This is a genomic window from Shewanella sp. SW24 (genome assembly GCF_025653395.1).
Taxonomy (GTDB): Bacteria; Pseudomonadota; Gammaproteobacteria; order Enterobacterales; family Shewanellaceae; genus Shewanella; species Shewanella oncorhynchi.
Map to the genome: position 1 here is coordinate 1 of NZ_JAKKSH010000036.1, position 46,098 is coordinate 46,098.

At 45.1% G+C, this 46,098-nt stretch carries 37 protein-coding genes, 1 tRNA gene and 3 pseudogenes; 28 read left to right on the forward strand and 13 right to left on the reverse strand.

The features are described from left to right. Positions 1 to 138, reverse strand: a pseudogene (locus tag L5M17_RS20460) (IS4 family transposase); the annotation flags it as partial. Positions 139 to 246: 108 nt separating this feature from the next. Here L5M17_RS20460 and L5M17_RS20465 point away from each other — a divergent pair. Next, positions 247 to 453, forward strand: a pseudogene (locus L5M17_RS20465) (hypothetical protein); the annotation flags it as partial. A gap of 123 nt (positions 454 to 576) precedes the next feature. After that, a complete protein-coding gene (locus tag L5M17_RS20470) occupies positions 577 to 1,434 on the forward strand; it encodes a LysR family transcriptional regulator (protein WP_263148977.1) in 858 nt (285 codons plus the stop codon). A gap of 144 nt (positions 1,435 to 1,578) precedes the next feature. Here the strand turns inward: L5M17_RS20470 and xseA are convergent, their stop codons facing one another. Continuing rightward, positions 1,579 to 2,916 (reverse strand): exodeoxyribonuclease VII large subunit, encoded by a 1,338-nt coding sequence (gene xseA / locus L5M17_RS20475; protein WP_263148978.1) that lies wholly within the window; start codon positions 2,914 to 2,916, stop codon positions 1,579 to 1,581. A gap of 120 nt (positions 2,917 to 3,036) precedes the next feature. On the opposite strand from xseA, the gene guaB reads away from it, so the two are divergent. From guaB to tadA, 3 genes are all read left to right on the forward strand, one after another. Then, positions 3,037 to 4,503 (forward strand): IMP dehydrogenase, encoded by a 1,467-nt coding sequence (gene guaB, locus L5M17_RS20480; RefSeq protein WP_006085677.1) that lies wholly within the window; start codon positions 3,037 to 3,039, stop codon positions 4,501 to 4,503. Positions 4,504 to 4,621: 118 nt separating this feature from the next. Then, positions 4,622 to 6,199: a glutamine-hydrolyzing GMP synthase gene (guaA, locus tag L5M17_RS20485; protein WP_028761248.1), complete on the forward strand. Its 1,578-nt coding sequence runs from the start codon at positions 4,622 to 4,624 to the stop codon at positions 6,197 to 6,199. 154 nt (positions 6,200 to 6,353) lie between these two features. Then, positions 6,354 to 6,878, forward strand: coding sequence for a tRNA adenosine(34) deaminase TadA (tadA, locus tag L5M17_RS20490; protein WP_411568947.1), 525 nt, complete (start codon positions 6,354 to 6,356; stop codon positions 6,876 to 6,878). Positions 6,879 to 7,348: 470 nt separating this feature from the next. Here tadA and mltF read toward each other — a convergent pair whose 3' ends face one another. Further along, positions 7,349 to 8,779: a membrane-bound lytic murein transglycosylase MltF gene (gene mltF, locus L5M17_RS20495; RefSeq protein ID WP_263148979.1), complete on the reverse strand. Its 1,431-nt coding sequence runs from the start codon at positions 8,777 to 8,779 to the stop codon at positions 7,349 to 7,351. Positions 8,780 to 9,058: 279 nt separating this feature from the next. On the opposite strand from mltF, the gene purL reads away from it, so the two are divergent. The 4 genes from purL to cydX all read left to right on the forward strand — a co-directional run bounded on the left by purL (position 9,059) and on the right by cydX (position 17,059). Then, complete coding sequence (gene purL / locus L5M17_RS20500; protein ID WP_263148988.1) at positions 9,059 to 12,940, forward strand: phosphoribosylformylglycinamidine synthase; 3,882 nt, start codon at positions 9,059 to 9,061, stop codon at positions 12,938 to 12,940. 1,271 nt (positions 12,941 to 14,211) lie between these two features. Then, on the forward strand, positions 14,212 to 15,768 hold the full coding sequence (locus tag L5M17_RS20505) for a cytochrome ubiquinol oxidase subunit I (protein WP_028761244.1): 1,557 nt from the start codon (positions 14,212 to 14,214) through the stop codon (positions 15,766 to 15,768). Positions 15,769 to 15,783: 15 nt separating this feature from the next. Next, positions 15,784 to 16,923 (forward strand): cytochrome d ubiquinol oxidase subunit II, encoded by a 1,140-nt coding sequence (gene cydB, locus L5M17_RS20510; RefSeq protein ID WP_028761243.1) that lies wholly within the window; start codon positions 15,784 to 15,786, stop codon positions 16,921 to 16,923. Between the two features lie 19 nt (positions 16,924 to 16,942). After that, positions 16,943 to 17,059: a cytochrome bd-I oxidase subunit CydX gene (gene cydX, locus L5M17_RS20515; RefSeq protein ID WP_011788717.1), complete on the forward strand. Its 117-nt coding sequence runs from the start codon at positions 16,943 to 16,945 to the stop codon at positions 17,057 to 17,059. A 412-nt stretch (positions 17,060 to 17,471) separates the two neighbouring features. On the opposite strand, the gene L5M17_RS20520 is transcribed toward cydX, so the two are convergent. After that, entirely contained in the window at positions 17,472 to 19,475 is a 2,004-nt protein-coding gene (locus tag L5M17_RS20520; protein WP_263148980.1) for a methyl-accepting chemotaxis protein, read from the reverse strand. A 260-nt stretch (positions 19,476 to 19,735) separates the two neighbouring features. Here L5M17_RS20520 and L5M17_RS20525 point away from each other — a divergent pair, with 260 nt between their 5' ends. Further along, positions 19,736 to 19,981 carry a YdcH family protein gene (locus L5M17_RS20525; RefSeq protein ID WP_113939445.1) on the forward strand — a complete coding sequence of 82 codons (246 nt, stop codon included), beginning with the start codon at positions 19,736 to 19,738 and terminating at the stop codon, positions 19,979 to 19,981. On the opposite strand, the gene L5M17_RS20530 is transcribed toward L5M17_RS20525, so the two are convergent. Together L5M17_RS20530 and L5M17_RS20535 are read right to left on the reverse strand one after the other, a co-directional pair. Continuing rightward, on the reverse strand, positions 19,966 to 23,046 hold the full coding sequence (locus L5M17_RS20530; protein ID WP_263148981.1) for an efflux RND transporter permease subunit: 3,081 nt from the start codon (positions 23,044 to 23,046) through the stop codon (positions 19,966 to 19,968). The genes L5M17_RS20525 and L5M17_RS20530 overlap by 16 nt on opposite strands. A gap of 2 nt (positions 23,047 to 23,048) precedes the next feature. Beyond that, positions 23,049 to 24,155, reverse strand: coding sequence for an efflux RND transporter periplasmic adaptor subunit (locus L5M17_RS20535; RefSeq protein WP_263148982.1), 1,107 nt, complete (start codon positions 24,153 to 24,155; stop codon positions 23,049 to 23,051). Between the two features lie 139 nt (positions 24,156 to 24,294). Between L5M17_RS20535 and L5M17_RS20540 the strand changes: the two genes are divergently transcribed. Together L5M17_RS20540 and L5M17_RS20545 are read left to right on the forward strand one after the other, a co-directional pair. Next, positions 24,295 to 24,924, forward strand: a complete 630-nt coding sequence (locus L5M17_RS20540; RefSeq protein ID WP_131523683.1) for a TetR/AcrR family transcriptional regulator — start codon at positions 24,295 to 24,297, stop codon at positions 24,922 to 24,924. 120 nt (positions 24,925 to 25,044) lie between these two features. Next, positions 25,045 to 25,989: an autotransporter outer membrane beta-barrel domain-containing protein gene (locus L5M17_RS20545; protein WP_263148983.1), complete on the forward strand. Its 945-nt coding sequence runs from the start codon at positions 25,045 to 25,047 to the stop codon at positions 25,987 to 25,989. Positions 25,990 to 26,001: 12 nt separating this feature from the next. Here L5M17_RS20545 and L5M17_RS20550 read toward each other — a convergent pair whose 3' ends face one another. The 4 genes from L5M17_RS20550 to L5M17_RS20565 all read right to left on the reverse strand — a co-directional run bounded on the left by L5M17_RS20550 (position 26,002) and on the right by L5M17_RS20565 (position 28,890). After that, positions 26,002 to 26,562, reverse strand: a complete 561-nt coding sequence (locus L5M17_RS20550; RefSeq protein ID WP_105251908.1) for a chalcone isomerase family protein — start codon at positions 26,560 to 26,562, stop codon at positions 26,002 to 26,004. A gap of 299 nt (positions 26,563 to 26,861) precedes the next feature. Next, the gene (locus tag L5M17_RS20555) at positions 26,862 to 27,341 is read right to left on the reverse strand and encodes a DUF2947 domain-containing protein (RefSeq protein ID WP_113939450.1); all 480 of its coding nucleotides are present in this window, start codon (positions 27,339 to 27,341) and stop codon (positions 26,862 to 26,864) included. Between the two features lie 251 nt (positions 27,342 to 27,592). Beyond that, a tRNA-Arg gene (locus L5M17_RS20560) sits at positions 27,593 to 27,668 on the reverse strand. 55 nt (positions 27,669 to 27,723) lie between these two features. Further along, positions 27,724 to 28,890 (reverse strand): flagellar assembly protein FlgT, encoded by a 1,167-nt coding sequence (locus L5M17_RS20565; RefSeq protein WP_113939452.1) that lies wholly within the window; start codon positions 28,888 to 28,890, stop codon positions 27,724 to 27,726. 280 nt (positions 28,891 to 29,170) lie between these two features. Here L5M17_RS20565 and L5M17_RS20570 point away from each other — a divergent pair, with 280 nt between their 5' ends. Together L5M17_RS20570 and L5M17_RS20575 are read left to right on the forward strand one after the other, a co-directional pair. Next, on the forward strand, positions 29,171 to 29,803 hold the full coding sequence (locus tag L5M17_RS20570; RefSeq protein WP_263148989.1) for a FlgO family outer membrane protein: 633 nt from the start codon (positions 29,171 to 29,173) through the stop codon (positions 29,801 to 29,803). Continuing rightward, positions 29,800 to 30,252 (forward strand): LPP20 family lipoprotein, encoded by a 453-nt coding sequence (locus L5M17_RS20575; protein WP_113939453.1) that lies wholly within the window; start codon positions 29,800 to 29,802, stop codon positions 30,250 to 30,252. Before L5M17_RS20570 ends, L5M17_RS20575 begins: the two co-directional genes overlap by 4 nt. Positions 30,253 to 30,379: 127 nt before the next feature. Here the strand turns inward: L5M17_RS20575 and L5M17_RS20580 are convergent, their stop codons facing one another. From L5M17_RS20580 to flgA, 3 genes are all read right to left on the reverse strand, one after another. Then, positions 30,380 to 30,805 carry a flagella synthesis protein FlgN gene (locus L5M17_RS20580; RefSeq protein ID WP_028761214.1) on the reverse strand — a complete coding sequence of 142 codons (426 nt, stop codon included), beginning with the start codon at positions 30,803 to 30,805 and terminating at the stop codon, positions 30,380 to 30,382. 2 nt (positions 30,806 to 30,807) lie between these two features. Continuing rightward, complete coding sequence (gene flgM, locus L5M17_RS20585; RefSeq protein WP_107948432.1) at positions 30,808 to 31,131, reverse strand: flagellar biosynthesis anti-sigma factor FlgM; 324 nt, start codon at positions 31,129 to 31,131, stop codon at positions 30,808 to 30,810. Positions 31,132 to 31,206: 75 nt separating this feature from the next. Next, positions 31,207 to 31,914 carry a flagellar basal body P-ring formation chaperone FlgA gene (flgA, locus tag L5M17_RS20590; RefSeq protein ID WP_028761212.1) on the reverse strand — a complete coding sequence of 236 codons (708 nt, stop codon included), beginning with the start codon at positions 31,912 to 31,914 and terminating at the stop codon, positions 31,207 to 31,209. Between the two features lie 205 nt (positions 31,915 to 32,119). Between flgA and L5M17_RS20595 the strand changes: the two genes are divergently transcribed. The 14 genes and pseudogenes from L5M17_RS20595 to L5M17_RS20660 form a co-directional block, all read left to right on the forward strand. Beyond that, on the forward strand, positions 32,120 to 33,040 hold the full coding sequence (locus L5M17_RS20595; protein ID WP_028761211.1) for a chemotaxis protein CheV: 921 nt from the start codon (positions 32,120 to 32,122) through the stop codon (positions 33,038 to 33,040). 100 nt (positions 33,041 to 33,140) lie between these two features. After that, a complete protein-coding gene (locus tag L5M17_RS20600) occupies positions 33,141 to 33,980 on the forward strand; it encodes a CheR family methyltransferase (RefSeq protein ID WP_168824478.1) in 840 nt (279 codons plus the stop codon). A 143-nt stretch (positions 33,981 to 34,123) separates the two neighbouring features. After that, positions 34,124 to 34,525, forward strand: coding sequence for a flagellar basal body rod protein FlgB (gene flgB / locus L5M17_RS20605; RefSeq protein ID WP_028761209.1), 402 nt, complete (start codon positions 34,124 to 34,126; stop codon positions 34,523 to 34,525). A 2-nt stretch (positions 34,526 to 34,527) separates the two neighbouring features. Continuing rightward, on the forward strand, positions 34,528 to 34,944 hold the full coding sequence (gene flgC, locus L5M17_RS20610) for a flagellar basal body rod protein FlgC (protein ID WP_006085646.1): 417 nt from the start codon (positions 34,528 to 34,530) through the stop codon (positions 34,942 to 34,944). Positions 34,945 to 34,968: 24 nt separating this feature from the next. Further along, positions 34,969 to 35,739 carry a flagellar hook assembly protein FlgD gene (gene flgD / locus L5M17_RS20615; protein ID WP_168824475.1) on the forward strand — a complete coding sequence of 257 codons (771 nt, stop codon included), beginning with the start codon at positions 34,969 to 34,971 and terminating at the stop codon, positions 35,737 to 35,739. A gap of 82 nt (positions 35,740 to 35,821) precedes the next feature. Then, the gene (flgE, locus tag L5M17_RS20620; RefSeq protein WP_263148984.1) at positions 35,822 to 37,183 is read left to right on the forward strand and encodes a flagellar hook protein FlgE; all 1,362 of its coding nucleotides are present in this window, start codon (positions 35,822 to 35,824) and stop codon (positions 37,181 to 37,183) included. A gap of 172 nt (positions 37,184 to 37,355) precedes the next feature. Next, positions 37,356 to 38,099 carry a flagellar basal-body rod protein FlgF gene (gene flgF, locus L5M17_RS20625; protein ID WP_105251930.1) on the forward strand — a complete coding sequence of 248 codons (744 nt, stop codon included), beginning with the start codon at positions 37,356 to 37,358 and terminating at the stop codon, positions 38,097 to 38,099. A gap of 10 nt (positions 38,100 to 38,109) precedes the next feature. Next, positions 38,110 to 38,898 carry a flagellar basal-body rod protein FlgG gene (gene flgG, locus L5M17_RS20630; protein WP_028761205.1) on the forward strand — a complete coding sequence of 263 codons (789 nt, stop codon included), beginning with the start codon at positions 38,110 to 38,112 and terminating at the stop codon, positions 38,896 to 38,898. 11 nt (positions 38,899 to 38,909) lie between these two features. Next, positions 38,910 to 39,584, forward strand: coding sequence for a flagellar basal body L-ring protein FlgH (gene flgH, locus L5M17_RS20635; RefSeq protein ID WP_028761204.1), 675 nt, complete (start codon positions 38,910 to 38,912; stop codon positions 39,582 to 39,584). 11 nt (positions 39,585 to 39,595) lie between these two features. Next, complete coding sequence (locus tag L5M17_RS20640) at positions 39,596 to 40,687, forward strand: flagellar basal body P-ring protein FlgI (RefSeq protein ID WP_028761203.1); 1,092 nt, start codon at positions 39,596 to 39,598, stop codon at positions 40,685 to 40,687. Positions 40,688 to 40,704: 17 nt separating this feature from the next. After that, a complete protein-coding gene (flgJ, locus tag L5M17_RS20645) occupies positions 40,705 to 41,847 on the forward strand; it encodes a flagellar assembly peptidoglycan hydrolase FlgJ (RefSeq protein ID WP_263148985.1) in 1,143 nt (380 codons plus the stop codon). A gap of 40 nt (positions 41,848 to 41,887) precedes the next feature. Next, positions 41,888 to 43,807, forward strand: coding sequence for a flagellar hook-associated protein FlgK (flgK, locus tag L5M17_RS20650; RefSeq protein ID WP_263148986.1), 1,920 nt, complete (start codon positions 41,888 to 41,890; stop codon positions 43,805 to 43,807). Positions 43,808 to 43,818: 11 nt separating this feature from the next. Beyond that, positions 43,819 to 45,027: a flagellar hook-associated protein FlgL gene (gene flgL, locus L5M17_RS20655; protein WP_263148987.1), complete on the forward strand. Its 1,209-nt coding sequence runs from the start codon at positions 43,819 to 43,821 to the stop codon at positions 45,025 to 45,027. Between the two features lie 192 nt (positions 45,028 to 45,219). Next, positions 45,220 to 46,098: pseudogene (locus tag L5M17_RS20660) on the forward strand (flagellin); the annotation flags it as partial.

A 46,098-nucleotide genomic window follows, 5' to 3' on the forward strand; every position in this document is an offset into this window, starting at 1 on the left:
TCGACCTAACTCAGTCAAGGTCAGTGTCTTACATTCAATCAGTGCCTTAGAGGCCAGCATCAAGCTGTTTAATCGTTTTAGGTGAAGTTCTGGGCAGTATTGGTGTAAAGAATGTTGTAGGATATTGGCTTCGCGCATCTTGTTGTCCAAGTGTAGTTTTTAGCGAAACCATTTGATCATGCAACAAGATGCGCTTCCACCCTAATTTGATGATTTATTTGTAAATCATCAGGGGATTCTTCAGCGCCAGATGTTGATGATGATAGCTACGATAACAGTATGCAAAACGTCACTGGTATGGCCATTTCTGCAGGCCCTACCTACACAATGATCGACTTTGTTATGGGGAAAAATATGACATTTTCAACAGCCAATAATGATCATATAGGTTTACCTGAAGTGGGTGATGATTGGGATAAAAGAGTTAATATAAACTTTGGTTTCTATTTTTAGTTGTAGATCTAGCTCACCATAATTTTAAATTTGTTACTTTTGACACGTGTTGTGATATTTTTGTTGGCTGACAAGTAATGTCTTGGGCTATATTTTAATTATTTAAAATCAAGGTTTTAATTTATGATTAGCTGTAGCACTATTCATGCTTTCTATTTTTCAGCAAAGTATTCTAGCTTTTCACGGGCTGCGGAGATATTAGAAACTACGCAGCCCAATGTCAGTGGGCAAATCATAAAGCTTGAAAAAGATCTTGATACAATCTTGTTTATTCGGAAGCAAGGCCGAGTTTCTTTGTCTAAAGAAGGTGAGAAGCTATATTTAGTCGCTGAAAAAATCGTGACCAGTTATAAAGAGTTTGACAGTGTAGTTGAGTATTTTTTTGAAGAAGAACCCATAGTTGTTGTGACTCAGCCAAGACTTTATTTGAAGTATGTCGCACCTTATTTGACAAATGAGTTATTGGATAATAATTTATTTCACATAAAAACAGGTGAATTAACTGCTATAAAAAGTTGGTTGGATAAGGAAGAGGCAGATATAGTCATTACTGAAGGATTGTTTGATAATCATTCTCGATATTGCAACGAAGGTGTGATTGATACATTGAAATTTAGCTGGGCAAAAAAAATTAATAAACAGTTTGATTTACCCTGTCCAACTCTTGTTCATTCAAAGGCTTGGGATCATTGGCATGACTTGTCTACAGCCTTAAATCGAAATAAAGAATTCAAACGAAAATTAATTATAGATACACCTGATTTTGCAGAGCGTTTGATTGAATATGGGGTGGGTATTGGGCTATTGCCTAATGTGATGATTAGCAATAATGATAATCTAGAAGTATGCCATGGACCAACTCAAAATAATGTCTCTGGGCCAATATGCCTTTATTCAAAAAAGTATTCACAACACAAAAGTTTAAGGGTGTTGGTTAATATGTTTAAAAAAGTATCAAACGATAGTTTAGATATAAAATAATTGCAGTCTATTTTTCTTAAATCAGTCAGTCTTGTTAATGTGTTTAGATTATCTGATACTATACTCAATGCTGCTGCGGCATAAAGCTTATTATTTTATGCCACATATACAGTCAGAAACCGCCATATAATATCAATGCTTATTTTACGGCAGGCAAGTAACGGTAGAGATGACGCATTCGTTGGGTAGTTGGGTCGTCATAGTGTCACCTATGCTAAGTTGACTCGCTGATGTGATAACAGCGCCGTTTGCGTCGGTTGTAATACTGTAACCACGGCTTAGGGTTGCAAGCGGGCTGACGGTTTCGAGTTGATGGGCCGCGTATTTTATCCGCTGTTCACTTTGGCTAAGTTTGTCCTGCAATGCATCCTGTAAGCGGCTCGCAAGATAACTTAAGCGGTTACCCTCAATGGCGAGTTTATGCTTGGGAGATTGCTGTTCAAGGCGGCTTGCGAGCAACTGCTGACGGCGGCTGAGCAGATGCAAGCGATTCGACAGCGCGGACTCTAGTCGTAATTGCATCTCATCGAATCTTTGTTCGAACTGCTGCAAAGTCCGTTTAGGGTCCTGGCGTTGCAGTCTGTGCTCTAGCAAACTAAGTCGTCTTTCTTGTTTAAGCTGATAATGTTTCGCGCTTTGTTGCAGGCGCGATAAGGCTGTGGCGAGTTTTTGCGCTTTATTACCACTGTCTTGTGATAATAGCTCCGCGCCCGCAGACGGTGTTGGGGCGCGGATATCAGCAACATAATCACTGATAGTCGTATCAACCTCGTGGCCGACGGCGCTGACAATGGGCAGGGCGCTGTTATAAATCGTATGGGCGAGGGCTTCGCTGTTGAAACACCACAAATCCTCAAGCGAACCGCCGCCACGGGTGAGCAGTAATACATCGACTTCTAAACGTTGGTTGGCGATATTGATTGCCTGACAAATACTCTGTGCTGCGGTTTCGCCCTGAACTTGAGTCGGATAGATAATGACTTCAATCGAAGGATCGCGCCTTGCCAATACATGTAATACATCACGGATCGCCGCACCCGTAGGTGACGTAATAACGCCAATGCGTTGAATATTTTTGGGTAGCAATCTTTTGGTGTCGGCGGCGAATAATCCTTCGGCGGCGAGCTTCATCTTGAGTGCATCGAACTGTTGGGCGAGTAATCCATCCCCAGCGGGCAGCATGGACTCAATTAATAATTGATAGTCGCCTCTGGGTTCATAAACGCTGATCGCGCCTTTGACCAGTACTTGCTGACCATTGATGGGCTTAAAGCTGACCGTTTGGTTACGGCCCTTAAACATGGCGCAACGGATCTGTGAAGAGTGGTCTTTTAAGGTGAGATACCAATGACCTGAGCTGGGGGAGGAAAAGTTGGATATTTCGCCATTGAGCCAGATTTTACCCAGTTGCCCCTCGAGAATTTGTCTGACTTCACCATTGAGCCGCGAGACAGTATAAATGTTGTTTTTGGTGCCTTGCATCGAATAACTCAATAAAATGGGGATATTTACTATTTTCCATTTACCAGTGGCGATATGCAAGGTATAATCCCGCCGCAATATTTCACCTCTAAATCCTACTCAACTGGGGAGATGTTGCATATGCTACGTTTAATTAAAGAAGCGCTTACTTTTGACGATGTGTTGCTTGTTCCTGCGCATTCGACTGTACTCCCAAATACCGCCATTCTAAAAACTCGCCTGACCAATACCATTGAATTGAATATCCCACTTGTGTCTGCCGCTATGGACACAGTTACCGAAGCTCGTCTTGCGATCGCGATGGCGCAGGAAGGAGGTTTAGGCTTTATTCATAAAAACATGAGTATTGAAAAACAAGCCGAAGAAGTTCGTAAAGTAAAAATTTACGAAGCGGGCGTGGTTCAACAACCTGTGACTGTGACCCCATCAACGACCTTAGCCGATCTGAAAGTGTTAACACTGAAGAATGGTTTTGCGGGTTATCCCGTGGTCAACGAAGCCAATGAGCTGGTCGGTATCATCACTGGTCGTGACGTACGTTTCGTGACAGATTGGAGCAAAACGGTAGAAGAAGTGATGACGCCTAAAGCGCGTTTAGTCACTGTTGCCGAAGGCACTAAATTAGATGAAGTGCAAAAATTGATGCACTCACATCGTATCGAAAAAGTTCTTGTGGTTGATGATAACTATAAGCTGAAAGGCCTCATCACAGTTAAAGACTTCGAAAAAGCCGAACGTAAACCGAATGCCTGTAAAGATGAGTTAGGCCGTTTACGTGTTGGTGCCGCCGTAGGTGCGGGCGCTGGTAATGAAGAGCGTGTTGACGCTCTGGTTAAAGCCGGTGTTGACGTTTTACTTATCGATTCTTCCCACGGTCATTCCGAAGGCGTTTTACAACGCATTCGTGAAACTCGCGCTAAACATCCTGATTTGCAAATTATCGGTGGTAACGTTGCTACGGCTGAAGGTGCATTAGCCTTAGTCGAAGCGGGTGTTAACGCAGTTAAAGTGGGTATTGGCCCTGGTTCTATCTGTACGACTCGTATCGTGACAGGTGTTGGCGTACCACAAATTACTGCGGTATCCGATGCTGCCGCAGCCATGAAGAGCCTAGGTATTCCTGTGATTGCCGACGGCGGCATTCGTTTCTCTGGCGATTTAGCCAAAGCATTAGCCGCGGGTGCATCTTGCATTATGGCGGGCTCAATGTTTGCGGGAACTGAGGAAGCACCAGGTGAAACTGAGTTATATCAAGGCCGTGCGTATAAATCCTACCGTGGTATGGGTTCATTAGGTGCTATGTCTCAAGGTTCATCTGACCGCTATTTTCAATCGGACAACGCTGCAGACAAGTTAGTCCCCGAAGGTGTAGAGGCGCGCGTGCCTTATAAAGGCAAGTTGAAGGAAATCATCCATCAACATATGGGCGGCCTACGTTCTTGCATGGGATTAACAGGTTGCGCCACCATTCTAGAGCTGAATGAAAAAGCCCAATTTGTGAAAGTGACTTCAGCGGGCATGGGCGAATCCCATGTACACGATGTGACTATCACGAAAGAAGCGCCCAACTACCGTTCAGGTTCTTAATCGTTTGATAAGAGGGGCGGCGTAAGCCGCCTCTTTGTAAAACGTATGATCCAATACTTAAAGCTGGCAGTCGCTGCTTTGAGCAATGTTAAAACAATAGATGAGATAAAGGTTACCCATGAGCGATATTCATGAGCACAAGATACTGATCCTCGATTTTGGATCCCAGTACACTCAACTGATTGCCCGTCGTATCCGTGAAATCGGCGTTTACTGTGAATTATGGGCTTGGGACGTAACAGAAGCCCAAATCCGCGAATTTGCCCCGAACGGCATTATTCTTGCGGGCGGACCAGAAAGTGTTACGGCTGAAAACTCGCCGCGTGCGCCTGAATACGTCTTTACCGCAGGTGTGCCGGTACTGGGCATTTGTTACGGCATGCAGACTATGTCTGAGCAGTTGGGCGGTAAAGTGATCCAAGGTGTGGGCGAAGGTGAATTCGGCTACGCTCAAATTGAAATGCTGACAGATTCATTGCTATTCAAAGGCATTGAAGATGCGGTTAGCAGTGACGGCAAACCCTTACTCGACGTATGGATGAGCCACGGTGATAAAGTGTCGGCTATTCCTGAAGGGTTTGTGGCGGTCGCTAAAACGGACACTTGTCCATTTGCCGCTATGGCAAACGAAGAGAAGCAATTCTTCGGCGTACAGTTCCACCCAGAAGTGACCCACACTCGCCAAGGCATGCGCATGTTATCGCACTTTGCCTTAGACATTTGTGGCTGTGCGGCGAACTGGAAACCTTCCTCTATCATCGAAGATGCGATTGAGCGCTTGAAGAAGCAAATCGGTGATGATGAAGTGATTTTAGGATTATCGGGCGGTGTTGATTCTTCGGTTGTGGCTATGCTGCTACACCGTGCTATCGGTAAAAAACTGACCTGCGTATTCGTTGATAACGGTTTATTGCGTTTGAATGAAGCCGAGCAAGTGATGGAAATGTTTGGCGATCATTTCGGCCTGAATATCATCCATGTTGATGCGGAAAACCGTTTCCTCGATGCGATGAAAGGCGAAGCCGATCCAGAAGCTAAGCGTAAGATCATCGGCCGCGTATTCGTGGAAATTTTCGATGAAGAATCGAAAAAATGCGCCAATGCCAAATGGTTAGCGCAAGGCACGATTTATCCAGACGTGATTGAATCTGCCGGTAGTGCCACAGGCAAAGCCCATGTGATTAAATCTCACCATAACGTTGGCGGTTTGCCAGCCGATATGGCGCTTGGTTTAGTCGAGCCTCTGCGTGAACTGTTCAAAGATGAAGTGCGTAAAATTGGTCTTGAGTTAGGCCTGCCATACAACATGCTTTATCGTCACCCGTTCCCAGGACCAGGTCTTGGTGTACGCGTATTAGGTGAAGTGAAAAAAGAATACTGTGACTTGCTGCGCCGCGCCGATGCTATCTTCATTGAAGAACTGCATAAAGCCGACTTATACAATAAAGTCAGCCAAGCCTTTACTGTGTTCTTACCTGTACGCTCAGTCGGTGTTATGGGCGATGGCCGTAAATATGACTGGGTTGTATCACTGCGCGCCGTGGAAACAATCGATTTTATGACAGCCCATTGGGCACATCTGCCCTATGATTTCTTAGGTCGCGTATCAAACCGTATCATTAACGAAGTCGATGGCATTTCCCGTGTGGTTTACGATATCTCTGGCAAGCCGCCAGCGACTATCGAATGGGAATAAGTTAATTATTTGAATTAACGATTAAAAGGCGCCTAGTGCGCCTTTTTTGTTGTTCGATGGATTAACTTAGGCTAATGAGTCAGCCGTGAAATATCTGTGCTTGACTGATATAATCCGGCTTTATTTTTTGCTAAAAGAGATAAAGGTGTAAGTGGTGCAAACGCAACAAGACGAACAATCTCAGCAAGATGAACATTGGATGCAAGTCGCGATGGAGATGGCAGAAAAAGCCGAGGCCGAGGGCGAAGTGCCAGTAGGTGCGGTATTGGTCAAAGGCGGTCAGCAGATTGCGACGGGTTACAATTTATCCATTAGCCAGCACGATCCTAGCGCCCATGCGGAAATTTTATGTTTGCGGGAAGCGGGGCGTTTGGTCGAAAACTATCGTCTTTTAGATGCGACTTTATATGTCACCCTCGAGCCTTGCGCTATGTGTGCGGGCGCTATGGTGCATAGCAGAATTGCTCGTGTGGTATTTGGCGCACGCGATGAAAAAACGGGTGCAGCGGGTACTGTGGTGAATTTATTGCGACATCCGGCGTTTAATCACCAAGTTGAAGTCACATCTGGGGTGCTGGCCGATGCTTGTAGCGCGCAATTGAGTCGTTTTTTTAAACGCCGCAGGGAAGAGAAAAAAGCCCTGAAACAGGCTCAAAAGGCGCAGCAAGCTATTGGGTAAGTGACGATTAACGTGACAGGATTAATCCTGAGACTGAATAAAAGTAAAGAAGAGTTTTTGACGATTTAAAATACGGCGATGACGAATTTTTAGCAAAGTACGACGACGCGCAACGGTATTGTTGATGGTTTTTCTTCTCATATTGACCCCATTAATTGTTATTATCGATGCCCTACAGAGATTTATCTTAGGTCATAACCCAAGACAGTAGCAGTTGCACAGGAGTGCAGCAATAGCACTGGTCAGATAAGCTGAACTAAACGATGTTTTTAATCGCAAATTTGAGTTAGGTTGGCAAACCTTAATTCAGCTTGCCTGTTGCTTAGTATCTGACCTTGTTGAAGACATCTACGTACATCTTGATGTTTTTATGTTGATGTTCTAATTGCGTAAAACTCTGTACTTGATATATAAGAAGTGAATTGTTGGATTGTCGTTTGGCCCATGCACCTGAGCGCTAACGAGTTAAGCTATTTAGGTTGATCAGGACTTAACGTTCCCGCAGGAAGTACGGGTTCTTCCGCAGTAAGATCGCTCGAGTCTTCATCGGGGTCAGGTTGTTTCGACTGATTATCCACCCAGACTAACGTGTCATAGTAGCGACGGATGCTGTCGACGTAATGAACGGCTTCACTGCCTCGGGCGTAACCATAACGTGTTTTTTGATAATATTTACGCTTTTGCAGTAGCGGTAGTACCTTTTTTAAATCTCGCCAAGCATTGGGATTTAACTCCATCGATTCCGCAAGCTTACGTGCATCTTCAATATGGGCATATCCTATGTTGTAAGAGGCCAGCGCAAACCACATGCGTTGACTCTCGGGGATCGATTCTGGCAGGCGATTGATCATATCGTTCAAATACGCCGCGCCGCCGCGAATACTTTCTTCGGCATCGAGTCGGTTGGTGATCCCAATCTCTTTGGCGGTTGGCTGAGTCAACATCATCATGCCACGCACTCCTGTGGCCGAGCGGGCATTAGGATTCCAATGTGATTCTTGATAGCTGGTTGCTGCCAGTTTACGCCAATCTAAATTGCCAGCATGGGTTTCAAATAATTGTCGATAACGCGGCAATACTGTCTCAATGGCACGGATAAATGCGCGAGTATCAATATAATCGAAGCGTTTTACATGACCAAAGTATTTCTCGTTGAGATGATCCAGCGTACCGGCAAGCTTCTCTTGGTGCCAAAAGGCCAGCAATTTACTCATAAGTTCATCACTGTGAGTGGGAGGTAACAGCCAGATCACATCGAGTTTTTCTTCTAGCACAGGGCCTGAGCGTAGGTCGGGCAGGTAGCGACGGTTGATCTGTACGCTGCTGGAGTCGGCGATAGTGTAGTCAATTTCTTTGTTGGCAATCATGGCCAACAACTCTTCACTGTCTTTGTCGGTAATTTGATCCCACACCAGCGTTGGATAATGCTTTTGTAACTGGGTCAAGGTCTCGACGAAGGAAGAGTCGGCGATAACGGTGATCTTGCCTTTTAAGTCGCTGATGTCTTTTGGGGTTGGCATGCCTTCGCGATACACCAACACTTGATTCACTCGGTATAGCGGTGGACCTAAGCGGAACTGTTCTCGCCTTGTGGGCGTTTCTGTCATGCCTGCAGCAATAATATCGATTTCATTCTTTTTGAGGGCTTCGTACAGCTCGATACGGTTTGTGTAGGGCACCATTTTTAAGGGCACATTTAAGTATTCGGCAAACAATACCGCCATATCGTAATCGAAACCGCTATCACCTTGGCCCGAAGTCATATAAATCTGTGGGCCGTAAAGTGTACCTACTCTTAGCTCAGTTAATTTTTTCGGCACGAATTCTGTTTCGTCCACGGTCACCTGCTGACAGGCAGTCAGTAGGAAACTTAAGATAAGAGCGAACAGAAATCGAGTCATTAAATGTACTTATAGTAAATAAAATCAATATTATAGATAGCGAGTTAACAGTGGGGCATTAGTGGTGAACTGGCTGACATTGGTGGGATTATATCCGTTTGTCTGCGATTTCGAAAAAAAATCATTCTGGGGGAAAGTACAGCCGACACAATACTGGGCTTTTTATATCACAGGAAACACTGTTTTGCGTAAGGTCGCAGGTGATTTGTGACAGACATTTCCTTATAATAGCGCCACCTCTGACCCCTGCAATAATAAATAATAAGGTGAATAGACGTGATGGAGATCATCCGCGGAGCCCCTGCACTCTCGACGTTTAGGGTGCAAAAGCTGATGGAGGCCTGCGAAAACGCGGCGCTTCCGGTACGCCAAATCTATGCTGAGTATGTCCATTTAGCGGATTTGAGCGAGTTGCTCGACACAAATGAACGCCAGCAACTTGAAAAAATTCTCACCTATGGACCTGCGATAGAAGCTCATATCCCCCAAGGTTCACTCCTGTTTGTCACTCCTCGCCCCGGTACTATTTCTCCTTGGTCTTCAAAAGCCACTGACATCGCGCACAATTGTGGCCTTGGTAAAGTAAAGCGTTTGGAGCGAGGCGTTGCGTATTATGTCGAGTCAGATGCACTGACAGCGCCTCAGCAACAAGTTTTAAATGCGTTGCTGCACGATCGCATGGTTGAAATTATCCTCGATGATTTTGCTAAAGCCGATGTGTTGTTCAAACGCACTGAGCCTGCGCCGTTTAAGAGCGTCAATATTCTTGCCGAAGGTCGCCGCGCACTTGAAGTGGCTAACACTGAATTGGGGCTTGCTTTAGCTGAAGATGAAATCGATTATTTAGTCGAGAACTTCGTCCGTTTAGGTCGCAATCCCCATGACATCGAATTGATGATGTTTGCTCAGGCGAACTCTGAGCATTGTCGTCATAAGATTTTTAACGCAGATTGGACCATTGACGGTGAAGCTCAGCCTAAGTCACTGTTCAAGATGATCAAGAACACCTTTGAAACCACGCCTGATCACGTGTTATCTGCCTACAAAGATAACGCTGCTGTGATGGAAGGTTCGGTTGCGGGTCGTTTCTTCCCCGATCCTGATGGGGTATACAACTACCACACTGAACCAATGCACATCCTGATGAAAGTGGAAACCCACAACCATCCAACCGCCATCAGCCCCTATCCTGGCGCTGCAACCGGTTCAGGTGGTGAAATCCGTGATGAAGGCGCGACGGGTCGTGGTTCTAAACCTAAAGCGGGTTTAACAGGCTTTAGTGTATCCAATTTAAAAATCCCGGGTTTTGTTCAACCATGGGAAGGTAACTATGGCAAGCCAGAACGTATCGTGAGCGCGCTGGACATCATGACCGAAGGCCCACTGGGCGGCGCGGCATTTAACAACGAGTTTGGTCGTCCGGCATTGGTCGGTTATTTCCGTACTTATGAGCAGGAAGTCAGCAGCCACAACGGTGTTGAAGTCCGTGGTTACCACAAGCCAATTATGTTAGCCGGTGGTTTAGGTAACATTCGTGAAGAACACGTACAAAAGGGCGAAATCACCGTTGGCGCTAAGCTAATTGTGCTGGGTGGCCCTGCGATGAACATAGGTCTGGGCGGCGGCGCCGCTTCGTCTATGGCATCGGGTCAATCGAGTGAAGACTTAGATTTTGCTTCTGTGCAACGTGAAAACCCAGAAATGGAACGTCGTTGTCAGGAAGTGATCGACCGCTGTTGGCAGCTTGGCGATAAAAACCCTATCCAATTTATCCACGATGTGGGCGCTGGCGGTTTGTCGAATGCTTTCCCTGAACTCGTGAATGACGGCGAGCGCGGCGGTTTATTTAATCTGCGTAATGTGCCTTCGGATGAGCCTGGCATGAGCCCGCTGGAAATTTGGTGTAACGAATCACAAGAGCGTTATGTGATGTCAGTTGCCCCTGAAAACCTCGCGCTATTTACTGCCATCTGTGAGCGTGAGCGCGCGCCTTTTGCGGTGGTGGGTGAAGCGACGGCGGAAAAACACCTGACGCTTAGCGACAGCCATTTCGACAATAATCCTATCGATTTACCGCTCGAAGTCTTATTAGGCAAAGCGCCTAAGATGAGCCGCGATGTGGTATCGGCCAAAGCCGTATCGCCAGCGCTCGAACAAAACAAGATTGATGTTAAAGAAGCGGTTAAACGCGTACTGAGCTTGCCTACAGTTGCGGATAAAACCTTCCTTATCACTATTGGCGACCGCACAGTTACGGGGTTAGTGAACCGTGACCAAATGGTGGGTCCATGGCAAGTGCCTGTGGCCGATTGCGCTGTGACTGCGGCAAGCTTTGATACCTACGCCGGTGAAGCTATGTCACTGGGTGAACGTACACCGCTGGCACTGCTTGATTTTGGCGCCTCTGCCCGTATGGCTGTGGCTGAGTCAATCATGAATATCGCTGGTGCCGATATCGGTTCATTTAAGCGTATTAAGCTTTCTGCCAACTGGATGTCTGCCGCGGGTCACCCAGGTGAAGATGCGGGTCTTTATGAAGCGGTGAAAGCCGTAGGTGAAGAACTGTGTCCAGAGCTGAGCTTGACCATTCCGGTCGGTAAAGACTCTATGTCGATGAAGACCGCATGGCAGCAAGATGGCGCGGATAAAACAGTAACGTCACCTATGTCATTGGTGATTACCGCCTTTGGTGTGGTGCAAGATATTCGCAATACAGTGACGCCAGAGCTATGCACAGATAAAGGCGAAACGTCTTTACTGTTAGTGGATTTAGGTGCGGGGAAAAATCGTTTAGGTGGTTCTTGTTTAGCCCAAGTGTTTGGTGAGCTGGGTGATATTGCGCCGGATCTTGACGATGCTGCACTGCTGCGCGGTTTCTTCGAAACCATGCAAAATCTGGTGGCTAAGAAGTCGGTTATCGCTTACCACGACCGTAGCGACGGTGGTTTATTCACTACCTTAGTGGAAATGGCTTTTGCCGGTAATACAGGTTTAGACATAGATGTAGAAGACTTGCAGGGCACTGATTTAGAACGACTCTTTAATGAAGAGCTCGGCGCTGTATTGCAAGTGAGCCGTGACAATGCTGCGAAAATTGCCGCTCAGTTCGCTATCGCTGGCGTGCCTTGCCATGTGATCGGAACTCTAGCCGACGATCAACGCATCACTGTTAAAGATGGCGCGCGTGAAATCTTCAGTGATACCCGTGTAGCGCTGCGTACTGTGTGGTCAGAAACCACGTATCGTATGCAAGCTCTGCGTGATAACCCAGCGTGCGCGCTTGAAGAGTTCAAACTTAAGCAAGACGAAACTGATTTAGGCTTAACCGTTAACTTAAGTTTTGATCCAAGCACTGATGTTGCCGCACCTTATATCCTTAAGGGCGCTGCGCCTAAGATGGCGATTTTGCGTGAGCAGGGCGTTAACTCCCACGTGGAAATGGCAGCTGCTTTTGACCGCGCTGGATTTGAAAGCCGCGACGTACACATGTCGGACATTTTATCTGGCCGTATCAGCCTAGAGGATTTCCAAGGCCTAGTGGCCTGTGGTGGCTTCTCCTACGGTGACGTATTAGGCGCAGGTGAAGGTTGGGCTAAGTCGATTCTGTTTAATGAGCGAGCTCGCGATGAGTTTTCTCGTTTCTTTGAACGTGACTCAAGCTTTGCCCTTGGCGTGTGTAATGGCTGTCAAATGCTGTCAAACCTGAAAGAAATTATCCCAGGTAGCGAGCACTGGCCACGTTTTGTGCGTAACCGCTCGGAGCGTTTCGAAGCGCGTTTCAGCTTAGTTGAAGTACAACAGAGCCCGTCGTTATTCTTCCAAGGTATGGCCGGTTCACGTATGCCCATTGCTGTATCTCACGGTGAAGGTTTGGCTGAGTTTGCTAGCCCTGAAGCGCTGGCGATTGCCGAAGCGTCAGGCACGATTGCGCTGCGTTTTGTCAATGGTAAAGGTGATATCGCGACTCAGTATCCACAAAACCCGAACGGCTCGCCAAATGGCTTGACTGGGATTTGTACCACAGATGGCCGCGTAACCTTGATGATGCCGCACCCCGAACGTGTATTCAGAACTGTGGCTAACTCTTGGCATCCAGATGTTTGGGGTGAAGATAGCCCTTGGATGCGTATGTTCCGTAATGCGCGAGTGACCTTAGGTTAAGCGTTTAAAGTCAACGGCTTTTGCCTTTGTTGAGGGGCAAAAGCAGGTTAATGAAAGCGTAAAAAAGGAGCGATAATTTCGCTCCTTTTTTTATATATAAAATGCATTTTATGGAAGTGATTGTATTTCAAATTATTAACGCTTATTGCAAATAATCTAATGGATTAAAGTGGCAAAATAGCCACTTTAATCGGTAAATACCTATTAATAGGTATGTTGCGCATTTGATACGGGGCGTGGTGTTTTATGGGGTTCTGGTGTTGTTGGGGGATGCTAGGGTCTTAATATAGAAAAAGCCCCCAATCTCAGGGAGATGGGGGCCCGTTTTGCGCTAACAAAACTTCACATAAATGCAATAAATTTCACGAGTAATTCTGGGGATTATTTCAGCTCATTAGCTGTATAAAGTTCAACAAAAACACGCTTGTAGCTGTTAACCAGACGTTCAAATAATTTAGTCATATCGATATCTCCACACCAAAAGTTAGTACCTATGTGCGCGAAGTTGGTCTTGGCTGGGCTACGACACCAGTTCTACCAAATTGTCTCCTTAACACAGGACATATATTAAACAACTTAGGTTAGCTTCTCAAACGAGAAAAAATACAAATATTCATTATTAAAACTAATGCATTTTAGCCTGTTAGATTGTGGTTTTTTATATTTATATGTATTTATATTTGATTTTAAAGGTTTTAAATTGTGGCCACTTAAATTTGTGACAATATTTTTTTAGTTAATTTGTTGCAACATTATTTATTTATTGGTTTTTTGATGATTAGAGCTGATTTTTACTGCCTAGTTGGTAAAAGTATGACTTTATATTAATTAATGGCTGCTCACTACTCTTGTTTTTATCGATTGTCAATCCTCTCTGGTGGGGAAGTGTGTGCCTCACCGCAAAACCCACCTAAACCCCTGAGTTTGATTGATTTGCATCAAAGCGAGGTGGTATAAAATAGCCACAAATGAAAATGAATAAATATCTTAACTATCTGATATTTATATCGATGAAATCATTTGATTGAGTGAGTGGTAGGGCGTCGGTCTCAGTTACTTGCGATAGTGTGACTCGCGTCTCAATATGCAACAGATATTGGTACTTTTTAGCCCTTGCTGCTTCGAACTAATGCAAAAGATTAAATTTAACGGTTTATACTGTTGTCGCAGATATAAACACAAAATGAAAACTCACTATCCTACAAAGGCACTTGCTGTGATTGACGCGGGTTTTGTCATAGCAATTGGACGCACCAAGTAAGGAGTCACCGATGATTGTTGAAGAGGTTGTTGAGCTATCGCGGTTGCAGTTTGCGCTGACAGCCATGTATCACTTCCTATTTGTTCCCTTGACTTTGGGGTTGGCATTTTTGCTGGCTATCATGGAATCACTGTATGTGATGACAGATAAACAAATTTATAAAGATATGACTAAGTTCTGGGGTAAGTTATTTGGTATTAACTTTGCCTTGGGGGTTACCACAGGTTTGGCAATGGAATTCCAGTTTGGTACTAACTGGTCTTACTATTCGCATTACGTAGGGGACATCTTTGGTGCGCCTCTGGCTATTGAAGGTTTAATGGCCTTCTTCCTTGAATCTACCTTCGTGGGTATGTTCTTCTTCGGTTGGGATCGTTTCACTAAGCGTCAGCATTTAGTCGTGACTTGGTTAGTGGCCTTTGGTTCTAACATGTCGGCATTGTGGATCCTAGTGGCAAACGGTTGGATGCAAAACCCTGTGGGTTCAGTGTTCAACTACGAAACCATGCGTATGGAAATGACCAGCTTCGCTGAGGTTGTGTTTAACCCTGTCGCGCAGGTTAAGTTTGTTCACACCGTCGCTTCGGGTTATGTGGCGGGTGCCATGTTTGTACTGGCGATCAGTGCTTATTACATCCTCAAGAAACGTGACTTACCTTTTGCCCGTCGCTCATTCGCGATTGCGGCAAGCTTTGGTATGGCGGCGATTCTGTCGGTTATCGTGTTAGGTGACGAATCTGGCTATAAAGTGGGTGAAGCACAGCGCGTTAAGTTAGCAGCGATTGAAGCTGAGTGGCATACCGAGCCTGCTCCAGCAGCCTTTACTGCTGTCGGTTTTCCGAATCAAGAAACCATGAAAACAGATTTTGCAGTCAAAATTCCTTATGCGATGGGTATAGTGGCAACACGCTCGTTGGATGAAGAAGTGACTGGTATTCATGACTTGATTGCTGAGCATGAAGTGCGTATCCGTAACGGTATGAAAGCCTATGCCATGCTAGTGAAACTGCGAGCGGGTGAAGAAACGCCTGAACTACGTGCTGCTTTTGAAGAAGCGAAAGTCGACTTAGGCTACGGTTTCTTACTGAAACGCTACACAGACAAAGTGGTTGATGCGACTGAAGAGCAAATTAAAGCAGCAGCTAAAGATTCTATCCCGAACGTAGCACCGATTTTCTGGAGCTTCCGTGTGATGGTAGGTCTAGGCTTTATCATGTTGTTCGTATTTGCTGCGGCATTCTGGCAAAGCACACGTCATCAAATTGCCGAGAAAAAATGGGTACTTAAAGCTGCACTTTATAGCTTGCCATTGCCTTGGATCGCGATTGAGTGTGGTTGGTTTGTGGCTGAGTATGGTCGTCAACCTTGGACGATTTCTGAGGTACTACCGACCTTTATGTCTGCGTCAAGCTTAACGACTGGCGACTTATGGTTCAGTATCCTTTCTATCACCTTGTTCTACACTGTACTGCTGGTGATTGAGATGTTCTTGATGTTTAAGTTTGCCCGCATTGGTCCGAGCAGTTTGAAAACTGGTCGTTATCATTTCGAGAACCTAGAAGCCTAAGCAGAGGATTTCATTATGTTTGATTATGAAATATTAAGAGTTATCTGGTGGGCTCTGATCGGCGTACTGTTCATCGGATTTGCGGTTACTGATGGTTTTGACATGGGTGTCGGTGCGTTACTGCCAATTATAGGCAAAGACGATACTGAACGCCGTATCATGGTTAACACTATTGCTCCCCATTGGGACGGCAACCAAGTGTGGTTAATCACAGCAGGCGGTGCGTTATTTGCCGCTTGGCCTATGGTGTATGCAGTGTCTTTCTCTGGCTTCTATGTCGCCATGATGTTAGTGCTGTTTGCCCTCTACATGCGTCCAGTCGGATTCGATTATCGTTCTAAAATCGAAAATCCAAAATGGCGTAAGTCGTGGGACTGGGCTTTGTTTGCCGGTGGTTTTGTACCTCCGCTAATCATAGGCGTGGCCTTTGGTAACTTGTTGCAAGGTGTGCCTTTTGAATTCGACGAGTTCCTACGTGCGACTTATCATGGTGGTCTGTTCGGCCTGTTGAATCCTTTCGGTTTGCTGGCAGGTCTTGTGAGCGTGAGCATGTTTATGATGCAAGGCGCTTCTTGGCTACAAATGAAGACTGACAGTGAGCTGCGTGTTCGTGCTGCGAAAGCCACGCAATTCTTCGCACTGTTAGTGGCTGTGTTGTTTGCTGCTGCGGGTGTGTGGTTAGCCAATGGTATTGATGGTTATGTAGTGACTTCAGTACTGGACCATAATGCGGTTTCTAACCCAGCCATGAAAACCGTCGCAATTGAAGCGGGTGCTTGGCTTGCCAACTATGACAAATACCCCATCACTATGCTGTTCCCCATCTTAGGTGTGGCATTGCCTCTGCTAGTGATTTTGGTTAGCCGCTTTAACCGTTCAGGTTTTGCGTTCCTATTCAGCTCACTCACTGTGGCTATGGTGATTTTGACTTGCGGTGCAGCAATGTTCCCATTCGTCATGCCATCATCACTTAACCCTAACGTCAGTTTGACTATGTGGGATGCAACAGCCAGTAAAATGACCTTAGGTGTTATGACTGCTGCTGCAGCGATTTTCGTACCTATAGTGTTGAGCTACACTGTCTGGACTTACTACAAGATGTTTGGTCGTATCGGCCGTAAGCATATTGAAGATAACAAAGCCTCACTCTATTAGGCATTAAGGAGCATCTGCTATGTGGTATTTTACGTGGATATTAGGGGTTTTGTTGGCCTGTTCTTTCGGGATTATCAATGCCCTGTGGCTTGAAAATACAGAGAACATGGACAGATCGGCAGAAGATGCCGAGTAACGTCTAAACTCGATTTAAAAACCTCGCATTAGCGGGGTTTTTTATTGGGATTTTTTGATGGGCTGAGGTTATTTTAGTTTGAAGTAGAGCTGCGTTATTGTATTAGGCCAAGCAGTTAACTTCGCTGCAGAGTGGTGGTATAACTGCAGCGAATAGGCCTGATATCATCGCTTTTTGATTGTGCTCTCTGCAGATGCTTGCTCGCATGGTTTAAGATATTTTCTCCATTTCTCCATTTCTCCATTACTCCATTACTCCTTTACGTCAGGATCCTAAATCAAAGTCCCAAATCCCTTTCTTAAATGTTGCTCCTATCGTTTTGATGTAGTGCTGTTATAAAAAATGCCGCCCTGTTAGGGCGGCATTTAACGTTTGATAAAGCACTAACTCTGTATCTAAGTCCGTATTTGAGTTAGGCCTTAAACTGACTTATTTGGCGTTTTAAGGCGGCGGCTAAGGAAGACAGTTCATTGGCAGAATGCACTGTTTCAGTGGCACGGTGCTCGCCTTCGTTAGCGAGTTCGCTGATCTGATGTAAATTGTGGGTTATCTCTTGTGCAACACTGCTTTGCTGCTCAGTAGCCGAGGCTATATTGCGTGAGCTAATCGCGAGTTCGCCAATCCTACGGGTGATTTCCTTCAGTTGTTCACCCGTTGCTTCACCCTGTGCTGCAGATTCCATTCCTAATTGATGACTTTGGCTCATTTGTTCTGTGGTGCTTTTCACTTGAGTTTGCAGCTTTTCAATTGTTTGGCCAATTTCTACAATGGATGACTGTGTCCGCTGGGCGAGAGTCCTCACCTCATCGGCAACGACAGCAAAGCCTCGACCTTGATCGCCTGCGCGCGCCGCTTCAATCGCTGCATTTAATGCGAGTAAATTAGTTTGCTCGGCAATGCTGTTAATGACTTCGGTCACTTTGCTGATCGCTTCACTTTCATGGCTGACTTTTTCAACCGATTGATGACTGTTGCTGAGTTGCTGACTGAGTTTGAGTAAATCCTGCACCACTTTAGTCTGTTGGTTTTGACCTTCTTTGGCTGCGGCATCCACTTGCTGGCTTTGAACTGCGCCATCTTGGGCATGATTAGCCACATCACGGATCGAGGTCGACATTTCTTCGATGGCAGTTGCGATTTGATCCGTTTGTAGCATTAGGGCTTGAGCTTCTTCACCATTTTGCTTCGCGATGCTCTGTGCCTTGGAGGCTTGTTGCTCTAGACTCATGACTGAATCCTGCAATGCAATAATCAATTGCCTGAGCTCTGAGGACATAGTTGATACGCTGGTCGTGATTCGATCCACTTCGTTTTGACTCTGTGGTTCTGATGGCGTTAAGTGATGGCTAAAATCGCCACTGCCTAAATTTTCCATATGCACTTGGAGGGCATGCAAAGGTTTAAGTGCGCGAATTAAGACAACTGATAATAGCGCTGTGATCAGCGCGATCCCTGTGATAGCAACGATGGCGTTGATGGTGAGCAATTGCATACTTTCTTCATTAAGCTCACTTGCCTTGACTTGACCCACTAGCACCCAATTCCAGCCCGTCACGGTTTGGCTATAGGCAAACATGGGCTCATTTTTACTATTGTTGTAATGGGATTCCGCATCATTTTGGGTGGCATACGCAACACTTAAGCCATCAAGCATACTTTCGGTGATGATGTCACCTGCGTTGAACTTAGGATGGGCGACTAACACATTGTCTGCTTTGCGTACTAATAGAAAATGGCCACTTTCTTCTAAGGTGATTCTGTTAACTGCTTCTTGTAATTGTTTTAAGGAACTGGTGATGTCGAAGCCAATATATAAGATACCAATAACTTTGCCCTGTGTGTCTTTCACTGGACGATAGACTGTCATGTAGTCTTTGCCGAAAAGTTTGGCATAACCTTCGTATTCATTACCGCTGATCAGCACTTGATAGCCTGGATGTGTTTTGCCAAGGGAAGTACCTAGTGCACGGCTGCCATCGGCTTTTTTGAGCGAAGTCGAAACTCGCATAAAGTCATCGCCATCACGCACGAATACCGTAGCGGTACCGCCAGTTAGATTAGCAAAACGATCGACTTTACTTTTTGATGAGTTCACTTGTTCTTGTTCATGCATTAGGGCTGGAGAGCCAACTCCCATCACATTGACAGTTTTATTTTGCAGACTAAATTGTCCAGGATACATTTCCTTAAAAACATCGGCGTTGCGTCTCGCAAGTTGCAGAAGACTATCGTACTGCAGCTCTAACATGTCTGAAACTGCACGCATTTCAGATTTCATGGCACTGATACCTTTATCTTCTAATACATTTGAAGCGGCTTTATAGGAGACGGTACTCAATACGCCAAAGATGAGAAGAGTAAGAATAAACGCGAGGGCGCCAATTTGTTTTGCAATAGGCCAATTTTTATAATTCATCGTAAGATCCTATAGGTAACGGTTACATCAATGTAGCCTAAGTTTTACTTTGTAGTCTTGATGTGGGTCTAAAACTTCTGCAATTTTAAACTCATTTCGTTGATATTTTTGCAGTTTTATACTTGGACTCATCGGCTTATTTTGCAGAAATGTTAGTAGATAACATGTCCAAGTACTGGCTGTATTTTGAGGGTATAGACTAAGCTGCTTAAGGTAAATGGAGTTTATAGTGTTAGAACCACATTATAGGAGAAGTGTATATGCTAGGTGAGAATCATGCGTTGGTTTATGAGTTTCCTGATTTCGTCGATCAAATTAAGCATTTAAAAGTCAATAATACCGTCTTCGCGACCATGGCTAGTCGTTACCATGAACTCGATAATAAAATTAGGGCGCTGGAGTTAACAAAAGTGCCCACCGCCGATGAGCACTTTTTAGCGTTAAAATTAGAGCGATTAAACCTTAAAGATAAACTGTACCAATATCTAGTTCATGATGCGATTTGAGCTTGAATCGCGGATGGGGTGTTCGCCGTACGGGTTTTCATCAGCAGCAAATACATGGTTGGAACCCATACCAGAGAAAGTAAAGTCGTCAGCAGTGTGCCACCCGCGATAGCAATGGCAAAGGGAGGCCAAAACCCGCCGCCAGCAATGATGAGCGGAATAAAACCGCCCACGGTGGTAATGGTCGTTGAGCTGATATGACGACCACAGCTGCTGACGGTAGAGACTATGGTTTCCATATCGCCGAGCCGAGCGCTCGGCATATCTTCTAGTTCGGCCAAGATCACAATCGCAGCGTTAATGGCAAGTCCCATTAATCCAAGCAGTCCTATGATGACCGGGAATCCAAAGGGATAACCGAACACAAACACGGCTAATAGGCCAAGTCCTGCTGATTGTATCGCGCTCAATAGAATAATCGCTGTGAGCCGAAAGGAGTTAAACGACAGCACTACAGTGGCTAATAACAAGGTGACGACCAATATCATATTGGACAGTAAATTACCGACTGCTTCGTTACGCTTAGCGCTTTCCCCACCGATTTCAATGCGATAACCCGATGGCAACGGTAATTGAGCCACTTTATCTTTAACATCATTAAGTACTTGAGCAGGTAATACCCCACTGACAATGTAGGCTTCTATGGTATTAACCCTTTGGCCATTACGCCTTGGAATGGCGCCGCGGCTCACTTGTACTTCATTGTGGGCGAGGGCGGATAATGCAACAGACTCACCCGAAGGTGTCATTAATTGAATTTCAGAAAGGCGGCTCACCTGCTCGCGACTGTCATCAGTAAGGCGAACTCGTACGGGTAACGATTCTGTTTGCTCAAGCACGCTGCCACCGATAACGCCTGTGGTTGACATTTGGATCTGTTTGGCAATGTCCGTCAGGCTTAACCCACTCATTAGACTGGCATCTTCATTTACCTGTAGCCACAGCTTAGGCGCACCGGCACTTAAGGTTGCACGTGTGTGAAGTACGTCCGGCGTTTGCGCGAGAATATTACGAACGTCGTCGCCCAATGATCGCAAAGTATCTAGATTCGGGCCGAAGATCATTAACTCCACTGGCGCATTAAAGGGCGGGCCTTGCTCGAGTTTTCGTACTAGTACTTGCGCTTCGGGAAAAGCGCTATCAAATTGCTGTTGTAATTCGGGGATTAACTCATTAGCACGCTCAAAGTCAGTCACTTTTACCATGGCCTGTGCATAGTTAGTCGCCCCTTGTTGGCGCTGCGTCAGGTTGTAATAAAATGAGGGCGTATTACCGCCCACCACCCAATCGACTTGAGTGATCCCTGTGACTGCGTGGAGTTTTTTATCCATCAACTGCACTTGGTTCAAGGTGTTTTCTAAACTCACATGGGGCGCAAGATAGATTTCAATTTGGAACATGTCCCTGTCCGATGGTGGAAAGAATTGCTCCGTCATCTTACCCGAGGCGAAAAACCCTAATACTGGTGTAATGCCGATAAGCAGCGCGCTGACGATGGGGCGTTTAAGGGCAATTCTCAGGCTCGCTTGAAAATATTGGCTCACTAGCGGGAGGTTGATCCCGTGTTGATACCAGACATCCTGTTTACCTTCATGGCTAAAACGTCCCGCGAGCCCTGCAATTAGCGTATGGGAAATCACGTAAGAGCCCAGCAGCGCAAACATCACTGACATGGCAATGCCACCGACAAATTCCCCCGCAGCACCGGGCATGAGTACTATGGGCGCAAAAGCCAAAATAGTGGTGATAGTCGATCCCGCTAAGGGCAGCCAAAGGTGATGTAAGGTTTCGCTCACTGCGGCTAAACGGCGCATTCCTTGCTGACGCCTTTGCGATATGGCATCGACAATCACTATCGCATTGTCCACCATGATCCCAAGGGCGACGACGAGTCCTGTCACCGACATTTGATGTATCGGCAGGCCGATATATTTCATGCAGGCCAAGGTAAACAGCGCTGTGAGCGGCAATGAAATCGCCACTATGATGGCGTTTCTTAAGCCTAGGGTGAGGAGTAATACCAGCAAGATGATGACAAATCCTTGCAGCAGGTTAACCACTAGCCCGCCAAGTCGTTCGCTGGTGTAACTGTTTTGCTCGAATAGCCATTGGATTTGGATATTGGCGGGGACTTCGTGATTGAGTTCGTCAACGACGTTATTGACTTGTGCTTGCCAAAGATCAACACGGGTATTATCGATCATTCGCACAGCAACCATTACGCCTTGTTCACCATCGACTAACGCTATGCTATCCGCTGGGGTTTGAGCTTGGCGAGTCACAGTGGCTATGTCGCCGAGGCGAATAATTTGCCCTTGGCTATCAATTTTAAGCGGCACTTGGCGAATACGGGTTAAAGAATCAAGCTCGCCGGAGACTTCAACTAAGGCACGAAATTCACGGTTGTTGATTTCACCGGCAGCAATTTTACTGTCGGCGCCGCTGAGAATATGGGCGATGGACGCAGGAGAGAGCTGTAACTGGCTCATCTTGTTACCATCAAGCTGCACTAGCATTTCTTCGGTCGGTGCGCCGTAAAGTTTGACAAAATCCGTGCCTGATAACAGCCTGAGCCGACTCTGTAATTCTTTTGCGTAGCGGTTTAGCATGTCGACTTGTACGGGCGTATTACTATTCCACACTAAACTTAAGATGGCGGTGTAGGCATAACCAATTTGATCATCGAGTGTGGGAGATTGTATGCCCTCAGGTAAATTAATTTTCGCATCGGCCAATAAATCCCGTGCTCGAGACCATACGGGAGCCGTTTCTTTAACTGTGTCTTTCAATTCTAACTGTATAACTGAAATCCCTGGTCGAGAGGTTGATTGGATCAACTTAATTTCTTCCAAACGTCTAAGCTGGTTTTCAATGACTTCAGTCACTAAGGCTTCGACCCGTTCGGCTGAGGCGCCAGGATAAGGGGTGATCACAGAGGCGAAACGGTTAGTTATGTGGGGATCTTCAGTACGCGGTAGGCTCGATATCGCACCAAAGCCTGCGACAAGTAATAGCGCAATAACGAGGCTGACTAAGCGGCCGTTTTCAACAAAGGCTTTAATCATAATTACCTCGTGGCTGCAGCAATGTGAGATACAGTTTGGCCTACGACCAGCTTATGCAGCCCTTGGCTGACATAGATTTCATTAGGCTGAATCGCGCCTTGAATGTAGGCCATGTCTTGGGTGGTGTAGAGGATTTCCACATCGCGGCGCTCTATGATGGATTGCTGTTCATAGTTTGCGATGACATAGAGATTCCATAATCCACGAATACCATCCGTCAGTGCGGAAATGGGTACCCAATAGCCCGGTTGCGGGATTTGCTGTTGTTGATGCAGATACGCAATTTCGCCATTGATTACATGTGCATCTTGGGGCAGGCTTATTCTCAGTTGTAGGGTACGACTGATGGGATTGACTTCAGCGCTAATACCGGCGATTTCAGCAGTAAAGGTTTGATCTCGTACACTAACTTGCACTTGCTCTTTGGTGTGAAATTGTTCTGCTAGCGCAACAGGAACACCAATATAAGCTTCAGGATTGATGTTACCCACTAAGGTGAAGATAGGACTGCCTGCGGCAATCACTTCGCCAAGATTATGTAGCCTTTGGCTTATGGTTCCTTCGAAGGGAGCCACTAAGATGGATTTATCGAGCTTAAGTTGATTGGCATGCTGCGAGGCGAGTAGACGGTTTTTCGCTGCGGCTAAGCTATTTAATTGTGAGCGATTTTCATCTAATAGCTGTTCAGAGACATAGCCCGATTTTTTCAATTCTTGATTACGTTTTAGAGTGCTGGTGGCCAGATCAACATCGGCTTGGGTTTGTGCCAGACTTGCTTGGATCTCTTGACGCTCGGCTTCGAGTAGCCGGGTATCGAGAACTGCAAGTATTTGTCCTTGCTTAACTTTACTCCCAGAATCGACCTGTAAATTGTTCAACTTCCCCGCTAGTTCAAAGCCTACACCTGTGGTGTTACCAGCACGGATGGTGCCAGTGAAGGTCTGAAAGTGTTCATAACTAGGGGTTTGGATCAACGCTTGGCTTGTGACTGTGGGTAGCGTGGCTGTCGTAGCGTGTTCGGTGACTTCCTTTTGACAGGCGGATAATGTGGCTAAAGCAAACACGCAGATGCTAAGAGTGCGCCAAGAAAGTCGGGCTGTTCGATCCATTTTAAAGGCTTCCGCTGTAAGTTAAACGTTAATACTATGTAACTAGACTTGCTAGTCTAGTTGCACGAAACTAGACTGTCTAGTCTATTTTGTGCTTAACTAATGCCAATTAATTATGTCTATCTATTCGAGAGTTGATATGACGCATTCCTCTGAGACGCAATTACCTTTGAGCCGTAGTGAACAAAAACGTCAGCAAGTCCTTGTAGCTGCTATTGATTTGTTTTGTCGTCAAGGTTTCCCTCATACCAGTATGGATGAGGTTGCAAAGCTTGCGGGCGTGTCGAAACAAACCGTATATTCCCATTACGGCAGCAAAGATGAATTATTTGTTGCGGCAATTGAATCTAAGTGTGTTGGCCATAATCTTAATGATGATTTGTTAAGTGATCCCACTAAGCCGGAATCGGCATTAACCCAATTTGCCTTGCAATTTGGGGAGATGATCGTCAGTCCTGAAGCTATTACCGTATTCAAAGCCTGTGTGGCGCAATCCGAAAGTCATCCTGAGGTGTCGCGATTGTTCTTTGATGCAGGCCCTAAACACATAGTGGGCTTATTGGCGGATTATTTAGTCGCTGTAGAGGCGTTAGGGCAATATCGATTTGGTAATGCTCACCATAGTGCAGTGCGTTTATGTTTAATGCTGTTTGGTGAGCTAAAACTTAAATTAGAATTGGGGTTAGCGGCCGATGAGCTTTTTGACGACAGGAATCATTATATATTGGGTTGTGCTGACATGTTTTTGAGGGCGCATCGGGTAGAGTAAAGGCTTGTTTGTTTCAAAGGTATTAGTTTGTATCTTCATTTTGAAAGTGTGAACCTTTTTATTCAATAGCGCGTATTATGCACAAAAATTTATCCATTATTTTAAATGCAAGGAGCTAGCGTGGCTAATCGAGAACTCGCACCATTAAGCGTAAAACAGCGGTTGCTGAAAGGCAGTTTGTTATTGTTACCGTTAATGAGCTGTGCCGCTATTGCAGCGGATAAACCTTCGCAGGAATACAAACCTTTTAGATTAAGTGTCACACAGATCAGCACCCAAAGCGCCGAGGTAGCTAATGGCAATACTGAGCTACAAAGGGACAGCTTATTACTGAATGCTGGGATGAATGTATCGCTGGATAAGCAATGGTCGCTAGGCTTTCGTGTGGGCTATGACCGACTTGATTATGACTGGCGGAACATCACGCTTACTGGCGCAAACAATGTCGCACCGCTGTTTGGCACCGACGGACAGAATTGGGATCATATTAATCGTTATCGTGCCGGAGTGTCGTTAAATTATCGCATGGATAAACATTGGGCCTTCTTTTTAGCGCCGCAGATCCAATATGCCTACGCCGATACTGCATCGGCTAGCCAAGCTCAGAGTTACGATATTGTGGCATCGGCCATGTATGCATTTGATTCGGGAAACATGATTGGCTTTGGAGTCGCGTATCTTAATGATATCGATGAGGTTCGCACTGTGCCTTATCTTGCCATGCGTTGGCAGATAGATGAACATTGGGCACTGGCTAACCCATTCCAAGCCGGTTTTAGTGGTCCAGCAGGACTAGAGCTCAGTTATCAATTCAATCCTGATTGGAATATTGGTTTGGGGAGTTCACGTCGTACTGAGCGATTCCTTATTGAGGATGATGATATTGCTGTAGAAACGAACGAATGGGTGAGCTATCTGCGTGGTGGTTGGCGGGCAACGCCTGCTTTAACCGTAAACCTCTATGCTGGTTATTACTTTGATGGTGAGTTAGAAGTGACAAATCAAGCCGCGCTTGAAATGGATAACCAAGGCGCAGCGGCCTTGGATATCGAATTCAAATTCTAACGTTAATGTCAGTTATTTGCCCAGCATGGCCTCTTTGAGGCTTTTCTGGGCAGGCTTATCACCTAGCCAAATTTTTAACAGTGCTTGACGGAACATTTCACCTTCGATGGTGGCTTGTTCCTGACCATTTTTATAGGCCGTCACGCCGCGGGCTTTATTGGCGACTAAGGTAAATTGGTCACCTTCTTTAATTTCTTCCTTAAACAGTGCCATAAAGGTATCTATTTGCGGTTGAATATCAGCGGTGTTTTCTGCCGTCGCTTGCTCAAAACCTTCAGTGATCGCATCGCGCATTTTTTCTGAGGTGATCATGCCTGAGGTAATGTTAAGGCGTATCGCTGCAACTGGTGCATCAATAACCGCTGCAGTGCTACTTAATGCTGCTGGCAAATACAAACTGCCTACATATAAATCCATAAAGAACTTACTGCGAACGCCCGCGCCATTGAGCTGTAATGTTTGGCTATCTAATGTCACTGTCTCGGCGACTTGCACTCCTGAGACTTCTTTGGCCATTAATGTGTGGGGTAATAACAGCGCGCTTGCTAGGGTAAGAGTGGAGAGTAACTTCATAATACACCTCAATTTTCTATTTTAATTATTGGGTTTTAAGCAGATTTTTATGAGTATTTACAGCAAAAAGTTGACCCCAACTTCTCAAATACTCGGCACCGAAAACGGATGTTAATCTAAAGAAGAGGGGAGTGATAGGCTAATTGTGCTTACGCATCATTCGAAAATGGCTATTATGGCATACTCATCATTAAATATGAGCATACCAACAAGATGACTCCTCGCGCTAAACTATTGCGTAAAAGTGTTGGCGTAAAGCTATCGATGGGAAATTATCAGCGTTAAGCGCCCTGTATAAATTATCCGCGAGTGCCTAGCTTGTATTGACCACTCTGTTCGAACATCACCGCTTGTTTCTGTTTTGGCGAGATCAAAATGGGACCGTCGTCAAAGAAAAGAAAACACTTCCAATTGCGGACGAACACATCCCAACGAGTTTCAATAATCTGATATTTTTCATAGCAAAAATACACCGGCGTCTCATCGGGCCATTGTATAAACTCAGCTAACATGGTGGGTAAACTGCTATCTTCACTATCCCAAGCGCTCTGCCAATGATCTGTTTCCACCCAAGCATCAGCCTTCGCCGCCCAATCTCCCTTAGTAAATTGCTCCGCACGACTACTCTTGTTGCTGATCCATTGATTCCAGATTTCCATCGCACTTTTATCTGTTAACGGCAGGATATGCGCCTTGTCCTCGTCGGTGACAGGCAAGTCTTTGTGGTTGAAAATCCACTTACGGCGGTATTGATCTAGCGGTATATAAGTGTTGGCCAAGCATGCTCTCCTTGGTTGAGCCTGATAACGTGTCGGGCTCAGCAAATCTCAATGCCGCAGATTATACTGATTTAGTCAAGATTAGGGAAATGGCGCAATGTGGCTATATCCTAGTATTGGATTTTATAGTAACGATTAAGAGAGCTGTTTTTTTTAAGGGATATAGACTGAGGAAGTTTTAAATTGTGTTTCTGAAAATTATTCTTATCAGAAAAATCTTCAAGTGAAGTTGAAATCACACAAGCACTATCTGGTCTCTCCACAGGGACTCGAACCCCGATCGGCCGCTTAGGAGGCGGCTGCTCTATCCTGTTGAGCTATGAAGAGACGACAGTGATTATACTGGTTTTATCTTTGATTAAAAGGCTTATGATTTAGTTGCTTAAATCTTAAGCGCTATGTCGTTTATCTGTACATTGTAGGCGGCATTTTGGTCTACAAGTACTGCGGTGGAGCTTTCTTCGCTTACTTGCTCAATTTTTACCGTTGCACGACTTTTGGTCGCGACGGCGCGCATTTCATTGAGTCTATCGGGTAAGTTTTGTTGTAATACTACTTGGAATTTATCACCGACACGAATGCCATGTTTACGGCCTAGATTTAATATAATCCTGTCTGCTTGTCGGCTAACGACTTGGCCAAGTAATGGCCTGCAATTAAGTGTGCTGTCTAAATCTCGGGTAGCCTGCAATATTAATTGAGTAATACTTTTTCCATAGGAGGAACGCCAGAATCTATTACTGTTGGGAGCAATGATAGCCTGTTCTTCAAATTCCCATGGGGCCGATGTGCTGTAGCTTTTGCTCCAGACCTCTTCGCCACTGATTCCATGATAGAGGCTGAGTTTGAATTGAAATTGCCTTAGCGGAGCTTCATCCCAAAATCCTAAGAAGGTGGGTTGTACAGGCTCTATCGATATATCAATGATCTGCGGTTGAAGAATATATTGGCTGTCGGTAATTTCACTGAGCCAGCTTGGGAGTCGATAACCGCGAATATCCACTAGGTCTTGTTCAATATCGAGTCGCTCGTTAGCATGGATGTGACTAAAGCCAGTTGAAGAGTAATCTTCTATAGTGTTCCCTAACGCCTCTGAAATGACCTCTTCAAAGCCTGAAAGTTGTCCATATCTAAGCTGAGAACGATCTTTTATTTGTGTTTGAGGTATTAAAATAGCGGCCTTTAATTGGCCATTAGGACACTGTTGTGTTGGATCATCATTTAGATCGAGGCGTAGGGATACATATATTTTATTTCCCTGAATTTGTTCACTAACGAGTTGAATGTTTATGGCTTGGGCGTTGCGATTTATCGCAAAGTTATTTTGTGTGAGGTTACCATTAGAGGTTTGTTGCTCACTGGAGATTTGAATACCTGTGCTTAATGTCGCATAGCTAACTGCTTGATTAATTGCTTCTTCCCTTGCTTGAGCTGTATTACCATTGATAATAGTTGCTTCTCCGCTGGCTTCTATCCATTCGGCTCTGGTGGGCAAAGAAAGTAGTAAAAGGCTCAAAATGATGAGCGAAGCTGAACCTGGTATGTGCATCAATTCAATCCTTATCGCTAAGCTAATGGCGATATTACCAATCGAGCCAGTTTTCTGACTCTTAATCTAATATGTCAATAAAGCAAATTTCGTGCCTGAGTATGAGAACTTTTGATAAAGTTTCCATTGTTACAGTCGATATACTGCGTAATAGAAGAATATTGTCGGACTGAGGTTAATATTGGTCCAAAGATTGCTGGTTTTTGTTACTCATTAAAAATTTGAAGCTTAGAAAGTGAGTCACTTGACTGCCAATGCACCCATAGATGAGGTAAATCCAATGCTAAAGCGTGTGATTATTCCCTTAACATTGATAATGTTAGGTGGATGTGTAGCTAAACCGGTTACGCCGCCCAAACCGAGTTTAGTGGATGGCAATGGGTTGCCGCCAACGGCAGTGATTAACCATTTAGCACAGCGAGTAGTGACTGAGCTTGTTAAGCAAAATGATGCTTTGCGTTCTGATCAACCTATCGTAGTTGCAACACCAGTATTAGTGGGCGATTTGAATGGCACTAATGCGTTAGCGCAACAGTTACAGCAAGGATTAATGACGTCGCTCCATAGCTTTCAGTTTAATGTGGTGGATTTAAACTTAGCTGATGGCTTGAGAGTCACATCTGACGGGGATTTTATTTTGACGCGAGATTGGCAAAAATTGTCGAAAGATCTTCCTGTTGAGCATCTTGTCGTTTCGACTATGAGCGTAGTAACCAATGGTATGGCGATCAATACTCGGATTGTGAACATTAGTAACAATCGCGTGGTATCGGCATCTCAAACTTTTGTGACTCAAAAAGAGTTGGCAAACTACATGCAGCCTTCGGAGCAAATTGTGTCACAAAATGGCATCTTATATCGTCAGGCGAGTCCAGGCATGAATGAAGTGCGTGTCTTAGGAGATGGAAAATGAAACACTACTTTTTATTACTTATCACGGGGCTAATGCTAACTGGCTGCGCTGCTAAAGATAGATATGTGCAATGGGAAGATGTGCCGCCACCGAGTTTTCCTAAGTTAACGGCTATAGGATATGCGCCCTTAGCGACTCAACCGGCTAAAGAGCAATCACAAAGAGTGTTGATGGCTATGCAGGCATCAAAAATTGTGGCTTATCGTGAATTAGCGGAACAAGTTTATGGGCAGAAAATAACGGCAAACAGCAGTGTCAGTGATTGGATGTTGACGGACGATAATGTCAAAGCGTCAGTTTCTGGCGTGATCCGCGGCGCACGAGTCGTTAAGAGTTATCCCGCAGGCGAGCATTATGTCACTGAGTTAGAACTTGATTTTTCACAGGTTTGGGCGCTTTATCAACAACAGAGCCGTCCACAACGAGTGAAGGAAGTGACGTATTTCTAGCGTTTTTGAGAGTATGTTCAACAGCATGTATTGAGCCGCGTATTTACGCGGCTTTTCTTTTTGTACAAGACATTAATATCTAATCAGAGCTTAGAAAAGGGAATGCTAAGTGGGAGTGATGCGCTTGTTAGGCCTTTAAATCATTGCCTAAGCTTGAGATAGTCGAGGTCTTGCCTTTATCGTTATAGGTGAGGCTGGAGGCGTTTCTGCTGGCTTGTAAAGCTTGAGCAAAGCGATTTAAACTCGCTAAATTCATCTCAATTAAACTGGCATTTTGTTCGTTTAATTCTTTGCATTCAGTCAATGCGTCTTTGATCTCAGCCATTTTATGCACGAGTTCGACTTGCTGAGTGAGTAGCGATTTATCACTGTGTTTTGCCAGAATATCATCATTATTCTTTAGTTCTTTCAGACATTGCGATTTTTCGTTAGCAAGGGAAAGCAGTAAATCGGCGTTTTGGTCAACCAAAGCGCCTTTTTCCTTGAGTATGATTTGCTTAAGAACAGCCAAATGGGCGTGTTGTAGATCTACCAGTTTAGCTATTTCAGTCATAGTTACTCTTTATTTAAGTCATTAAGTTCGGCTTCAAAACTTGCAATATTGGCAGCCAACTTTTCAGGGTCAATTTTATAGCGACCTTCGGCAATAGCTTGTTTGATTTCTGCTACTTTCTTTTGATCAACTTCAGGAAGGCTAGCCATTTTAGTCTGAGCTCCTTGAAGTTGTTGTGCCTGGGCCGTAATGACCACTGAGTCGCTTCTCTGTGGTGTTGTCGATTTTGTAGCAACTTGAGCAGATTGATCGCTGCTCGTTTTCGTTGCGCCTGAACGAACTTGCGCAGTCGTTGCAGTGTTGAGTTTGCTAATATCAATTGCCATTTTAGGCTCCAGCGTCGTGTGTACGGGATTTCTTAACTGGGGTATCGGCAGCTTACAAAAAAGCTTTAGATTATTTTACATTCTTACTTCAACTTCGCCAATGCCTGTGACTATAGCATCTAGTTCTTTGTTTGAACTGCTATTTTTGACTCTGATCCGATCACCTTTATTGCCATCTTGTAGGGCTTCGCCTACTGTTTTGAGCTCGAATGAGCCAGAACGAACGTAGATAGATACCGAATCATTTTTACAAACGAAGCATAAGTTGTTGCTTAATATGGGATTATCTTTTGCTACTCGTCGTTTTACTCGCACGCCAGCCAATTTACTCGGGTCATCGAATTCGGCACCTCTCAAGCTATTTTGTTCAATGTAACGGACTTCTACTTGACTAGGAGAGATGAGTTCGCCTGGTGCTAAGATTTCGGTTGAGACAACAACGGGGAATAAGATATCCACCCGAACCGAGATATAGATTTGCCAAGGGTAAGCTAAGTCTTGTGTATCGCAGCTGACTTTTAAGGTGTTATTACGGCTAATTTCCCTATCGCTAGCCAGTTCAACTTTCATTGGAGACGAACATTGTGACGGCAGCATTCTTGCGTCAACCATCTGTGGCGAAATATTTACTTTGGCATTTTCTGGAACGGATATTTTTTCTGAAATAAGCGCTTTAGCTAATTCTGAGATTGCCGATACGGTGGGGACAATAGGCTCTGCACTCGCAAAAGCGGGCATGAAGAGGGTGAAAAGACTAAAAAAACAGACTAAATTTACTTTCATAATGAAGAGACTAGCTTGTAACGCCAGAATGCACCTATACTTTTATTAAGTTCGAAGCTGACCACTGTAATAATAATTTGCATCACTGTCAGAAGATTGACTCAGTTTCGACTATGTTTATCGATAGATAAGACGTAAGCAATTAATATGCCTATACTCAACTGAGTTATAGGGCCGAACATAAACAGAACAACAAGGCAGAGTTATGTCGAGTATTCTTGATTCAGTCAACAAACGAACCCAGCTCGTTGGACAAAACCGTTTAGAATTACTGCTTTTTAAATTAAACGGTCGTCAACGGTTTGGGATTAACGTGTTTAAGGTGAAAGAAGTACTGCAGTGTCCACCACTGACCACTTTGCCTAAACTTAATCCTTATGTGAAGGGTGTTGCTCATATTCGTGGAACAACCATTTCAGTGATTGATTTGAGTGCGGCAACAGGGGGAAAACCTTTAGCGAGCACTGAAAACTGTTTCATCATTATTTCTGAATATAACCGCAGTGTTCAAGGCTTCTTGGTCAGTTCTGTTGAGCGGATCATCAACATGAATTGGGAAGCGATTATGCCTCCGCCGCAAGGTGCTGGCCGTTATTCTTATCTGACAGCTGTGACTGAAATTGAAGGTGAATTAGTTGAAATTCTCGATGTGGAAAAAATCTTAGATGAGATTTCACCAGTTAAAACGGCTATCAGTGAAGAAGCCAATGAAAAACTGACCCTCGACAGAACTCAGCATTACCATATTATGGTTATTGATGATTCTGCCGTGGCGCGTAAACAAATTATTCGTTCACTCGAGTCATTGAATTTACAAATTGATACCGCAAAAGATGGTCGCGAAGCATTAGACAAGCTTAAAGAGATCGCCAAAGAGATGGATAATGTGGCCGATGAGATCCCCCTCATCATCTCTGATATTGAGATGCCTGAAATGGATGGCTACACCCTGACAGCTGAAATCCGAGATGATCCTAAGCTTAAGCATATTAAAGTGGTACTGCATACTTCGTTAAGTGGTGTATTCAATCAGGCAATGGTTCAAAAAGTGGGGGCCAATGACTTTATCGCTAAGTTTAATCCTGACGAACTGGCCGCTGCTGTGAATAAGCATTTAAGTTTGTAATTGCTGTCGGTTAGTACCTAGATACGCTTTACGCTATAATCTCGACTTTATAACATGATGGTTTCGCACTGATTTTGGTGCTTGCTATAGGATTTAGGATGTGAATGTGCCAAATAAATCACTCGCTGAGGCTGAATATAATCAATTTAGGTTGTTCTTAGAGCAACACAGCGGCATCGTACTGGGTGAAAATAAGCAATATCTTGTGCGCAGTCGTCTTGCTCCTTTGATGGGCAAATATAACCTGCCATCCTTATCTGATGTGGTTAAGCATTCGATGAAGCCTACTGAGCGTGCGCTCAGAGCTGAAGTGATCGATGCTATGACGACCAATGAAACCCTTTGGTTCCGTGATCGTTATCCATTTGAGTTGTTGAATAATGTCCTACTACCAGAATACAGTCGTCTGGGGCGTCCGCTTAAAATTTGGTCTGCGGCTTGCTCGTCAGGCCAAGAGCCATACTCATTGGCTATGACTATTCTTGAGTATCAACAGAAGAAGCCTGGTGCCTTGGCTGGTAGTGCTTCGATTCAAGCAACGGATTTATCTCCTTCCATGTTGGAACGCTGCAAAAATGCCGAGTACGATAGTTTGGCATTAGCGCGTGGTTTATCTGAAGAACGTAAGCGTCAGTTTTTTGATGCATTACCTTCAGGTAATATGAAGTTAAAGGATAATGTGAAGCGGTTGGTGAACTTTAGAGCGCATAATTTGCTTGAGAGTTATAGTCTGCTTGGCAAGTTCGACATTATCTTTTGCCGCAATGTGCTGATTTATTTTGCACCAGAGGCAAAGGCAAAAATTTTGCGGCAATTCGCTGCCGCTCTCAATCCCAAAGGGATTTTATTTCTCGGTGCATCAGAATCTATCGCTGGTTTAACGGACGAGTTTGATATGGTTCGTTGTAACCCTGGCATTTATTACCAGAAAAAGACTTAACTCAGCCGCTCTAAAGAAAATTACCGACAATTGTCGGTAATTTTTTACCCATCACTTGCTCATCCTTGTTGTTATTCTCAAAATTTTCCTGATGTTGGCACATGAATTGCTTTATTTTCGTGAGAACACGAGGAGGCAATTTTATGGCGATCAATTTTGATAATGCACTGGGTGTGCATCAATACACTCTCGGTATTAGAGCGCAGCGGGCTGAAGTTATTTCAAGCAATATCGCTAACGCAGATACGCCACATTACAAAGCCCGCGATGTTGATTTTTCTGCGGCAATGCAGGCCGCTCGAGGCCAACAGCAGCGAAATAGTCTTGAAATGCAAGAGCCAGATAAGCATTTTGGGCTTGCGGAGTTGACTGGGCAATTTGTTAAGTTCCGTGTGCCAAATCAACCCGATACCGGTGATGGTAATACTGTTGATATCCAACAGGAACAATCGGCATTCATGCAAAATGCACTTGAATATCAAATGTCACTAGGTTTTTTAGACAGTAAGTTTAGTGGCATGAAGAAAGCGTTGAGAGGGGATTAATCATGAGTTTATTTAGCATATTTGATGTTGCTGGCTCGGGAATGTCTGCTCAATCGGTCAGGCTAAACACCACCGCGAGCAACATAGCCAACGCGGATTCCGTCTCGAGTAGTGTAGATAAGACCTATCGTTCCCGTCATCCCATTTTTGAAGCCGAAATGGCTAAAGCCCAAAGTCAGCAACAAGCTTCTCAAGGCGTTGCAGTAAAAGGCATTGTAGAAAGTGATAAACCACTACTGAAAGAATACTCGCCCGATCATCCTATGGCGGATGCGGACGGCTTTATTTATAAACCGAATGTTAATGTCATGGAAGAAATGGCAGATATGATTTCTGCTTCGCGCTCATATCAAATGAATGTTCAAGTCGCTGAAGCAGCTAAGTCTATGCTGCAACAAACACTTGGGATGGGTAAATAACATGTGTTACTTAGGAGGTAAGCTGTGAGCCTCATTAATCAAATTAACCAAGCGTCGGCGCAGACGGCTCAAAATAAGAGTCAGCCAAATGCCGTTACGACGAATTCATCAACCAGCTCAACGGGTAATCCGTTTCTTGATGGCATACGTTTGCCAAAAGATTCAATAGTACCGGAAGCAAAAAGCCAGCAGTTAACTCAAGATGACTTTTTCTCGTTATTAAGCCAACAGTTATCGATGCAAGATCCCTTTAAGCCCGTCGACAACGACCAAATGATTGCGCAGATGGCATCATTCTCGACGGTTGATGGTATTACTAAGTTGAATAAGGAAATCGTTAATTTAAACGGTGTTATGACATCAAGCCAAGCATTACAGGCATCAGGACTTGTTGGTCGCAAGGTATTGATCCCAACTGATACAGGTAACATTTCAGCTGAAAGCCCAACAATAAAAGGTGTGATTAGCACGCCAGCTAAAATTCCTGAAGTTACTGTACGTGTTGAGGATGAGAAAGGCCAAGTTGTGACCACCTTTAAAGTTGATGGCAGTAAGGGGGGCAATGTCGATGTTAACTGGGATGGCCTCGATAAAGATGGAAACCCTGTAACCGCAGGTAACTATACGATCAAGGCGAGTGGTTTAGTGGATGGGAAATCCCAAGAATTGCCAGTCTCGACCTATGCTCATGTGACCAGCGTTTCTCTCGGTACGGCCAGTACTGGCGCCATTCTTAACTTGAGAGGCGGTATGGGCATCAAGTTAACCGATGTGTTAGCTGTGTCTGAAACCTAAGCTTGTATAAAAGAATTTTTGCAGCATCCGAATTGGGCGTAAGTCGCTCATAAATGAATTGAGTCAAGTGTAGAGGTGAATTATGTCGTTTAACATTGCATTGAGTGGCATTTCTGCTGCGCAGAAAGATTTAAACACAACGGCGAATAACATTGCTAATGCGAACACCATTGGCTTTAAAGAGTCCCGTGCTGAATTTGCGGATGTGTACGCTAATTCTATTTTTTCAAATGCTAAAACTGCTGTCGGTGGTGGTGTTGCAACGAGTCAAGTGGCACAGCAATTCCATCAAGGCAGCTTACAACTGACGAATAACTCCCTCGACTTGGCAATCAAAGGTGGTGGTTTCTTTGTAACGTCCTCTGAATTAGGAACATTAGATCACGCATTCACCCGTGCAGGCGCTTTTAAAGTAGATTCTAATAATTACATGGTGGATTCGGCTGGTAATTATTTACAGACTTTCCCTGTGGATAAAGACGGCAACTCAACATCTGTGAGTTTAACCACGGCTCAGCCTGTAAAAATTCCGGACACTGCCGGTAGTCCAGTAAAGACTGAGAATGTTACTTTACAAATGAACTTGAATGCTAAAGCAGAAGCTCTGGATCCTGCTTTATTTGATCCCGCCGATCCAAAAACTTATAACAATGTCACTTCAATGACAATTTATGACTCACTTGGTGAGGGGCACATCATGACGACGTACTTTGTGAAGCCTAAAGATGGTGCATATAATGGTGAGAGCAATTGGGTGGCTTATTATGCTATTGATAATAAACCTATAAATTTAAATGGTCCAGCCGTCACTTATCCAACTGATACCACGGGCGATGGCAACCCGGATTCAACGGGGACGGCTCAAAATGCTGGTGGCTGGACGGGAGCGGTGCTGAAGTTTAACGAAGTTGGGGCATATATTGACAGTAATCCTGCAGTTATTACCACGGCGCCACTTGGTAATAAGCCAGTTGGTATATTAGGCGCTGGAGCGGATGGCACTCAAGCATTAACAGTGAAGTTTAATGCGCCAACGCAATATGCAGATCCTTTTGCGGCGACTGAATTGAAACAAGATGGTACGACGGTTGGTCGTTTAACTAACGTTGAAATTGGCGCTGATGGCTTAATTACAGCAAGCTATTCTAATGGTTCGACCGTTGCTTTAGCACGGGTTGCTTTAGTTCGTTTTGCTAACGAACAAGGTTTAACGCAAGTGGGGAATACGTCGTGGAAAGCCAGTTTAGCTTCAGGTCCTGCGTTAGCGGGTGAGCCCAATAGTGGAACTTTTGGTAGTCTCAGTTCATCGGCGTTAGAGCAATCGAATATTGATTTGACGACTGAACTGGTTGATTTAATTTCGGCGCAGCGTAACTTCCAAGCGAACTCTCGTACCCTTGAAGTGAACAACACGCTGCAACAAACTGTATTACAAATCCGCTAATCATTACATTGTTTGACTAAGTGTTGCCGCCAGTGGCAACACTTAGCCTTTATCCTGCCGTTAAATCACTTCAGTTTCATATTTTTCAATTCTATCAGCAAATTAAAATCAATTTTTATTGGCACGATGCTTGCTTTGATATCGTCATGTAGAAAATTTGACGGAGCAGTCTGTGGACAAATTCCTTTATGTCGCCATGAGTGGCGCTAAGCAAAATATGAATGAGCTGGCACTCCGTGCAAACAACTTAGCCAATGCTAATACCGATGGTTTTAAATCAGATATGGCGCAGGCCAGATCGATGCAAGCCTTCGGTGAAGGGTTGCCTTCAAGGGTGTTTGCGATGACAGAATCTCCGTCAGCTAATTTTCGCTCTGGTCCGATAAAAACCACTGGACGGGATCTCGATGTGGCCATTAAAGGCGATGGCTGGTTTGCCGTTCAGGCCAAAGATGGCAGCGAAGCTTATACCCGCTCAGGTAGTCTCAGTTTCGATGCGACGGGCATGTTGTATAACGACAGAGGCAATCCCGTGATGGGGGACGCTGGCCCGATAGTGCTGCCATTACCTATTGATAAAGTGTCAATTTCACAGGATGGCATAGTGTCTGTTCGCCCTCAGGGGGCGACTGCTGAAGTGATAGAAGAAGTGGCTAGATTGAAGTTAGTTAATCCCGGCAATGCGCAGATGATGCGTGGTGAAGATGGATTATTTCGACAAATGTCAGGCGAACCAGCACCAGCTGACCCTTTCGTCGCAGTTGAAAGTGGTGCCGTAGAGGGCAGTAACGTTAACCCTGTTGATGAAATGGTGTCTTTGATTGATCTTCAGCGCCAGTTTGAATTGCAAGTCAAGATGATGAAAACCGCGGAAGAGAATGATCGTGCTTCATCTTCATTAATGCGTATTAGTTAGGAGATAGATTATGCATCCGGCGTTATGGATTAGTAAAACTGGCTTAGACGCACAGCAAACTGATATTTCAGTGATTTCAAACAACGTAGCGAACGCTAGCACTGTGGGCTACAAAAAAAGCCGCGCAGTATTTGAAGATTTACTCTATCAAACAGTTAATCAAGCGGGTGGTGTTAGTGCTTCTAACACTAAGTTACCCAATGGATTAAACATAGGTGCGGGTACGAAAGTCGTCGCCACTCAAAAAATGTTTACTCAGGGTAACATGCTGACGACGGATAACTCACTGGATCTCATGATTGAAGGTCCTGGATTTTTTGAAATCCAGCTCCCTGATGGAACCACTGCTTATACTCGAAATGGTCAGTTTACCTTAGACGATACGGGTCAGATTGTGACGCCAGGTTCTGGCTATTTGCTACAACCCGCGATCACTATTCCTGATAATGCGACCAGTATTACCGTTTCAGCGGAGGGTGAAGTTTCAGTAAAAACGCCGGGTACCGCTGAGAACCAAGTCGTGGGTCAGTTGACTATGACGGATTTTATTAATCCATCGGGTCTAGATCCTATGGGACAAAACTTATATACGGAAACTGGTGCGAGCGGCACGCCAATTCAAGGTACCGCTTCGTTAGATGGTATGGGTGCTATTCGTCAAGGCGCCTTAGAAACCTCTAACGTGAACGTGACCGAGGAACTGGTGAACCTTATCGAAAGTCAGCGCATTTACGAGATGAACTCCAAAGTGATTTCAGCGGTAGATCAGATGCTGTCTTATGTGACTCAGAATTTATAGAGGCAAACATCATGGCTAGATATCTTGTGTTGGCCGTCGCGTTATTGCTTGCAGCCTGTAGCTCGACGCAAAAGAAACCCCTTGCGGATGATCCCTTTTACGCGCCGGTATACCCAGAGGCGCCGCCGACAAAAATTGCCGCAACTGGCTCTATTTATCAAGACAGCCAAGCATCTAGCTTGTATTCGGATATACGCGCCCATAAAGTCGGTGACATTATCACTATCGTATTGAAGGAATCGACTCAGGCGAAGAAGAGTGCAGGCAATCAGATCAAAAAAGGCTCAGACATGAGCTTAGATCCCATCTTTGCTGGTGGTAGTAATGTGTCCATTGGCGGAGTGCCAATTGATTTGCGTTACAAAGATAGCATGAACACTAAGCGTGAATCGGATGCGGATCAGAGCAATAGTCTAGATGGCAGTATCTCGGCAAACGTGATGCAAGTGCTGAACAACGGCAGCTTAGTGATCCGTGGTGAAAAATGGATTTCAATCAATAATGGTGATGAGTTTATTCGTGTCACTGGTCTCGTTCGCTCGCAGGACATTAAACCCGATAACACTGTCGATTCAACGCGAATGGCTAATGCCCGTATCCAATACAGTGGCACAGGCACTTTCGCAGATGCTCAAAAAGTGGGCTGGTTAAGCCAGTTCTTTATGAGCGACTGGTGGCCCTTCTAAGGAGTCGTATCATGAAATATAAACTGGTGTTAGCCGTTGCCATGCTAGTGTTTTCTCTACCTAGTCAGGCTGAACGAATTAAAGATATTGCCAATGTGCAAGGTGTGCGTAGTAACCAGTTGATTGGTTATGGCTTAGTGGTCGGTTTACCGGGAACGGGGGAAAAAACCAGTTATACCGAGCAGACCTTTATGACTATGCTCAAAAACTTTGGGATTAATCTTCCTGACAACGTCAAACCGAAAATTAAAAACGTTGCAGTGGTAGCCGTACACGCGGATATGCCTGCCTTTATCAAACCTGGTCAAGATCTTGACGTGACGGTATCTAGCTTAGGCGAAGCCAAAAGCTTACGCGGTGGCACCTTATTACAGACCTTTTTGAAAGGGGTAGACGGTAATGTGTATGCGATCGCCCAAGGTAGTTTAGTGGTGAGTGGTTTTAGTGCCGATGGTTTAGATGGTTCAAAGGTGATTCAAAATACGCCAACTGTAGGTCGTATACCGAATGGCGCGATTGTTGAGCGTAGTGTTGCAACCCCATTTTCAACTGGCGATTATTTGACGTTTAACCTACGTCGTTCGGATTTCTCTACTGCGCAGCGCATGGCCGATGCGATCAATGATCTATTAGGTCCAGATATGGCGCGTCCTTTAGATGCGACGTCTGTTCAGGTAACGGCTCCACGTGATGTATCACAACGGGTCTCCTTTTTAGCAACGCTTGAAAACCTCGATGTTGTTCCCGCAGAGGAATCTGCCAAAGTGATCGTTAATTCACGTACTGGAACCATAGTGGTTGGGCAAAACGTACGCTTACTCCCTGCGGCGATTACCCATGGCGGCATGACTGTCACGATTGCGGAGGCGACACAGGTTTCGCAGCCTAACGCGTTGGCAAATGGTCAAACAACCGTCACGAGTAATAGTACGATTACAGCGACAGAAAGTGACCGCCGTATGTTTATGTTTAATCCAGGCACTACGCTGGATGAGCTGGTTAGAGCGGTTAACTTAGTCGGTGCAGCCCCTTCAGATGTGTTAGCAATACTTGAAGCATTGAAAGTGGCAGGAGCTTTGCATGGTGAACTTATCATCATCTAATTTCTGTCGGGAAAATCATGGAAAAGCTTTCAAGTTCATCACATTTTCTTGACCTGGGCGGGCTAGATTCACTCCGCGCCCAGGCTCAGAAAGATGAGAAGGGCGCCTTGAAAAAGGTTGCCCAACAATTTGAAGGTATTTTCGTGCAAATGCTGATGAAAAGTATGCGCGATGCCAATGCGGTTTTTCAGTCTGATAGTCCACTCAATAGCCAATACACTCAGTTTTACGAGCAGATGCGCGATCAGCAGTTATCGGTCGATTTATCTGACAAAGGTGTATTGGGCCTTGCCGATATGATGGTGCAGCAACTCTCTCCCGAAACAAGTCATTTCACGCCTGCATCGGTATTGCGTGACGATGGTGGAATGAAAATGCTCCACGACGATAAAGCGCTTAATGTGCCTATGCAGAGTTCAGCCGCTCCTGTGGTTGAACCCACAGTTGTAAATCATGGTGTGCCGGCTGCTATCGCTCGGCCTGTATTTGAACCGGATAGAGCTGAAGATGCAAATTCATCAATGGACATTGATGCGCCTAATCGTTCACTGGCTATCGATACACCTAAGCCAAGCTGGAGCGAACAGTCACTTTCTGTCGTCGACCCTGTGATAAGCGGCCAAGTTTTGCCGACGGCAGCTTTTAGGGAAACCCAGAAGATAGTCCGCTTCGGTAGTCGCGAAGAGTTTTTGGCGACCTTATACCCACACGCTGAAAAAGCGGCAAAAGCATTAGGTACCCAACCAGAAGTATTGTTGGCGCAATCGGCACTTGAAACCGGCTGGGGACAAAAAATTGTTCGCGGTAATAACGGCGCGCCAAGTCATAACCTATTCAATATTAAAGCTGATCGTCGTTGGCAAGGCGATAAAGCGAACGTCAGCACCTTAGAATTCGAACACGGTGTGGCTGTGCAGCAAAAAGCCGACTTCCGTGTTTACAGTGACTTTGAACATAGCTTCAACGATTTTGTGTCCTTCATTGCCGAAGGCGATCGTTATCAAGATGCGAAGAAAGTGGCGGCTTCGCCAACTCAGTTTATTCGAGCTTTGCAGGATGCGGGTTATGCCACAGATCCAAGATATGCTGAAAAAGTCATTAAAGTGATGCAGTCCATCAGTGAAGAGCTGAAATCAATTCTGCCAGGAGAAGACAAATGATGAACCTTACAACCCTGTTTGTTCATAGGAGTGTCAACTAATGGCCGTTGATCTGCTGAATATTGCGCGAACTGGGGTGCTTGCCTCCCAGTCGCAACTGGGTGTCACCAGTAATAACATTGCTAACGCCAATACCGCGGGTTACCACAGACAAGTGGCAACTCAGTCGACTCTAGAATCACAGCGTTTTGGTAGTAGCTTTTATGGCACAGGAACTTACGTTAATGACGTTAAGCGAATCTACAATGACTATGCCGCAAGAGAGTTGCGCATTGGCCAAACAACGCTCAGTGCCGCCGAAGCCAGCTACGGTAAATTGAGTGAACTCGATCAGCTATTTTCTAAGATAGGCAACGTTGTGCCACAAAGCTTAAATGACCTGTTTTCAGGTATGAATAGCGTGGCGGACTTACCCACAGACCTGGGCATCCGCAGCTCGACCTTAACGAATGCGCAGCAAGTCGCCAGTAGCCTGAATCAGATGCAGTCTTATTTGAATGGTCAGCTCGATCAAACCAATGACCAGATAACCGGCATGACCAAGCGTATTAATGAGATCAGTACAGAACTTGCCAACTTAAACCTAGAGCTGATGAAGTCACCGAATCAAGATGCGCAGTTACTCGATAAGCAAGATGCACTCGTTCAAGAGTTAAGTCAGTACGCCCAAGTGAATGTTATCCCGCAAGAAAATGGCGCTAAGAGTATTATGCTCGGTGGCTCTGTGATGCTAGTTTCCGGTGAGATTGCCATGAGTATGGGCACTCAAGCGGGTAACCCATTTCCCAAAGAGTTACAGCTTAATTCAAGTATTGGTTCGCAAAGCGTCACAGTTGACCCAAGTAAACTTGGCGGTCAGCTAGGAGCTATGTTTGACTTTCGTGACCAGACGTTAATCCCCGCGGGTCATGAGCTTGACCAATTAGCTTTGGGCGTGGCTGATAACTTTAACAAAATGCAAGCGCAAGGCATTGACCTCAATGGTCAAGTCGGCGCCAATATCTTCAAAGATACCAACGATCCTATGATGTCCTTGGGTCGTGTAGCAGGTTTTTCTGGTAATACGGGCAATGCAACGTTAGGCGTCACAATCGATGACACCAATTTATTAACTGGCGGTGCCTACGAGCTGTCATGTGTCAGTACTGCGCCAGCTTCTTATGAGTTGAGAGATACGGAAACGGGGGTGATAACACCGCTGACTTTATCAGGCTCGACTTTTGGATTTTCAATTGACATAAAAGCAGGCGCGATGGCGTCGGGGGATCGTTTTGCCATTCGCCCGACCGCGGGCGCCTCAAATGGCATTGAAGTTGTTATGAAAGACCCTAAAGGCATTGCCGCCGCATCCCCAAAGATTACTGCAGATGCCGCTAACTCGGGCAATACCCAACTTAAGTTGACTCAAATTGGTAATCGCAATGCCGCAAATTTCCCTGTGACGGGCAGTGAATTGACAATAAAGCTCGACACCACAGTCGTGCCACCCACCTATGAAGCATTTGATGCCGCAGGAACATCACTTGGTGCTGCTACAACTTATACCCCACCGAGTATCAGCGCCTTTGGTTTTACCTTCGAAGTAGATAGTACAGCTGCAGCGGGTAATGACAGATTTACCTTCGATTTATCCTTCGCGGAAGGCGATAACTCCAATGCTGTCGCTATGGCTAAATTGAGCGAAAGTAAGGTGATGAATAGTGGCAAGTCGACCTTAGCGGATGTGTTCGAGAATACTAAGCTCGACATTGGCAGTAAAACGAAAGCGGCCGAAGTGCGTACAGGTTCGGCTGAGGCTGTATATCAGCAAGCTTATGCGCGAGTAGAGAGTGAGTCGGGCGTGAACTTAGATGAAGAAGCCGCAAATTTAATGCGTTTTCAACAAGCTTATCAAGCCTCTGCGCGGATCATGACGACCGCACAGCAGATTTTTGACACCTTATTATCCTCAGTGCGTTAGGAGATTTAACTATGCGATTATCATCCGCGCAGATTTTTAATCAAAGCATTACCAGTGTGCTGCAAAAGCAAACGGCGACCAGCAAAATTCTTGACCAATTGAGCAGTGGTAAGAAAGTCAATACTGCTGGTGATGATCCTGTGGCGTCACAGGGTATCGATAATCTGAATCAGAAAAATGCACTCGTCGATCAGTTTATTAAGAACATTGATTATGCAACGAATCACTTACAACAGACCGAAAGTCAACTTGGCCAAGCAGATAAACTAGTGTCGAGTATGAAGGACATGATGTTACGGGGTTCTAATGGCAGTATGACAGCGGCAGAGCGGCAAACAATTGCCGATGATCTGCGTAAAAGTCTGGATCAATTACTGACGATTGCGAATACCAAAGATGAATCGGGAAATTATCTCTTTGCAGGTAATAAAACGGACACGCAACCGTTCGAATTCGATAACAATGGTCAAATTATTTACTCAGGCGACTCAGGCGTTCGTAATAGCATGATTGCTACAGGTATTCAGCTTAATACTAATGTGGCTGGAGATACCGCTTTTATGAAGTCACCCAATGCAATGGGCGATTATAGCGTCAATTATTTGCCGTCCCAACAAGGTGATTTTAGTGTATCTAGCGCTAAGCTAGCTAACGCGACACCTTCTCTCTCTGATTACACTGTTTCATTTCTAGATGATGGTGCTGGTGGCATTAATGTCGAAGTCACCGACAACGCGATTCCCGCCAATATCATCTCCCCCGCAGCGGCGTTCGATCCCGCAGTGCCAATCACTTTTGACGGTGTTGAACTAAAAATTGCCGGCGAGCCGAAGATAGGTGACAGCTTTACCCTTCACCAAGAACCAGAGGTTAGCATTTTCAATACCTTAAATAAGGCGATTGCTCTTTTTGAAAATGCTGACCAAGTGCAGACGCCATCCGGGCAGTCTGAGTTGGCACAGTTATTGAATAACGTTGGGGGTGGTGTCAAACAAATGAGTCAGCAGCAAGGCTTAGCAGGTAACAGTTTAAAGATACTGGAAAAATATACTGATAAGCACACTGATGAGAAATTGATTAACACCTCGGCATTATCCAAATTGGAAGATCTTGATTATGCCACTGCGATAACTGAATTTGAGAAGCAACAACTCGCCCTCAATGCCGTATCCAGTGTGTTTAGTAAAGTGGGTTCCGTATCGCTGTTTGATTACATCTAGATCGAATGCCTTCTGAACCGAAAGCGCTAAAACAAGACGGTTTTCAATGATGAAGGCATCAAGGTCTAAAGGTTAAGTAATTAAATTAAGCAAATAGAGTTAAGCACGTTAAGTAAAGTTGCAGCAATTGATGGCAACAAGATTTAGCCAGGCTTCCACGTCTTGGCACCCAACTTAGAAGAGGAATGTAACATGGCTATTTCAGTAAACACGAACGTCACATCAATGAAGGCGCAAAAAAATCTTGGCGGAGCCAATGGTAATCTGCAAACGTCTATGGAACGCTTATCGTCAGGATTACGGATTAACAGCGCTAAGGATGATGCCGCAGGTCTACAGATTTCAAACCGTATGACGAGTCAGATTAATGGGCTCGATGTTGCAATGCGCAACGCTAACGATGGTATTTCTATTGCGCAAACTGCCGAAGGTGCAATGCAAGAATCGACTAACATTTTGCAACGTATGCGAGATTTGTCACTGCAATCGGCTAATGGCTCGAATTCAACGAGTGATCGAGAATCAATGCAAAAAGAACTTTCTGCATTGCAAACTGAATTAACTCGTATTTCAGATACCACTTCTTTTGGTGGTCAGAAATTACTTGATGGTACGTATGGTACGCAAAAATTCCAAGTGGGCTCCAATGCTAATGAAACGATTTCAGTATCGTTGTCTAGCACTGCGGCGAATAAGATTGGTAATCACAGCGTTTCAGGAAAAGGCACTAAATTTGGTGTAGAAACCGCGGGCGCTTTATCGCAAGGTACAGCCGATGATACAGCTTTTGCTGTTAATGGTAAGGCTGTGGCAATTACCAGCGGTGACAATGCTGCCAAAGTCGCTGATAACATTAATAAAGCAGGTGCAGGCGTTAAGGCTGAAGCCTCAGTTACGACAACCCTGTCTAGCTTAAGCGCCTCGGATGTCGGTACTTTCTCTGTTGTTGCTAAAGATGGCACAACAAAAGATAGTTACAATTTAGCGACATACAAAGGTGATTCAGCGCAACTCGCGACTGACTTAGGTAAAGCGGGATACGATGTTAGCCACGATAAAGAAACAGGTGTC

Coding starts and splice junctions, on each gene's coding strand:
- flgC (WP_006085646.1), top strand. CDS start 34,528: ATGAGTTTATTTAGCATATTTGATGTTGCTGGCTCGGGAATGTCTGCT.
- xseA (WP_263148978.1), bottom strand. CDS start 2,916: ATGCAAGGCACCAAAAACAACATTTATACTGTCTCGCGGCTCAATGGT.
- L5M17_RS20595 (WP_028761211.1), top strand. CDS start 32,120: ATGTCGAGTATTCTTGATTCAGTCAACAAACGAACCCAGCTCGTTGGA.
- flgB (WP_028761209.1), top strand. CDS start 34,124: ATGGCGATCAATTTTGATAATGCACTGGGTGTGCATCAATACACTCTC.
- L5M17_RS20535 (WP_263148982.1), bottom strand. CDS start 24,155: ATGGATCGAACAGCCCGACTTTCTTGGCGCACTCTTAGCATCTGCGTG.
- guaB (WP_006085677.1), top strand. CDS start 3,037: ATGCTACGTTTAATTAAAGAAGCGCTTACTTTTGACGATGTGTTGCTT.
- L5M17_RS20525 (WP_113939445.1), top strand. CDS start 19,736: ATGCTAGGTGAGAATCATGCGTTGGTTTATGAGTTTCCTGATTTCGTC.
- flgG (WP_028761205.1), top strand. CDS start 38,110: ATGCATCCGGCGTTATGGATTAGTAAAACTGGCTTAGACGCACAGCAA.
- flgK (WP_263148986.1), top strand. CDS start 41,888: ATGGCCGTTGATCTGCTGAATATTGCGCGAACTGGGGTGCTTGCCTCC.
- L5M17_RS20570 (WP_263148989.1), top strand. CDS start 29,171: ATGCTAAAGCGTGTGATTATTCCCTTAACATTGATAATGTTAGGTGGA.
- L5M17_RS20530 (WP_263148981.1), bottom strand. CDS start 23,046: ATGATTAAAGCCTTTGTTGAAAACGGCCGCTTAGTCAGCCTCGTTATT.
- L5M17_RS20580 (WP_028761214.1), bottom strand. CDS start 30,805: ATGACTGAAATAGCTAAACTGGTAGATCTACAACACGCCCATTTGGCT.
- L5M17_RS20470 (WP_263148977.1), top strand. CDS start 577: ATGATTAGCTGTAGCACTATTCATGCTTTCTATTTTTCAGCAAAGTAT.
- L5M17_RS20550 (WP_105251908.1), bottom strand. CDS start 26,562: ATGAAGTTACTCTCCACTCTTACCCTAGCAAGCGCGCTGTTATTACCC.
- purL (WP_263148988.1), top strand. CDS start 9,059: ATGGAGATCATCCGCGGAGCCCCTGCACTCTCGACGTTTAGGGTGCAA.
- guaA (WP_028761248.1), top strand. CDS start 4,622: ATGAGCGATATTCATGAGCACAAGATACTGATCCTCGATTTTGGATCC.
- L5M17_RS20505 (WP_028761244.1), top strand. CDS start 14,212: ATGATTGTTGAAGAGGTTGTTGAGCTATCGCGGTTGCAGTTTGCGCTG.
- mltF (WP_263148979.1), bottom strand. CDS start 8,779: ATGACTCGATTTCTGTTCGCTCTTATCTTAAGTTTCCTACTGACTGCC.
- L5M17_RS20565 (WP_113939452.1), bottom strand. CDS start 28,890: ATGCACATACCAGGTTCAGCTTCGCTCATCATTTTGAGCCTTTTACTA.
- flgJ (WP_263148985.1), top strand. CDS start 40,705: ATGGAAAAGCTTTCAAGTTCATCACATTTTCTTGACCTGGGCGGGCTA.
- flgE (WP_263148984.1), top strand. CDS start 35,822: ATGTCGTTTAACATTGCATTGAGTGGCATTTCTGCTGCGCAGAAAGAT.
- L5M17_RS20520 (WP_263148980.1), bottom strand. CDS start 19,475: ATGAATTATAAAAATTGGCCTATTGCAAAACAAATTGGCGCCCTCGCG.
- flgL (WP_263148987.1), top strand. CDS start 43,819: ATGCGATTATCATCCGCGCAGATTTTTAATCAAAGCATTACCAGTGTG.
- L5M17_RS20640 (WP_028761203.1), top strand. CDS start 39,596: ATGAAATATAAACTGGTGTTAGCCGTTGCCATGCTAGTGTTTTCTCTA.
- L5M17_RS20540 (WP_131523683.1), top strand. CDS start 24,295: ATGACGCATTCCTCTGAGACGCAATTACCTTTGAGCCGTAGTGAACAA.
- cydX (WP_011788717.1), top strand. CDS start 16,943: ATGTGGTATTTTACGTGGATATTAGGGGTTTTGTTGGCCTGTTCTTTC.
- cydB (WP_028761243.1), top strand. CDS start 15,784: ATGTTTGATTATGAAATATTAAGAGTTATCTGGTGGGCTCTGATCGGC.
- flgH (WP_028761204.1), top strand. CDS start 38,910: ATGGCTAGATATCTTGTGTTGGCCGTCGCGTTATTGCTTGCAGCCTGT.
- flgM (WP_107948432.1), bottom strand. CDS start 31,131: ATGGCAATTGATATTAGCAAACTCAACACTGCAACGACTGCGCAAGTT.
- flgA (WP_028761212.1), bottom strand. CDS start 31,914: ATGAAAGTAAATTTAGTCTGTTTTTTTAGTCTTTTCACCCTCTTCATG.
- L5M17_RS20575 (WP_113939453.1), top strand. CDS start 29,800: ATGAAACACTACTTTTTATTACTTATCACGGGGCTAATGCTAACTGGC.